The 44,604-nt window shown below is 42.2% G+C and carries 43 protein-coding genes, 1 pseudogene, 1 CRISPR repeat array and 2 riboswitches; of the genes and pseudogenes, 22 read left to right on the top strand and 22 right to left on the bottom strand.

Features of this window, described 5'->3' with window-relative positions:
- The first annotated feature begins 318 nt into the window (after positions 1–318).
- Positions 319–564 (top strand): ribbon-helix-helix domain-containing protein, encoded by a 246-nt coding sequence (locus ACFE93_RS19090; protein ID WP_375475171.1) that lies wholly within the window; start codon positions 319–321, stop codon positions 562–564.
- Positions 543–914, top strand: coding sequence for a type II toxin-antitoxin system PemK/MazF family toxin (locus ACFE93_RS19085; RefSeq protein ID WP_375475169.1), 372 nt, complete (start codon positions 543–545; stop codon positions 912–914). The genes ACFE93_RS19090 and ACFE93_RS19085 overlap by 22 nt, the downstream gene beginning before the upstream one ends.
- Positions 915–1,047: 133 nt before the next feature.
- Here the strand turns inward: ACFE93_RS19085 and ACFE93_RS19080 are convergent, their stop codons facing one another.
- Positions 1,048–1,650 (bottom strand): hypothetical protein, encoded by a 603-nt coding sequence (locus ACFE93_RS19080; RefSeq protein ID WP_375475167.1) that lies wholly within the window; start codon positions 1,648–1,650, stop codon positions 1,048–1,050.
- Positions 1,651–1,716: 66 nt separating this feature from the next.
- On the bottom strand, positions 1,717–2,331 hold the full coding sequence (locus ACFE93_RS19075) for a Uma2 family endonuclease (RefSeq protein WP_375475165.1): 615 nt from the start codon (positions 2,329–2,331) through the stop codon (positions 1,717–1,719).
- A gap of 547 nt (positions 2,332–2,878) precedes the next feature.
- On the opposite strand from ACFE93_RS19075, the gene ACFE93_RS19070 reads away from it, so the two are divergent.
- From ACFE93_RS19070 to ACFE93_RS19045, 6 genes are all read left to right on the top strand, one after another.
- A complete protein-coding gene (locus ACFE93_RS19070) occupies positions 2,879–3,031 on the top strand; it encodes a hypothetical protein (protein ID WP_375475163.1) in 153 nt (50 codons plus the stop codon).
- Positions 3,032–3,121: 90 nt separating this feature from the next.
- Positions 3,122–5,878 carry a PAS domain S-box protein gene (locus ACFE93_RS19065; RefSeq protein WP_375475162.1) on the top strand — a complete coding sequence of 919 codons (2,757 nt, stop codon included), beginning with the start codon at positions 3,122–3,124 and terminating at the stop codon, positions 5,876–5,878.
- Complete coding sequence (locus ACFE93_RS19060; protein ID WP_375475160.1) at positions 5,875–6,351, top strand: response regulator; 477 nt, start codon at positions 5,875–5,877, stop codon at positions 6,349–6,351. Before ACFE93_RS19065 ends, ACFE93_RS19060 begins: the two co-directional genes overlap by 4 nt.
- Positions 6,351–8,318, top strand: coding sequence for a response regulator (locus ACFE93_RS19055; protein WP_375475158.1), 1,968 nt, complete (start codon positions 6,351–6,353; stop codon positions 8,316–8,318). Before ACFE93_RS19060 ends, ACFE93_RS19055 begins: the two co-directional genes overlap by 1 nt.
- Positions 8,319–8,512: 194 nt before the next feature.
- Entirely contained in the window at positions 8,513–9,739 is a 1,227-nt protein-coding gene (locus ACFE93_RS19050; RefSeq protein ID WP_375475156.1) for a pentapeptide repeat-containing protein, read from the top strand.
- 163 nt (positions 9,740–9,902) lie between these two features.
- A complete protein-coding gene (locus ACFE93_RS19045; RefSeq protein WP_375475154.1) occupies positions 9,903–11,009 on the top strand; it encodes a TRAP transporter substrate-binding protein in 1,107 nt (368 codons plus the stop codon).
- On the opposite strand, the gene ACFE93_RS19040 is transcribed toward ACFE93_RS19045, so the two are convergent.
- The 3 genes from ACFE93_RS19040 to ACFE93_RS19030 are packed head-to-tail and all read right to left on the bottom strand — an operon-like array spanning position 10,968 to position 13,085.
- Entirely contained in the window at positions 10,968–11,201 is a 234-nt protein-coding gene (locus tag ACFE93_RS19040) for a hypothetical protein (protein ID WP_375475152.1), read from the bottom strand. The two genes, ACFE93_RS19045 and ACFE93_RS19040, sit on opposite strands and share 42 nt — an antisense overlap.
- Before the next feature lie 20 nt (positions 11,202–11,221).
- Positions 11,222–12,559, bottom strand: a complete 1,338-nt coding sequence (locus ACFE93_RS19035; protein ID WP_375475150.1) for a TRAP transporter large permease subunit — start codon at positions 12,557–12,559, stop codon at positions 11,222–11,224.
- The gene (locus ACFE93_RS19030; RefSeq protein ID WP_375475148.1) at positions 12,543–13,085 is read right to left on the bottom strand and encodes a TRAP transporter small permease subunit; all 543 of its coding nucleotides are present in this window, start codon (positions 13,083–13,085) and stop codon (positions 12,543–12,545) included. Before ACFE93_RS19030 ends, ACFE93_RS19035 begins: the two co-directional genes overlap by 17 nt.
- A gap of 198 nt (positions 13,086–13,283) precedes the next feature.
- Between ACFE93_RS19030 and ACFE93_RS19025 the strand changes: the two genes are divergently transcribed.
- Positions 13,284–14,813 (top strand): YifB family Mg chelatase-like AAA ATPase, encoded by a 1,530-nt coding sequence (locus ACFE93_RS19025; protein WP_375475146.1) that lies wholly within the window; start codon positions 13,284–13,286, stop codon positions 14,811–14,813.
- A gap of 32 nt (positions 14,814–14,845) precedes the next feature.
- Here the strand turns inward: ACFE93_RS19025 and ACFE93_RS19020 are convergent, their stop codons facing one another.
- Complete coding sequence (locus tag ACFE93_RS19020; RefSeq protein WP_375475144.1) at positions 14,846–15,487, bottom strand: type I restriction endonuclease; 642 nt, start codon at positions 15,485–15,487, stop codon at positions 14,846–14,848.
- A gap of 235 nt (positions 15,488–15,722) precedes the next feature.
- On the opposite strand from ACFE93_RS19020, the gene ACFE93_RS19015 reads away from it, so the two are divergent.
- From ACFE93_RS19015 to ACFE93_RS19000, 4 genes are all read left to right on the top strand, one after another.
- Positions 15,723–16,733: a YihY/virulence factor BrkB family protein gene (locus tag ACFE93_RS19015; protein ID WP_375475142.1), complete on the top strand. Its 1,011-nt coding sequence runs from the start codon at positions 15,723–15,725 to the stop codon at positions 16,731–16,733.
- A 187-nt stretch (positions 16,734–16,920) separates the two neighbouring features.
- The gene (locus ACFE93_RS19010) at positions 16,921–17,472 is read left to right on the top strand and encodes a DUF421 domain-containing protein (protein WP_375475140.1); all 552 of its coding nucleotides are present in this window, start codon (positions 16,921–16,923) and stop codon (positions 17,470–17,472) included.
- Between the two features lie 40 nt (positions 17,473–17,512).
- Positions 17,513–18,808: an adenylosuccinate lyase gene (purB, locus tag ACFE93_RS19005; RefSeq protein ID WP_375475138.1), complete on the top strand. Its 1,296-nt coding sequence runs from the start codon at positions 17,513–17,515 to the stop codon at positions 18,806–18,808.
- Positions 18,809–19,150: 342 nt separating this feature from the next.
- Positions 19,151–19,702, top strand: coding sequence for a DUF4126 domain-containing protein (locus tag ACFE93_RS19000; protein WP_375475136.1), 552 nt, complete (start codon positions 19,151–19,153; stop codon positions 19,700–19,702).
- Positions 19,703–19,878: 176 nt separating this feature from the next.
- Here the strand turns inward: ACFE93_RS19000 and hemH are convergent, their stop codons facing one another.
- Positions 19,879–21,045 carry a ferrochelatase gene (gene hemH / locus ACFE93_RS18995; protein ID WP_375475134.1) on the bottom strand — a complete coding sequence of 389 codons (1,167 nt, stop codon included), beginning with the start codon at positions 21,043–21,045 and terminating at the stop codon, positions 19,879–19,881.
- Between the two features lie 93 nt (positions 21,046–21,138).
- Here hemH and ACFE93_RS18990 point away from each other — a divergent pair, with 93 nt between their 5' ends.
- From ACFE93_RS18990 to ACFE93_RS18975, 4 genes and pseudogenes are all read left to right on the top strand, one after another.
- Entirely contained in the window at positions 21,139–21,762 is a 624-nt protein-coding gene (locus ACFE93_RS18990) for a class I SAM-dependent methyltransferase (protein ID WP_375475132.1), read from the top strand.
- A 103-nt stretch (positions 21,763–21,865) separates the two neighbouring features.
- Entirely contained in the window at positions 21,866–22,384 is a 519-nt protein-coding gene (locus ACFE93_RS18985) for a DUF29 family protein (RefSeq protein WP_375475130.1), read from the top strand.
- A gap of 3 nt (positions 22,385–22,387) precedes the next feature.
- Positions 22,388–22,903, top strand: a pseudogene (locus tag ACFE93_RS18980) (hypothetical protein).
- Between the two features lie 83 nt (positions 22,904–22,986).
- A CRISPR array of direct repeats spans positions 22,987–23,671; the repeat unit is 37 nt; unit sequence GTTTCAATCCCTAATAGGGATTTTGATGAATTGCAAT.
- A 306-nt stretch (positions 23,672–23,977) separates the two neighbouring features.
- A complete protein-coding gene (locus ACFE93_RS18975; RefSeq protein WP_375475179.1) occupies positions 23,978–24,808 on the top strand; it encodes a dienelactone hydrolase family protein in 831 nt (276 codons plus the stop codon).
- A gap of 13 nt (positions 24,809–24,821) precedes the next feature.
- On the opposite strand, the gene ACFE93_RS18970 is transcribed toward ACFE93_RS18975, so the two are convergent.
- From ACFE93_RS18970 to ACFE93_RS18955, 4 genes are all read right to left on the bottom strand, one after another.
- Positions 24,822–25,763: an alpha/beta hydrolase family esterase gene (locus tag ACFE93_RS18970; RefSeq protein ID WP_375475128.1), complete on the bottom strand. Its 942-nt coding sequence runs from the start codon at positions 25,761–25,763 to the stop codon at positions 24,822–24,824.
- A gap of 119 nt (positions 25,764–25,882) precedes the next feature.
- A complete protein-coding gene (locus ACFE93_RS18965) occupies positions 25,883–26,125 on the bottom strand; it encodes a hypothetical protein (protein WP_375475127.1) in 243 nt (80 codons plus the stop codon).
- A 280-nt stretch (positions 26,126–26,405) separates the two neighbouring features.
- Complete coding sequence (locus tag ACFE93_RS18960) at positions 26,406–26,687, bottom strand: hypothetical protein (RefSeq protein ID WP_375475125.1); 282 nt, start codon at positions 26,685–26,687, stop codon at positions 26,406–26,408.
- A 311-nt stretch (positions 26,688–26,998) separates the two neighbouring features.
- A complete protein-coding gene (locus tag ACFE93_RS18955; protein WP_375475123.1) occupies positions 26,999–30,109 on the bottom strand; it encodes an MFS transporter in 3,111 nt (1,036 codons plus the stop codon).
- Positions 30,110–30,569: 460 nt separating this feature from the next.
- Between ACFE93_RS18955 and ACFE93_RS18950 the strand changes: the two genes are divergently transcribed.
- Genes ACFE93_RS18950 through ACFE93_RS18940 form a run of 3 tightly spaced genes read left to right on the top strand, consistent with a single transcriptional unit; the run spans position 30,570 to position 31,291 of the window.
- Positions 30,570–30,788, top strand: coding sequence for a high light inducible protein (locus tag ACFE93_RS18950; protein ID WP_375475121.1), 219 nt, complete (start codon positions 30,570–30,572; stop codon positions 30,786–30,788).
- A gap of 44 nt (positions 30,789–30,832) precedes the next feature.
- A complete protein-coding gene (locus tag ACFE93_RS18945; RefSeq protein ID WP_375475119.1) occupies positions 30,833–31,036 on the top strand; it encodes a high light inducible protein in 204 nt (67 codons plus the stop codon).
- 42 nt (positions 31,037–31,078) lie between these two features.
- Positions 31,079–31,291 carry a high light inducible protein gene (locus ACFE93_RS18940; protein WP_292778499.1) on the top strand — a complete coding sequence of 71 codons (213 nt, stop codon included), beginning with the start codon at positions 31,079–31,081 and terminating at the stop codon, positions 31,289–31,291.
- 290 nt (positions 31,292–31,581) lie between these two features.
- On the opposite strand, the gene ACFE93_RS18935 is transcribed toward ACFE93_RS18940, so the two are convergent.
- The 4 genes from ACFE93_RS18935 to ntrB form a co-directional block, all read right to left on the bottom strand.
- On the bottom strand, positions 31,582–32,202 hold the full coding sequence (locus ACFE93_RS18935) for a universal stress protein (RefSeq protein WP_375475177.1): 621 nt from the start codon (positions 32,200–32,202) through the stop codon (positions 31,582–31,584).
- A gap of 202 nt (positions 32,203–32,404) precedes the next feature.
- Positions 32,405–32,537: riboswitch (cyclic di-AMP (ydaO/yuaA leader) on the bottom strand.
- Positions 32,538–32,553: 16 nt separating this feature from the next.
- Positions 32,554–33,390 (bottom strand): ABC transporter ATP-binding protein, encoded by an 837-nt coding sequence (locus ACFE93_RS18930; RefSeq protein ID WP_375475175.1) that lies wholly within the window; start codon positions 33,388–33,390, stop codon positions 32,554–32,556.
- Between the two features lie 50 nt (positions 33,391–33,440).
- Positions 33,441–34,883, bottom strand: a complete 1,443-nt coding sequence (locus ACFE93_RS18925; RefSeq protein WP_375475117.1) for an ABC transporter substrate-binding protein — start codon at positions 34,881–34,883, stop codon at positions 33,441–33,443.
- A 78-nt stretch (positions 34,884–34,961) separates the two neighbouring features.
- Complete coding sequence (gene ntrB / locus ACFE93_RS18920; protein WP_375475115.1) at positions 34,962–35,813, bottom strand: nitrate ABC transporter permease; 852 nt, start codon at positions 35,811–35,813, stop codon at positions 34,962–34,964.
- A 97-nt stretch (positions 35,814–35,910) separates the two neighbouring features.
- Positions 35,911–36,111: riboswitch (cyclic di-AMP (ydaO/yuaA leader) on the bottom strand.
- A gap of 440 nt (positions 36,112–36,551) precedes the next feature.
- On the opposite strand from ntrB, the gene ACFE93_RS18915 reads away from it, so the two are divergent.
- A complete protein-coding gene (locus ACFE93_RS18915) occupies positions 36,552–37,742 on the top strand; it encodes a sensor histidine kinase (protein ID WP_375475114.1) in 1,191 nt (396 codons plus the stop codon).
- A gap of 172 nt (positions 37,743–37,914) precedes the next feature.
- Here the strand turns inward: ACFE93_RS18915 and ACFE93_RS18910 are convergent, their stop codons facing one another.
- On the bottom strand, positions 37,915–39,225 hold the full coding sequence (locus ACFE93_RS18910) for an aminopeptidase P N-terminal domain-containing protein (RefSeq protein ID WP_375475112.1): 1,311 nt from the start codon (positions 39,223–39,225) through the stop codon (positions 37,915–37,917).
- A gap of 93 nt (positions 39,226–39,318) precedes the next feature.
- On the bottom strand, positions 39,319–39,465 hold the full coding sequence (locus ACFE93_RS18905) for a hypothetical protein (RefSeq protein WP_375475110.1): 147 nt from the start codon (positions 39,463–39,465) through the stop codon (positions 39,319–39,321).
- 419 nt (positions 39,466–39,884) lie between these two features.
- Between ACFE93_RS18905 and ACFE93_RS18900 the strand changes: the two genes are divergently transcribed.
- Positions 39,885–41,126: an FG-GAP repeat domain-containing protein gene (locus ACFE93_RS18900; RefSeq protein WP_375475108.1), complete on the top strand. Its 1,242-nt coding sequence runs from the start codon at positions 39,885–39,887 to the stop codon at positions 41,124–41,126.
- A gap of 104 nt (positions 41,127–41,230) precedes the next feature.
- Here ACFE93_RS18900 and ACFE93_RS18895 read toward each other — a convergent pair whose 3' ends face one another.
- The 5 genes from ACFE93_RS18895 to ACFE93_RS18875 all read right to left on the bottom strand — a co-directional run bounded on the left by ACFE93_RS18895 (position 41,231) and on the right by ACFE93_RS18875 (position 44,391).
- Positions 41,231–41,998 carry an MBL fold metallo-hydrolase gene (locus ACFE93_RS18895; protein WP_375475106.1) on the bottom strand — a complete coding sequence of 256 codons (768 nt, stop codon included), beginning with the start codon at positions 41,996–41,998 and terminating at the stop codon, positions 41,231–41,233.
- A gap of 3 nt (positions 41,999–42,001) precedes the next feature.
- Entirely contained in the window at positions 42,002–42,601 is a 600-nt protein-coding gene (locus tag ACFE93_RS18890) for an aminodeoxychorismate/anthranilate synthase component II (protein WP_334850504.1), read from the bottom strand.
- A gap of 458 nt (positions 42,602–43,059) precedes the next feature.
- Entirely contained in the window at positions 43,060–43,515 is a 456-nt protein-coding gene (locus ACFE93_RS18885) for a diacylglycerol kinase family protein (RefSeq protein ID WP_375475104.1), read from the bottom strand.
- Between the two features lie 153 nt (positions 43,516–43,668).
- Entirely contained in the window at positions 43,669–44,196 is a 528-nt protein-coding gene (ybeY, locus tag ACFE93_RS18880) for an rRNA maturation RNase YbeY (RefSeq protein ID WP_375475173.1), read from the bottom strand.
- Positions 44,197–44,235: 39 nt separating this feature from the next.
- Positions 44,236–44,391 carry a DUF3285 domain-containing protein gene (locus ACFE93_RS18875; RefSeq protein ID WP_375475102.1) on the bottom strand — a complete coding sequence of 52 codons (156 nt, stop codon included), beginning with the start codon at positions 44,389–44,391 and terminating at the stop codon, positions 44,236–44,238.
- Between the last annotated feature and the right edge of the window lie 213 nt (positions 44,392–44,604).

The following is a 44,604-nucleotide window of genomic DNA, read 5'->3' as shown; positions in this document are numbered from 1 at the left end:
ACAGCGCGGTTGTGGCCTGTGGAGAATTTAGACCAATTGCTGGTGCGGGGTTGCAATTGGCTGCATGATTATTTGCAGAATAACCCGAATTTGAGTGAGAGTGACAAGCATCTCTGCGACGATATCAAGTAAGAGCCAAGCGATATCTTGCGACAAGCTGCTTCTCTACGAGACGCTGCGCGAATGCGTCTACGCACCTTCTAGAATTATCTCACGCGATATCTGACGACAAGCTGCTTTGCGTCTACGCTAAGTACAACCATACACATTTTTAGTGTGTATAATAAAGGTGATAGGCAAAACACAGCGAAAAAAATTATGCATCGCCGGATTAACATCACCTTGCCGGATGAGACAATTGAACTAATCGATCAAGTCATTGAAAAAGGCGATCGCAGTAGATTCATCAACGAAGCTGTGCAATATTATATTGCTCAGAAAACCTTAGCTAATCTTAGAGAACAGTTAAAAGAGGGAGCCATCCAACGCGCAGAACGTGATTTGGGTTTAGTAGAAGAGTGGTTTGACTTGGAAGAAGAATTGTGGCACCGAAACGAAAAGTAAATTACCCCAAACGTGGTGAAGTATACTTAGTCAATTTTGATCCAACTATTGGTGCAGAGATAAAAAAAATACGCCCAGCTTTAATCTTACAAAATGATGTTTCTAACGAACATAGTCCAATCACAGTTGTAGCTGCCATCACCTCAAAGTTTGCAGAACCTTTGTATCCTACCGAAGTGCTGATTAGAGTGCCAGAAGGCGGTTTAGAGGATGATTCGGTTGTACTTCTCAATCAGATTCGCTCAATTGACAAGCAAAGGCTGATTAAACGTTTGGGAATTCTGCACCCAGAAACGATTGCACAGGTAGATAGAGCAATTCAAATCAGCCTTGGTCTAGTAAACCTTTGAAGCGATGCCTGACAACAAGCAGATGCATCGTCTACGCTTACGACGTTTCTAAATTCTGCTCAAGGGTTGATTGCAAATTTTTGTGAAATCGCCAGAAAACAGATTCCCATTGTAGGACAGGCGATCGCCTGCATCAGCCATTTTGCACCATCCAAACCAGTTTGCCCAAAATTTGCTCAACCGGCGGCAGTGGATAATCGGTCAGGTCAATCGTAACAGTTTGCCCTTCCAGTTTAAGAAACCGCCAAACTGTACCACTCGTTACCGTTCCGTAGATGGTTGAAATCGGCTGCTGCTTCTGTTGATTAAAGCGTTGAGCTGCCACCATCTCGGCTAAACATTGTCCCAGTGCTGGTTTAAGGTCTTCTTTCTTCGCTGACACCAAAACCACCACAGGAGCCTTAATAAACAACTGCTCTGGAGAACGACTAATTAGAAAATCGACATAACCCGTCAAATCAATTTCTGGCTGCACGCTGAACTCTTCACCCGAAAAGACACTAATTTGTCCTTTGAACTGACGTTTGACTTCTAACAAAACTGGATTGATAATACCTTCAGAACGCGCTTTTTCAGTACTGACTGCGATCGCCCAAGGCAGCGTTTCTTTCAGTGTATCTTTGAGTAAAGAACTTGGATTGACTGGGGAAATTTCAGGCAGAAAGCGATCGCCTTCAATGATAGTCAGTTGAAAATCCTCTACAGCTTTACTGAGGGTAAATTTACTATAAGGCATCAGGATTTTCCCTATTATTTTCTTATATAAAAACTATTTAATTAACCCGTAGCGAGCAAGATGCTTTCAATCCCACACCCGTCGCAAATTCAAGACAAAACCCGGCAACACCGCTTCACCCGACAACTCAACAGGATTCTCTAACACTTCCACATCCTTAGCCAGTCGATAAATTTCCACCCGTCGCTGCTGCGGATCGATTAACCAACCAAGTTTAGCGCCATTGTCGATATACTCCCTCAATTTATCTTGCAGGGACTTGAGGGTATCTGAACTAGAGCGTAACTCAACCACAAAATCGGGGCAGATATTAGCAAATGTTCCTTTTTGTGCCGAAGTCAGCGCCTGCCATCGTTCTCCACTCACCCAAGAGGCATCGGGGGAGCGAGTCGCACCATTGGGTAAAATGAAGCCTGTAGAAGAGTCAAAGACTTTACCAGGTTCACCCGCATTACGCCACCACAAATACAATTCGCCAGAAATACTGCAATTTCGCTCTCCAGTTTCCCAGCCTGTTGGTGGGTTCACTATTAATTCTCCTTGTACGGTTCTTTCCAGTCTCAAGTCTCGGTTGGCTGCGGCTAAAGCAGCAAACTGTTCTTGGGTAACATACAGCCCAATCGACTTAGGCAACTCAATCAATAGGGTTTCGGTTTCTGGAGTGGCGGGTGTTTGTACCATCTTGACCTCTTACCAATAGGGATTCGATGAAAAGTGCTGAGTTCCGAGTTCCTCGGCTTATAGTTCAATACGCTTGGGTTGAACTTTAGTGTTAGGGACTTCCAGAAAATAAATTATGCCATTTCACGTCTATCAAAACGACTTTTTCTCCCCCTGCTCCCTGCTCCCCTGCCCTCAAAGCGATGGAATATTTTTTTAATTGGAAGTCCCTTACCCAACAACCTACAACAAATGTTGGGTTTTGTTCCTCAACCCAACCTACAGAGTTTAAAGTTTTTAGCGCTAACCCAAGCGTATTGGATTGATTTTAATCACCCCCCTTAATCCCCCTTAAAAAGGGGGAAAACCGAAAAATTCAGTTCCCTCCCCTTTACAAGGGGAGCCACTGCGTTGGGCGGCTCTGCCGACAGCCAAGCAAGTGGCGTGAGGGTTAGGGTGAAGTAAAAAATATTTAATACATCAATCATGACTTTTCAAACATCCTCTAAGAGATAATAAATAGGACATCTGTCTTATGCCACTTATCCGATGGGGATAAAATACAGAGATGTCTGTAACAAAGTGGCTGGAAATTTTAGATTTCATTCGGGAACTTCCTCAGCAGCTCAATCTTTCTCAAAAACAGTTTGCTGCTAAAGTAGGAGTTACTTCAAAACAGTTAATCGTTGGGAAAATGGGCATACAGTCCCTTCACGGATAGCACTAAAACTAATAGAAGAAATGTTACGGCAGATAGGTGAACCCAGCAAAAGGCTGCTAAACCAGTATTTTCCAGAAGCAGAGTAGAGTTATGGCTCATAAAGTCAGAACAGCTGAACCCAAAAAGATTTTTGCTGGCGGTAGAAACAAGGACGCAATCATTCAAGAGCAACTGCTGCACTATAGTATTGCTTTGCTATCCGTTGCCTTAGCAGTGGGAATAACGCTGCTGCTCCGTCCATATTTCACCGCCGCACCTACGGCACTATTTTCGGCGGCGGTGATGGTAAGTGCCTGGTACGGAGGTTTCGCACCAGGACTACTTGCAACTGTTTTGTCTACTTTGGTAATCAACTACTTGCTTTTTCATCCGCCCTCTGGGCTGAAGATTACAAATCTGGACATTTTAGTGCGGCTAGTCGTGTTCGCGATCGCAGCAGGGTTAATCATCTGGCTCAACGAATCACGCCGCACAGCCCAAAGAAAAGCTGAAGCGAGCCTGAAGTCACTACGTGAAAGCGAGATCCGGTTTGGTCGCTTAACCGAGTCTAATATTATTGGGGTGATTGTAGCCGAGTTGAATGGCTTAATCTTTGAAGCCAATGATGCCTTTCTACAAATGCTCAATTATACCCGCGAGGATTTGCGCTCTGGTCGAATCCGCTGGGGTGAGATCGTTCCACTCGAATACATTGAGGTGAGCGAGCAAGCGATTCAAGAACTGACAATGACTGGGAGTTGTAAGCCCTTTGAACAGGAATACATCCGCAAAGACGGCTCTCTAGTTCCGGTTCTACTTGGTTTTGCTAAACAGGGAGATCGGACAATCATTGGTTTTGTTCTTGACTTAAGCGAACGCAAACAAGCCCAAGCAGAAGCCCAGCATCGCTCCCGCCAAGCAGAAGTTGCCCAAAGCATTTTACAAATGCTCCTAGAACACGTCCCAGAGGGAATTACTATTACTGGCGGCTCCCCCGATTTCTCAATCATCGCTAACAGCAAACTCGCGCAAGAGCTTTTGGGCAGACCAAGTGAATCTCTCGTTGGTATGTCTTGTGAATCTTATGTTCAGCTCTACAATCTGTTTCTCGCTGATGGTGTAACGCCCCTCACCTTAGAGCAACTACCTTTATACCGTGCTACGCGCTATGGAGAAACAAGCCGCAATGAAGAATGCATCATTGAACGTCCAGATGGTACTAAAATTACAGCGATCGCCAATGTCGTACCGATTCGGGATTCCCAAGGTGAGATTATCGGTGCAATAGATTGCTGGCGCGATATCACCAACCGTAAGCTCATAGAAGAAGCACTGCGGCAACGAGAAGCGGAACTTCGTTTAATTACAGATACGCTACCAGTTCTAATTTCCTTTGTAGATTCAGAACAACGCTACCGCTTCAACAACCGAGCCTATCAAGATTGGTTTGGGCATCCGACGGCAGATATATATGGAAAGCATCTTTGGGAAGTTTTGGGTGAATCCGCTTATGAAGTGGTTCGTCCTTACGTGGAACAAGTCTTAGCAGGAGAGCAGGTAACATTTGAAAGTGAAGTTCCTTATAAAGATGGTGGCACACGTTACATTAATGCTATTTACGTTCCTCAGTTTAATAGACAGGGAAGCATTGAAGGATATGCGGCATTGATCGCTGACATTAGCGAACAGCAAGCTGCGCTACGCGCTCGCAAGTTGGCAGAAGAAGCGCTACGTGACAGTGAGGAGCGATACCGAATTTTAACGGAGGTGTCACCGCAGGCAATTTGGATGGGCGATCGCGATGGTGGTATTACCTATTGCAATCAATACTGGTTAGACTATACCGGATTGACAATGGAGCAGATCGCTGGCTATGGCTGGATTTATGTCATTCACACTGATGACCGCGATCGCGTCTTGAAAACTTCTATGCAGGCTGTTGCTAACGCGACAAACTATGAACTAGAAATCCGCTTTCGTCGAGTTTCTGATAATAGCTATCGTTGGCATATTGTCCGGGGTTTACCATTTCGAGATGCAACCGGACAGATTATCAAGTGGGTAGGCATCGCCAGCGAGATTCACGATCGCAAAGTTGCCGAAGCCTCCCTGCAACAACTCAACGAAATGCTAGAGCAACGAATTCAAGAGCGCACTGCCCAACTCGAAGCCGCCAATAAAGAACTCGAATCCTTCTCCTACTCAGTTTCTCACGACTTGCGGGCACCACTGCGCCACATCGCCGGATTTATCGAATTGCTTCAGAAACGCAATAGCTCAACAAGCTTAGATCAAACAAGTCAGCGCTATTTGAAAATAATTGCCGAAACTGCCAAACAGGCAGGAATACTGATCGATGAGTTGCTGACATTTTCTCGCATGGGGCGCACGGAAATGCGCTATATCAACCTCAATATGGAGGAATTGGTACAAGAAGTAAAACGCGACTTGATCGCACAAACCCCAGGACGCACAATCCATTGGCAGATTGAGCGACTGCCAGAAGCGCAGGGCGACCCCTCCATGCTGCGGCTAGTGCTTCGCAACCTGATAGGCAATGCCGTAAAATATAGCCAGACTCGAAATCCAGCAGAAATTATTGTTGGAAGTACTGACAATGAAAACGAAGTTGTCTTTTTTGTGCAAGATAACGGCGTAGGCTTTAATATGCAATATGTACACAAGCTATTCGGAGTATTTCAACGTCTGCATAGCGACCCACAATTTGAAGGCACTGGTGTTGGATTGGCAAACGTGCAACGCATTATTCATCGGCATAATGGTCAACTTTGGGCAGAGGCTGTAGTTGACAGTGGAGCCACTTTTTATTTCTCACTGCCTAAGTTGTTGAGAAAGGAGAGTGAATGAAAGAACTCAAACGAATTCTGCTAATTGAAGACAGTGCCAACGATGCAGAATTAATCCTAGCTGCCTTATCAGAAAACCATCTCGCCAACGAAGTGGTGGTGGTACGTGATGGAGAGGAAGCACTGGATTATCTTTATCGCCGGGGGTTGTTTCGGTTGCGGATGGAAGGGTATCCTGTTGTAGTACTGCTCGATTTAAAACTACCTAAAATCGATGGACTAGAAGTGCTGGCAGAACTTAAATCTAACCCAATAATGCGAGTGATTCCAGTCGTGGTACTTACCTCTTCCCGTGAGGAGCCAGACCTACTTCGATGCTACGAGTTAGGGGTGAATGCTTATGTTGTTAAACCAGTAGATTACCATGAGTTTGTCGATTCTATTAAAGGTGTTGGACTGTTTTGGGCAGTGATCAATCAGCCTCCCGTTGGTGCTCTACCTCCAGCGCCTCATCATCAAAAGGAGAGCAACTGATGAATGTCCTCCGTTTCCTGCTTTTGGAAGACAGTCTGTTAGATGCAGAGCTAGCCCAAGCGATATTAACTGAAGGGGGAATCAATTGCCAACTGATCAGAGTTGAAACCGGCGCTGATTTCCTAGCTGCTTTGGAATCAGAGACTTTCGATTTAATTCTTTCCGATTATGCCCTGCCATCTTTTGATGGAATTTCTGCCTTAGAAATTGCCCGAAATCGCACTCCAGAGATTCCTTTTATTTTTGTTTCGGCAGCACTGGGTGAAGAATTAGCGATCGAAGCTTTAAAGAACGGTGCAACTGATTATGTATTAAAGCAACGACTAGGGCGGTTAGTTCCCTCGGTGCAACGGGCATTGCGGGAAGCTAAAGAGCGGCGTCAGCGCCAGCAAGCAGAGGAGTCTTTACAAAAGAGTGAAGCCAAGTATCGCCGAATTGTTGATACCTCTTATGAGGGAATCTGGATGATTGACTCTCAAGCCCGAACAGAGTTCGTGAATCAGCGGATATCTCAGATGTTGGGTTATCCGGCAGCAGAAATACTCGGTCGTTCTATATTTGATTTTATGGATCGGGCTGATGATACAGCAGACGAAGAGAAACTGGAGTGGTTCAAGGGAGAAGAGAGCGATCTCAAAGAAGGGCGATTGCGCTGCCAGGATGGTTCGTATATTTGGACACTGATTTCTGCGAGAGCGATTTTGAATGAACAGGGTGAGTGCTTGGGTGCGATCGCCATGCTAACTGACATCACCGATCGCAAACGCACTGAATCAGAACGCGATCGCCTTTTGCAACTCGAGCAAAGAGCCAGGGCGGAAGCCGAGGCTGCTAACCGAATCAAAGATGAGTTTTTGGCGGTACTTTCCCATGAATTGCGATCGCCCCTGAATCCGATTCTTGGTTGGGCAAAACTATTGCAGAGCCGGAAATTTGATGAGGCATCGCTTAACAAAGCATTGAAAACTATTGAGCGCAATGCCAAATTACAAGCTCAATTAATTGAAGACTTACTAGATGTTTCTCGCATCCTCCAAGGCAAACTCAGCCTTAACACAATTCCAGTCGATCTGGTATCCACCATTGAAGCCGCAATGGAAACAGTGCATTTGGCAGCAGAGGCTAAAACCATTGAGATTGAGACAATGCTCGATCCAAATATGGGGAAAGTTTTGGGTGATCCAGCCCGCTTACAGCAAGTTTTCTGGAATCTTCTATCGAATGCCGTCAAGTTTACTGAGACTGAAGGAAAAATAAATGTGCGATTGCAGCGCATCGACGCTCAAGCGCAGATTACCGTCAGCGATACAGGTAAAGGCATTCACCCTGATTTTCTACCTCATGTATTTGACTATTTCCGTCAGGGTGATAGTACAACAACTAGAAGGTTTGGTGGATTAGGGTTAGGTTTAGCGATCGCTCGTCACTTGATTGAGATGCACGGGGGAACGGTTGGGGTGGAAAGTCCTGGTGAGGAGCAGGGAGCGATTTTCACAGTTAGGTTGCCGCTAATTAAGGATGGGGCGACGAGCGAAAATGACACAAATACTGATTCCTCAACTGCCGCTTTTCCCTCCTCTCCCCTGATGGGTTTACAAGTGCTGGTTGTAGATGACAATGATGATACCCGCGACTTTTTCAGCTTTGTACTGGAACAGTTTGGTGCGATCGTCACCGCAGTAGCATCAGGAGATGAAGCATTACAAGCGCTAACCCAGTCAAAACCAGATATCTTACTCAGCGATATTGGGATGCCAGAGATGAACGGCTATATGCTGATGCAACAGGTGCGGACTCTGGAAGCACAACTGGGGGGAAAACAGATTCCAGCGATCGCTCTGACTGCTTATGCTGGCGAAATCAATCAGCAGTACGCACTAAGAGCCGGGTTTCAACAGCACATCGTTAAACCTGTAGCACCAGAGGAATTGCTCACGGCGATTTCTAACTTAGTCCAATCTACTTAGGGTTTATTATCAAAAAAAGTCGAGAATCTTGGCGATCGTAAATGATTCAGGATTGTTATATAGATAACTTTTATATAGTAGATTTAATATTTCGCCAATTTTATCCGTGTTTGTACTCTATCATAACTTTACAGATAATCTTAGAATCAACCTAAATTTATTTCCGTAAGGAGTCGGATATGAAGACTTATGACATGTCTTTCATAAAGACCAATGGACTCACGACTTTGTTGGGATTTGTCTCAGTTATATTTATTTTATCATTCACTCTAATTATATTATTTTTTGAAAATATTCAAGGATTTTCAAATCAAGAAAAAATTGAATACATCTCTCAAGCATTAACAACAATTGCCATAATTATTGGGGGATTGGCATTAATTCTGAATGGTTACTATACTTCCAGACTCTCTTTAGATGAGAATCACAGCTTGTTAACGCAACTCCTAGCTGGAACAATAGCTTGGGATAACAATATCGTAAATTGTATCAATCAGACACAACCAACTCCACAAGAAATTGTTTCCGAACGCTTTTCTAAAGCGATTGAACAACTGGGGAATGAAAAGATTGAAACGCGATTTGCCGCAATTTATGCTTTAGAACGAATTGCCAAAGATTCCCCGAAAGATCATTGGACAATCATGGAAATCCTGGCTGCTTTTATCCGCGAGAATGCCCCAGTGAATAGCGAATACGAAGATGAATCATTGCAATCATCAAAACTTCCTACAGATATTCAAACAGCTTTAACTGTCATTGGAAGACGCGACTCATATAAAGATCCAGTCAATCAAAAACTCGATTTACGTAATACAGACCTCAGCAATGCAGACTTAACAGAAGCTAATCTCTCTAGAGCAATTTTTGTCGGAGCTAACTTGCAATGGGTGAATTTTACCAGAGTAAACCTCTCGGAAGCAGACTTATCAGTGACTTGTCTTTATGGTTCAATCTTCTATGAAGCCAATTTGCAAAAAGCAATCCTCCCAGAAACCAATCTCCAAGGCGCAGTTCTTAGAAAAGCGAACCTTTCCCAAGCAATCCTTTACGATGCCAACTTGGAAGGAACAGTTCTTTGTGATGCCAACTTGGAAAAAGCAGTTCTTTGTGATGCCAACTTGGAAGGAGCAATCCTTTGTGATGCCAACTTGGAAGAAGTTAACTTCGAGGGTAGCAATCTCCAAGATACAAACCTGATTGGTAGTAACTTGCAAAGGGCAAAACTGGCTGGCGCTAATCTAGAAAGTGCATTACTGAGTACAGCTAACCTCCAAGAAGCTAATCTTCAAGAAGCTAACCTCTGTGGAGCAAACTTAAGCGGCTCGGAAAATGTAGAATCACAGCAGATTGAACAAGCAATTGGCGATCGCACAACTATCCTACCGGAAAATCTGAAAATACCCCAACATTGGCGGTAATAAAACTAAAGTTTCAGCATCTAAAACTTGATTACACGATAGGGACGCATAGTTATACGTCCCTATCGTGTTTAATTTAGTACCCAAAACTAAAAAATTGCCAAAAACCTGATAAATATTCTCTATCAGCTTAAATTTTCCGCAATTTAAATCACTAACAATTATGAAACGCCGAGAGGTTTTTAACACAGTTGCGATCGCTACCACAACTGCTGCTACCCTAGTTTCCTGTAGCCAAACTGGTAAATCTCCTAGTGTACAAGCAGGACTGCCGAATATCCGTTGGCGGATGGCAACTAGCTGGCCTAAATCTTTGGGTACTTTTATCGGTGCCCAAACAGTTTCCCGGCGAGTTGAAGAAATGACCAATGGGCGTTTCCAAATTACGCCCTTTGCAGCTGGAGAATTAGTACCAGGATTGCAAGTACTCGATGCTGTGCAAGCCGGGACTGTTGAATGCGGTCACACATCCAGCTACTATTACATTGGTAAAAGTTCTGCATTAGCCTTTGCCACCTCTGTGCCCTTTGGTTTAAATGCCCAACAGCAGAATGCTTGGCTTTATAACGGTGGTGGATTAGCAGCCATACACAAAATTTATACCAATTTTAACGTGATTAGTTTTCCTGCTGGTAGTACTGGGGCACAGATGGGGGGATGGTTCAAAAAAGAAATCAAGTCTATTTCTGACCTCAAAGGTTTGAAAATGCGAATTCCCGGATTGGGTGGCGAAGTCATGTCTCGTTTAGGGGTGAATGTGCAAGTATTACCTGGAGGCGAAGTTTATTTAGCATTGGATAGGGGAGCCATTGATGCTGCTGAGTGGGTAGGCCCTTACGATGATGAAAAACTCGGTTTAAATAAAGCCGCGCAATTCTACTATTATCCTGGCTGGTGGGAACCAGGGCCAACCTTGGATGTGTTAGTTAATCTCACCGCCTGGAATCGCCTACCCAAAGAATATCAAGAGGTTTTGAAGACAGCAAGTTTTGAAGCCAATTTGAATATGCTGAGTCAGTACGATTCCTTGAATGGGCAAGCACTGACGCGGTTATTGGCTGGTGGTACAAAACTCGTTCCTTATAGCCAAGAGATTCTGCAAGCAGCTCAGAAAATATCCTTTGAGTTATTTGAAGAAAATGCCAGTAAAGATACGGCTTTTAAACAAGTCTACGAACAGTGGAAAGCCTTTCGCCAGCAGATTTTTAATTGGAATCGCGTTAACGAATTAAGTTATGCCAATTTTGTTACTTCTAATAACAGCAGGTAACTTATAAAATCTTTGCTTTTTTCTCTGCGTCTGTGCGGTGCAAAAGTAATTGATTGAACCGTAGAGGCGCAAAGTCCACACAGTAAAGAGAAATTTTTTGCCAACAATTTTACTTTTTGCCCTGCTAACCCAATTAGCGATCGCTTTCCCAATACCACTGGAACCACCAGTAATAATTACGTGTTTATACATCTTCTATGCTGTGAGGTAAGCTAGTTTCCCAAAGAAGGTAAGAAACTGACAATTCCTGGGAAAACAATAATTAATACCACCACCAATAGTTGCAACAAAATAAATGGTATTACACCGCGATAGATATCTTTTGTAGTAACTTCTGGTGGTGCGACACCACGCAAGTAAAACAGTGCAAAGCCAAAGGGAGGTGTGAGGAAAGATGTTTGCAAATTTGCTCCCAAAACTACACCATACCAAATCAAGTCAATACCTAAGTTTTGGGCAACTGGTACAAACAACGGCACGACAATAAAGGCAATCTCGAAAAAGTCAATGAAAAAGCCAAGGATAAATACTACTACCATGCTGACAATCAAAAAGCCGGTTTTCCCACCAGGGAGATTGGCGAGAACATCGAACATGAAGCGATCGCCATTTAATCCCCGAAAGACTAAACTAAAAGCTGTGGAGCCAAATAGAATAAAAACTACCATGCTGGTGATTCGCAAAGTAGTATCACAAACTTGACGCAGAGATTCTAAGGTAAGTTTACGATTAGCAGCTGCCAGTGCGATCGCACCACCACAACCTACTGCACCCGCTTCTGTCGGCGTAGCAATGCCAAAAAAGATACTCCCCAGCACCAACAAAATCAGTATCAAAGGCGGTATCATCACCTGAATTACCCGCCTTCCCAAAGCCTTACCACCAATTTCTCTGACCTCAGCAGGTAAAGCTGGTGCTAAATCTGGCTTCAAAAATGCTACAATCAGCACGTGTAGGGCAAATGCACTAGCCATCATCAAACCGGGAATCACCGAACCGATGAACAAATCGCCTACCGATACACCCAATTGGTCGCCCAGCACTACCAATACCACACTCGGCGGGATAATTTGCCCCAAAGTTCCTGATGCAGCTATCACACCAGTAGCTAATTCTTTGCTGTAACCATAGCGGAGCATAATTGGCAGAGAAATTAAACCCATCGCCACCACAGTCGCCGCTACTACCCCAGTAGTTGCTGCTAACAGCGCCCCCACCAAAATCACAGCTAAAGCCAGTCCGCCGCGCAAGCGTCCTAACAAAATCCCCATCGTTTCTAACAGCCTCTCCGCTATCCCAGATTTCTCTAGCATTGCCCCCATGAAGATGAAGTAAGGGATAGCTAATAAGGTATAGTTTGCCATGATGCCAAAAATCCGCTGTGGCATAGCAGTCAGAAACACTGGGTCAAATATACCTAAGCTAATTCCCAGTATTCCAAATAAAATTGCCACGCCACCCAAAGAAAAAGCCACCGGATACCCCAGTGACAGCAGCAGCAAAGCACCAGCAAACATTACTGGCCCCAGCCATTCATAAGCTAGTGTCATGATTTTCCTCCCTGCCTTGAAGAATTGCCAAGTTTTTGATCGCCTGAGAAATTCCCTGGAAAATCAACAGCACAAAGCCGACAATAATCATCGCCTTAATGGGATAACGAGGCAATCCCCCAGGATCGGATGAGGCTTCTTTGATTTGCCATGAAGCTACAACCGCATCCCAAGAAAAAACGATCGCAATAATACAAAATGGGATAAGGAAAAATACAGTCCCTACTAAATCTGCAAGTGCTTTTCGTCGAGTTGGCCAATTACTGTAAAAAATATCAACCCGCACGTGTTCGTTGTGCTTAAGGGTGTAAGCTGCTCCCAATAAGAAAACTAAATCAAAAATATACCATTGAGATTCTATGTAGGCGTTAGAAGTAAAGTTGTTACCGCTAATTCTTCCGAGATATCGCCCGATAACATTCCACACGCCAAGTACGATCATTACTAGTACCAGCCAACTGGTAAATCTACCAATGCGTTCAGTGCAATTATCAATAATATTTGATATTCTTAATAATTTTTCCAATAGTTATCTTACCTCTTAAATTGCTGTAAAAAACTTCTCTGCACTCCACAAAAGATAGTTGTAGAGGCGCACGTGCTACCTGACGACAGATGTAGATGAAAACTGCTGTAATTCATAAAAATCGTCTATGTGGTTTCACTAATGCCAATCTACCAACTTATCTGCTAGAGATTCTAAAGGTTTACTGTTATATAAGCAATGCTTGCTAGAGTCTGGAGTGCATCAATTGTAGGCATCGATGCCGTCAAAGTAGGCGTGGAAGTCGATGTGTCAGGGGGATTACCGGGAATAGTTGTCTTGGGACTGCCAGATTCAGCGATTCAAGAATCAAGAGAAAGAGTCAAAGCAACTCTGAAAAATACTGGCTTTGCCTTTCCGATGCGAAAGATAGTAATTAATTTAACTCCGGCAGATTTACGCAAAGAAGGCCCTTGTTTCGATTTGCCTATTAGTGTGGGAATTTTGGCGGCTTCTGAGCAAGTTAGCGGTGATTTATTAGGGGATTATCTATTTTTGGGCGAAGTCTCTTTGGATGGCAGTTTGCGTCCTGTGGCTGGTGTATTACCGATCGCAGCAGCAGCCCAAAAGATGGGAATCGCAGGTTTAGTTCTCCCTGCTGATAATGCCCAAGAAGCAGCAGTAGTTGAAAATTTGGCTGTTTACGGCTGCAAACATCTGTCTGAGGTGGTGGATTTTTTAAATAATCCGGGGCGTTATAAACCTGTACAGATAGATAGTACAACACAGACAACAACAGTATCCTACCCTGGCGCAGATTTGCGTGATGTCAAAGGACAAGCTCATGGGCGTCGTGCTTTAGAAATTGCTGCGGCTGGTGGGCATAATCTCATTTTTGTGGGGCCGCCTGGTAGTGGGAAGACTATGCTAGCAAAGCGCTTACCGGGAATTTTACCGCCGTTGAGTTTTGCGGAATCTTTGGAAGTGACTCGCATTCACTCGGTAGCTGGTTTATTGAAAAATCGTGGTACATTAGTACGCGATCGCCCTTTTCGCAGTCCCCACCACTCGGCATCCGGGCCTTCTCTAGTGGGTGGTGGTAGTTTCCCTCGTCCTGGAGAAATCTCATTATCTCACAGAGGTGTGCTGTTCCTTGATGAACTCACGGAATTTAAACGAGATGTGTTGGAATTTCTGCGCCAACCTCTAGAAGATGGCTACGTCACAATTTCTCGCACCAAATTATCGGTAATGTTTCCGGCGCAGTTTACTTTGGTGGCGAGTACTAATCCCTGTCCTTGCGGTTACTATGGCGATACTATCCAACAATGTACTTGTTCTCCCCGCCAACGCGAGCAATATTGGGCAAAACTTTCTGGGCCGTTGATGGATCGAATTGATTTACAAGTTGCAGTGAATCGCTTGAAACCAGAAGAAATTACTCAACAACCTACGGGAGAAACATCAATATCAGTACGTGAACGAGTGCAACAAGCAAGCGATCGCGCAATTACCCGTTTCCAAAAAGAAGCAAATCTGCGTTGCAATGCCCATTTGCAAAGTAGTCATCTCCAGAAATGGTGCAAGTTAGATGATGCTAGCCGCAATTTATTAGAAGCAGCAATTAGGAAATTAGGCTTATCGGCAAGAGCAAGCGATCGCATTCTCAAAGTAGCACGGACTATTGCAGATTTAGCAGGAGAAGATCAGCTAAAAACCAATCATGTAGCAGAAGCAATTCAGTATCGCACAATCGATAGAATGCAGTAGTAATAGCTATTTTTAGGTAATTTCAAACAACTCTAAGACGTAGGAGAAATTAACTGACCAATACGCTTGAGAATTTGCAAAACGGCATACAGTTCTCTCGCGGATGCAAACGGAGCAAAAACTCTTGACAAATCGTACTGTGGTGTATTTGTTTGCGTCACTTTGACAAATAAAATATCGTCTCCATTCGTCACCATTCCAAACACAGGTTTACTGGGATTGGGATTAGCCATTATATAAGCTAGAGCTTGTGGTACAGCCGACCAAACTGAGAGTGTGGTTTTTTTCGACTCCAACACCATCACCCACAACCGATCTTGTAACACTAAAACATCAATTCGTCCGCGCAGTATCTCTTCGCCATCATTCAGTATGAGTTCCACGGATGATTCAGCCTTAATTCTGAAAGGAGGATCGTAAAATCCAGAGAGTGCAAGTATTGGTAACACCAACAACAATATGACTGTCCCTTCTAGTAAATCACCTCCGGCGCGGTGATCAAGATACCTGCGCCGCACGACATCCACAAAGGCTTTTTCCGCTTCTGTAATTTCAGACAATCCCTCATACCACTCTGGGAAAAATTGCTCGTTTTCAACACGGACAAAACCAAATCGATTTTCTGCATCCTCAAGAGTGGTAATCGCTTCTGTAATTGCTGCGGTCTGTGTCATTGCTTCTCGGTAAAAATTGCTTTGCTATACGATCAACATCAGCGCATCTTTATTATCGCTAATTGGCGCATAGGCGTAGCCCACCCTTAGACATCGCATTGTCATGTCCCTATAAAATTCTAAATTCTTCCCCAAGAACGCTTCACAAATACCGTTGGGAGGATGTCGCAACTCAGTAAATCAGTATCCAATATATCAGGGACTAAGCAACATCCCCTACAAGGAGACTGATTGGATGAATTTGCAAGAAATTTGGAAGTTATTACAAGAGACGTTCAAAGAATGGAGTGACGATAAAGCTTCACGGTTAGCGGCGGCGTTAGCTTATTACACGATTTTTTCCATTGCACCATTGCTAATTATTGTAATTGCGATCGCAGGTGCAGTATTTGGAGAGGATGCGGCAAGAGGTCAAATTGTCGGACAAATTCAAGGTTTAGTCGGGGTAGATGGCGCCAAGTTTCTCGAAACAGCCATCAAAAATGCTAACCAACCAAAGACAGGAACGATCGCTTCGATTATTAGTGTCCTGGTTCTGCTAGTGGGTGCTACAGGCTTATTTACTGAGTTGCAAGATGCCATGAACACGATTTGGGAAGTTAAACCCAAACCTGGACGCGGCATAAATAATATGATTCGCCTCCGCTTTTTGTCTTTTGCAATGGTGATCGGGATTGGCTTTTTACTATTAGTTTCTTTAGTAATTAGTACGATATTAGCAACATTAGTAACATACTTTAGTAACTTGTTACCAGGTTTCGATTTTATCTGGCAGATTGCCAATTTCATCATCTCATTTTCAATAACTACAATATTATTCGGACTAATTTTTAAAGTTCTACCAGATGTCAAAATTGCATGGAGTGATGTTTTAATCGGAGCTGCTCTCACCTCAGTTTTGTTCTCTATTGGGAGATTTTTATTAGGACAATATCTAGGTAATGGCAGTTTTGGTTCGAGCTATGGTGCTGCTGGCTCACTGGTGGTGATTTTAGCTTGGGTTAACTATGCTGCACAGATTCTTTTCTTCGGTGCAGAATTTACTCAAGTTTATTCCCGAAGGCATGGAAGCGGCATAGTGCCAACTAAAAATGCTGTACATATATCTGATAACACAAACTATAATGGCAAGGCTCCAAGAGAACAAGCATCGACAACTAAGAAAAAGCCTTTTATTAATCGTTTATTTCAGTATTTTAAGAAGCCGAAACGCTTAAAACAGAAAAGAAAGAATCAGCGATTTTAATGCTTGATTGCTGGAGGTTTATATTTGTAAATCTGATAAAGATTGAAGTATCTAATATCCAGTCCAGAGAATTAGTTCCTTTTTGCCACAGTTGATAAGTAAAGTAATCAGTAATTATGAATTATGACTCCTTTTTATACTGGATTTTTTCCAGTATGATATTGAAAAAGGAAGAAAATCAGTACTAATGGAAAAATGGTTTTTTATCAATTGGCAGGCAATCTTTGTTCCTAGCATCAGCGTCTTAGAGTTGATTATCCGTGGTTCACTAGTCTATCTAGCGCTATTCTCAGTGCTACGTCTGCTTCCTAGCCGACAATTAGGAACATTAGGAATTACTGATTTACTCGTAGTTGTACTATTTGCAGAAGCGGCTCAAAATGCTATGGCAAGTAATTACACATCAATTACTGAAGGTGGTATCCTGGTAGGAACAGTGATTTTTTGGAGTTACTTGCTGAACTGGTTGGGTTATAAACTTCCCCAGTTCCAACGTTTCCTGAATCCGCCACCGCTGCTATTGGTAAAAAACGGTCGGATAATTGAGCGCCATCTGCAACAAGAGTTAATTACAGATGATGAGTTGATGAGCAAGTTACGTCAGCAAAGTGTAGAATTTTTAGCTGATGTGAAGTTCGCGTATATAGAGGCTGATGGCACGATTAGCATCATCATGTCGGATTCAAAAACTAGTGCCGTCCCTGAGCAAAAAGTAGCGTTAAAAAGCGATCTACATTAATTAAACTGTAAAATATGACGGTTGTATTCTGTGCCGAACTGTGATTGAGCGTTATACTTTGCCCGAAATGGCTAATCTGTGGAGTGAAGCCTATAAACTAAAAACTTGGCTGCAAGTCGAAATTGCTGTTTGTGAAGCTCAAGCTGAACTTGGTTACATTCCATCTGAAGCCGTTGAAGAAATTAAGGCTAAGGCAGATTTCGATCCAAAGCGGGTGCTGGAAATTGAGGCTGTAGTCCGCCACGATGTCATTGCTTTCTTGACAAATGTCAATGAATATGTTGGTGATGCCGGACGCTACATTCACCTGGGTTTAACTAGTTCGGATGTTTTGGATACAGCTTTAGCACTGCAATTAGTTGCCAGTTTGGATATATTATTGCAACGTCTGGAAGATTTGATTCAGGTAATTCGCCAAAAAGCACAAGAACATCGTTATACAGTGATGGCTGGCCGATCGCACGGTATTCACGCTGAACCGATTACTTTCGGTTTTAAACTCGCTGGTTGGTTAGCAGAAGTATTGCGACACCAAGAACGTCTGAGAATACTTCGTCAAACGATCGCTGTCGGTAAGATTTCTGGTGCAGTGGGAACTTATGCCAATATTGAACCGCGTGTAGAAGCGATCGCTTGTCAAAAACTCGGACTCGAACCCGATACAGCCTCAACTCAAGTTATTTCCCGCGATCGCCACGCCGACTACGTGCAACAATTAGCTTTGGTAGCAGCAACCATTGAACGCTTTGCTGTAGAAATTCGCAATCTCCAAAAAACAGACGTTCTAGAAGTTGAAGAATTCTTCGCCAAAGGTCAAAAAGGCTCTTCAGCAATGCCACACAAGCGCAACCCCATCCGTTCGGAACGACTGACAGGAATGGCACGACTCGTCAGAAGTCATGCCGGTGCAGCTTTAGAAAACATTGCTTTATGGCATGAGCGAGACATTTCCCACAGTTCTGTAGAACGGGTAATTTTGCCAGATGCTTGTACTTTGACTCATTTTATGTTGTCAGAAATAACCGATTTGGTCAAAAACTTGTTGGTCTATCCTGAGAACATGAAACGAAATCTCAACTGTTACGGCGGCGTTGTGTTCAGCCAAAAAGTATTACTGGCTTTGATAGACAAGGGAAACAGCCGAGAAGAGGCTTATGCGATCGTTCAAGAAAGCGCTCATGCCGCTTGGAATCAGCCAGAAGGAAACTTCCAAGAGTTGATTAGCAAAGATCCGCGTGTTACCCAAAGATTGTCTTCAGCAGAACTAGAGGTTTGTTTCGACCCCCAGCAACATCTGCGGCATTTAGAAGAAGTTTACCAACGATTAGGTATTTAAGATTCATTTGCTTGTAGTAGGCGTTTAAGCGCTTACTACAAGCAAATTACCCCAAAAATACGCAGATATCATCAAAAAAGATATACAGCGAATTTAAAGTTAGTGAGGTAGCAAGCTAAGTCTTAAAGCCAGGTATAAAGCCTGTTTTACTTCTGTTAGCGCAACAAGGCGCAGTCCATTCTGACCGGAGGCGGAGCGTCTCCGGCTCCGCTCCTGAATTCTGTTGTATAAAGATACAAACAACATTTAATATTGCAATCTATTTAATGCTCGAATGATTGCCAGCACTGGGTAGTATACATAACAAATACTTACTTATTTATTAATATTACGAGTGCTTTGATGATTGAAATCCTAGCCACACTTTCTGCCTCTGCGGCAGCAGGAATGAGAATAGGTATACCTTTGCTAATTATTGGATTATTGCAAGGTAGCAACTTGTGGTCACAAGTCCCAATTCTATCTCACATTTCTCCACCAATATTATTATGTTGCCTCACTAGTTGGTCATTAATTGAATTATTAGCCTCAAAAAAGCTCTGGGGGCAAAGACTGCTTCAAGTGATTCAGTTATTCATGTCTCCCCTTGTAGGCGCAATTATGGGGTTAGGAGTAGCTACAGCAACAGCAACCCCAAACTGGCTGATTGCCATAATTGGAGGTTTATTAGCTTTGGTACTCCAGCTCGTCCAAATTGGTTGGTTCTATCGGTTACGTGGCTTACCGTTGTGGGCAGTCTTCCTTCAAGATACCTTGTGCATTGCTCTAGTACTATTTGCCTTTGATGCTCCCTGGCAAGGAGGAGTAATTGCTTTAATACTGCTCTGGTTTGCAGTTCGTAGTGCTAAACAGTGGTATGACTGGTATCACAAAGAGAGAAGGTATGGGGCATAGGGCATGGGGCATGGGGCATGGGGCATAGAGAAAAGTCTAAAGTGCAGGCTTCCTTAGATAACTACACCATCCCCAACAGGCTACAGAACTTCTCCTAACAAAGATGCGCAAGGGACGGGAGTACAAGAGAAGAGTTTTCCAATGCCCAATGCCTAATGCCCAATCCCCAATGCCCTTTACTGCAAAAGCCCAATCATGTGCAAGAAGCCGTGACCGGTAATCAGCTCTACGATTAAGGCAATAAAACCCAGCATCGCAATCCGACCATTCCATACTTCAGCACTAGTTGTCAGACCCCATTCCCAACGCTCTTGAGGGTACATTTTTACCATTTTCTTCATTTGGGCAGCTTGCGAAAGCTTGAAACTGGGGTTTTTTAGCGCATCAATCACTAATTCAGCTAGTGCATTAATAAATACTGGATGGGTATTGGGAGCCGGTACGCGGCGGAAGTTGTGAATTCCTGATTCTTCGGCTACTTCCCGATACTCAATATCAATTTCTTGTAGTGTCTCGATATGCTCTGAGACAAAACTAATTGGCACGACAACCAAATCTTTCACGCCTTCTGCGCCTAGTTCTTTGAGGGCATCTTCAGTATAGGGTTGAAGCCATTCTACTGGGCCTACACGACTTTGGTAAGCTAAGGTGTGGACATTGGGTCGATTGAGAGTCTGCATAATCAATGCAGTACATTCTTCAATTTCCACCTGGTAAGGGTCGCCAGCTTCTTCAACGTAGCTTTTCGGAACGCCGTGAGCGCTGAAGAATATATGAACGTCATCTGGGTTAGGAAATTGCTCAAGTTCTTGGACTATGAGTTGCGCCATTGCTTGGAGGTAGCCTGGTTGTTTGTACCAAGAAGGAATGACGGTGTAATCAATAGGTTGAAGTTTTGGATCTTCCTGCCAAAGCTTTTCTAAAAGCCGGAAGCTGGAACCACTTGTGCTGATAGAAAACTGGGGATATAGTGGTAATATTACCAGGTGTTCTACCTGATCTTGGGTAATTTGTGCGATCGCCTCTTCTGTATAGGGATGCCAATAACGCATTCCCACGTAAATATTAACTTCTTGCCCCAAAAAACCTAACTGTTCTTTTAGAGCTTCCCCTTGGGCTTCTGTAATCCGTCGCAATGGGGAACCACCACCGATTTGCTTATAATTTTCTCGAGATATTCTGGTTCGCCGCGTGGCAATAAACCAGGCTAGGGGCTTTTGCAACCAGCGAAATGGTAGGCGAATAATTTCCGGATCGGAAAATAGATTGTACAAAAACGGCCCAACATCTTCTAGCTTATCAGGGCCACCGAGATTGAGTAATAAGACGCCTACACGACCCATAGCAGTTACTTTCCCCCAATCTTTTCAGGTTTTTTACTAATGTTAACAATATATCTTTATTAAATATAAAGCTTAATAGCAAGGAAATATGCAATGGCAACAATTTTAAGAGATTGGAGTTACCGCTATCAGTGGTTATATGATGGGATCTCTCGTTTAGCAGCCTTAAGTGTAGGTGGTGAAGCCCGTTTTCGGCAACTTGCTTTGCAAGGCTTAACAATTCACTCAGATTCTCAGGTTTTAGATTTATGTTGTGGTAGTGGCCAAACAACGGAGTTTTTAGTAAAAACTTCACAAAACGTAACAGGATTGGATGCTTCACCCAAGTCTTTGCAACGGGCGCGGCTAAATGTACCCGAAGCTTCATACATAGAAGCTTTTGCTGAAGAGATGCCATTTACAGATAATTTGTTTGATGTGGTGCATACCAGCGTTGCATTACACGAGATGCAGCCTCAGCAATTACGAAAAATTATTAATGAAGTTTATCGGGTGCTGAAACCAGGAGGAGTGTTTACGCTGGTGGATTTTCACGCTCCGACAAATCCGATATTTTGGCCTGGGATATCAGTGTTTTTGTTGTTGTTTGAGACGGAAACAGCCTGGGAATCGTTGAAAACTGATTTAGCTGAGTTGTTAACTGAAACTGGCTTTGATGTGGGTGAGCCAACTTTATATGCAGGTGGTAGTTTGCAAGTGATACAGGTGAAGAAGTGAATATACTGCTTTATTAATGGCAGGTAAGATACTCTGCTATTAATAAAGTATAGGTGATTGTTATATTGAAATTAGCATGATGAAATTTTGAGGTTAATAACAAATGACACAGGAATTAATAGACCTCAGAACTTGCATCCAGGAAGGACGTTACGCAGATGCCTTGGTAATTGTTGATGAATTAGAGGGCATGAGTAAACAAGCTATTCTGCGGAATATCCAAGCTTATTTAAGGATTCTGCTGATTCATTTGATTAAAAACCAACTAGAGCAGCGATTAACTGGTTCATGGGTAGCTTCTATTCGTAATTCACTTATAGAAATTAAGAAACTCAATTTCAAAGACAATAAAAAATCCTCTTATATCAATTTCAACGAATGGGATACTTATATTGAAGATGAAATAGAAGTAGCAGTGCGTGATGCCAGTGTGGAAGTTTTGAATGGAATGTACAATGAATTCCAACTTACTGAAATGGTAGATAGAAACCAGATTATTCAGACTGCTTTGAAGTTTTTGGTGCTAACTTATTCTTATTCAGCTAAGGAGTTACCCGCAACTGTGGCTGAAAATTTAACTCAGCTACCTGGTGGAGAAGATTGGAAAGCAGGTAGGCGATAAAAAATGACCCAGGAACTTATAGACCTTAAAAAAAGTATTTTGGAAGGACGTTATGCAGATGCCTTAGCAATTGTAGATGAATTGGAAGGCATGAGCAAATAAGCTATTCTGCGGAATATCCAAGCTTATTTAAACATTCTGTTGATTCATTTAATTAAAAACCAAGTAGAACAACGTTTAACTGGTTCCTGGGCAAATTCTATTCGTAATTCAATCCGAGAAATTAAAAAGCTAAATATCAAAGATAATAAAACATCTTACTATATTAATTTAGATGATTGGGATAAATTGATAGAAGAGGAAGTTATTGAAGATGCGATCGCTGATGCAAGTGAGGAAGTGATAAATGGTAAATTTACTCGCTCTCAGTTGTCAGCGATGTTAGATAAAAACCAGATTATAACTACAGCCACTAATTTCCTGGCTTTAACATATACTTATTCGCCAAAGGAATTACCAACGATTATGGATGATTACCTTAGTCAGTTAGCTGGTGGAGAAGATTGGATAAATCGGTAAAAATAAGGTGATCGCTATTTGTCTAATATTGATACTAAGTTTTATATCTGGGGTTTCCCCAGACCCCACCGCCACCCTTATTTCAATCCCTAATAGGAATTTTAATAAATGAATTGCAATAGATTGTATTTCCTAGATAAATTTAAGAATATTCAATGTTTCAATCTCTAATAGGAATTTTGATGAATTGCAATGTGACAAAAAGGTGAAAAAGTCTCTATCTATAAGATTTCAATCCCTAATAGGGATTTTGATGAATTGCAATTGGGGGGAATGCTTTCAAGGATACTCTAAGTCCTTGTTTCAATCCCTAATAGGGATTTTGATGAATTGCAATTGACTACCCACTTGTTGATAAGATACTTAAGATAAGTTTCAATCCCTAATAGGGATTTTGATGAATTGCAATCGGAGGATTTCCTTAAGCTTGATTATTGGTACGTTTCAATCCCTAATAGGGATTTTGATGAATTGCAATCAATCGTTGTCAAGGAGTACGTTCGTTCGCTGCGTTTCAATCCCTAATAGGGATTTTGATGAATTGCAATCGTAATATACGCAATGGTGTGTACTTGCTGGAGCGTTTCAATCCCTAATAGGGATTTTGATGAATTGCAATTTAGGTGAAAACTTGCGGATAAATGCTTTGAGTTGCGTTTCAATCCCTAATAGGGATTTTGATGAATTGCAATTTATGGAGAGAGCATCAAGTTAAAGCTGTCGTCAGTTATGTTTCAATCCCTAATAGGGATTTTGATGAATTGCAATGGCGGGAGCCTGAAAGCCAAGCTATATTTCGTTTTCAAGGTGCGGTTGCGCGATTCTAGAGCAATCATAGCATTAGAGAATTTATTTGGGAAGAGTGTCGGGAAAGGTTGAAGACTGAAACTCAATTATTGTAAGCATTTCAGAGATTGCGCGGATGAATTTTGACAATTAGTGGGGTGAAATGCTTGCTGGTGTTGAGATAGAAGCACTTTTTTTCAGGTGTGAAATTTGTACACCTAACCCTCCGCGCATTTGACCATACAGTAACCTAAATATAAGGGAACTTAGTAATTCAACGTAGAGATGATGAAAGAAATAACGCGCCGCAAATTTATTGCAACAGCGACAGTGGCGACAGGTTTTGCCCTTGCAGTACAACCCATTTCTGCCGGAGTCATCACTACTGATGCCAAGGGGTTAGTAGCTGGTGCAGTGAAAATTCCTGTCAAAGATGGCGAAATTCCTGCCTATAGAGCAGCACCAGCTACTGGTGAAAATTTCCCAATCGTTCTGGTAATCCAGGAAATCTTTGGTGTACACGAGCATATCCAGGATATCACTCGTCGCTTTGCTCGGTTGGGATATTTAGCGATCGCACCCGAATTATTTATCCGTCAAGGCGATGTCTCGAAGTTAAGCAGCATAGATGAAATTCGTCCAATTGTCGCCAAAGTGCCAGATACCCAGGTGTTATCCGATCTTGATGCCACAGTAGACTGGGCAAAGAAATCAGCTAAAGGTAATGGCGAGAAGTTGGGAATTACAGGCTTCTGTTGGGGCGGTCGGATTACCTGGTTATATGCAGCACATAATCCCCAAGTGAAGGCTGGTGTAGCTTGGTATGGGCGACTCGTGGGTGATGCTACCGAACTTCAGCCCAAGTATCCCATCGATATTGCATCAAAACTGACAGTCCCCATTCTCGGACTCTATGGTGGGAAGGATACAGGTATTTCTCTTGATACAGTAGAGCAGATGCGCGATCGCTTACAGTCCAGTAGCAGCAAATCTGAAATTATCGTCTATCCCAATGCACCCCACGCATTTTTTGCCGATTATCGCCCTTCATACCGTGAGAAAGAAGCTCAGGATGGTTGGAAACGCCTCTTAGCATGGTTTAAGCAAAATGGTGTTTAAAAAAATTAGCTACTCATGAACTGTGACGCTGAAAAAAGTCCCAAATTGTTTCACTGGCGTTTAGCCCCAGCTTGGCATTGAATTTGTTTAAACTCTTGTCAGTTGAAGAACCACCAGGCCAGAAATGTCCACCGTTGACTACCGCTAGCTGCCAGACTTCAGAGTTGCTACTACAACCTGTGTAGATAGCGGTTTTCACTTTATTTTTAGAAAACTTCGGAGATTCATTTGATAAAGTGCATCGATCATGCGATCGCCAAAATTCTACCATGTCTGAAATCGAAACCAGCGCTCCTCGTTGAGTGTGGTCATCACCTTCATAAAGGACATCGCGATCGTTTGTACCGTTGATCGTTAACATCGATATAGGAGTTTGAGGCTGACAACTAGGTTTGAGTCTAGCCGGGAGCGAACCTGCTACTGATGCAAAACCAGCAATTTTATCAGGTAACTTACAAGCCAGTGCTTGGGTAAGTATGCCACCTCTAGAAAAACCGGTGGCATAAACTTTATGACCATCAATATTAAGTTGCTGCTGAAGATGATTAATCAAAGCACTGACAAACAAAATATCATCTACCTTTCCTTGAGTGTTACCTCTAAGGCTCCATTTTTGGTCAATTCCATCTGGATAAACAACAATAAATCCTTTTTGATCTGCTAATTCATTGAAGCGAGTCACATTACTGATAGACCGACCATTACCATCATCTCCATGAAACACTAAAACTAATGGCATCGGGCGGTCTAGATTATAAGATTTTGGGGTATAAAAATAGTAAGTACGTAACTTTCCTTGATCGTATAGTTCTCCATAATTATCACCAATCAAGATTTTTTCTTGAGTTATACTTTTTTCGTCTGCCTGAATGGAATCACAGGCTGTTACTAAACTAATTCCTAGTATAAAAATTAAAATTTTTTTTAAAATCTGAGAATTTTGATGTATCATCATTTTGATGAACTTTACTGATATCAGCTACTTTAACATACTTTTTAAGTCTTATTCAGCAACAAATTTTTACCTAACAGAGGCTAACAACTATAGTTGAGTTGTTAGCCTCTATTTAGATATTAAACTCTGACATTTACATAACGAGCAGGAACTCGAACCTTAACCCACCTGTGACCACGGCGTATTGTTTCCCAATGTGCAGGAATTAACTTTCGTTGAAATCGGGCAACAACAGGTTTATGCACAATAACCGTTCTATGAACATTAGGTCTGACAATGATTTCTGCTGCTGATGCTTGTGACGGCAAGGAAGAAATTGCAAATGGCAGAGCAAGTAATGTACCTAATAGAATACGTTTCATATTCAAATCTCCATCAATTTATTTTTTTGAGTTTTATACAGCATTTATCAATAATTTGTGAACAGATATTCTTACCCATTAACTTTATAGTAAGTTTTGTTTGTTACACGACTTAATTGATTTGCTGTATTGCTCTCAGTTTAAATTGCTGAATAATAAAACACAGTGTAATAAAGTCATAATTTCAGTATGACTTTATTCACATTTTGAACTTTGGATAAAAAAAGGGAGTTGAGAACTCCTGCTTTATTAGTATTATTTGTTACTTAATTATGTATATTTACTGAATTCTGTATGCGATCATCCCAATCAATACGGCAAGACCTAGCGCTCTGCGAAAATAATTAACGCCTTGAAATAGCTCCATCCATGCCCAAGTAAACAAGGCGCCATTTGCCAGAAAGTCTAACACTGTATTGATTTTACCTGTTGTAAAAACTAGAGTTAGTAAACTAGCAACTATCCAAAGAATCAGTGGTGGGTTTGGCATTTGACCCAAAACAATGTTACCATTGCTGTCACGGAAGGTTTTATCAATTAATGTATTTTCTGTATTTTCCATTGTTTGAAATTGCTACTTAGGTAAAAATTATTAACTTGCAAAAATTACAGGTATATTTATTGATAGTAGGCTGAAATTTAATTGCAAGTTATTTAATCACATTAAAACATTAAAGTAAATCTATTTACACCTATCTAATTGCTGAGATTAGAGAGATAAAAGCTGTTTAAAAGTTTTGCAGCACTATTACTTATTAAGAAATAGTTGATGACCTTAACCTGCCAAGGATGCCCTACTCTCTACTCGTAAGTCTGCAAAACATAGAAAAGCCCCCCATACCGGGAGGCTGAAAAGTTAGCGGAGACAACTTGTTAAACTACAGCGATCGCTCCTCCTAATGCAGAGAAAATAGCGGAGACGAATGCTGTGGCAAACAGCCACCACGCTGCTGTAGCTGCGGCTTTGCGGGTTTCTTCTGCTTGCCGCTGTGCTTGATGCTTTACCTGTTCTAGACGGCGTTGGGCTTCTTGCTGTATGCGTTCTGCACGTTGCAATACTGTATTGCGTGCCCGTTCGATTTGGTCGATGATTCGGTTGGCATCTTCTTCGGAGATGTCCTCACGAGAACTCATAATTGCCACTAGGGTATCACGGTCAAAGGAGGACAAGCGATCGCGCAGGGCATCAAATCCCGCCTGGGGATCGTCAAAAACTGTGCGAACATCGCGCTTAATACTATCATAGTTAAGTTCCGGGCGATCCAGGGAGTTGAGATAGTTACGAATGCGACCAAAAACCCCATCAATTGCATCTTGAATGCCGCGTTGGATGCTCCGCACTTGTTCGACAAATTGATCCCTTACGGACACCATGTTATCGGCAATCCGCGCTGCTTCTTCATCAGAAATATCTTCCCGAATTTTCAGCAGGGCGACGATCGTAGAACGGTCAAACTGGGAAAGGCGATCGCCAAAACTTTCTACGCCGACTCGCGGATCGTGCAACAATAATTGCAAGTCGCGTTTGATACCCTCAGGATTGAGTTCTTCTTTGCCAGTTTGGCGCAGATACTCTTCCAGATAACCTTTGAATGATTCTACTCTTTGCTGTGTGCGGCTAGCTAGGCGACGAGGCGCACGCACAAAGTTACGAATTGAATTTTGGGTAGAATCAATGATTTCATTGACTTGTTCTTCACTTAAGTCTTGGCGTTGACTGAGCAATTTCACTAGTGTATCCCGGTCTACCTGCGACAACCGACGGCGCAGTGCGACGGCTCCCTCTTTGGGATTTTCAAACAATCTGGTCAAGTCTCGCTGAATACCTTCTGGATTCAGTTCTTGTTTACCAGTATTCCGGAGATAATCTGCGATCGTTGTCGTCACAGAGTCGTATTGCTCTTTAGCTTTCTCGACTACAACTTGGGGTGTGTGGCGAATATTGTACCATGACTCCTCAGTAGCATTGATGATTTGATTAACTTGATCTTCACTCAAATCTTCTCGCTGACTTAACAACTGTACTAAGGTATCGCGGTCAAAGCGAGACAAGCGTGCCCGAATTGAGCTAATTCCAGCTTCAGGATCTTCCAGTAGCTTTTTGAAGTCGGCGCGAATGCCATCAGGATTCAGTTCTGATTTTCCGGTGTTACGCAGATATGATTCTACATTTAGCCACAGAGTTTCTGCTTGATATTGTGCCTGTTCTGCTAGTCCTTTAGATTCTACCAAGACGCGATCGCGTTGTTTTTCCAACTCATCGACAATGCTATCTACTTCATATAACTGAACATCATTACGTTGTAGCAATATCTGCCGAATTTCTTGGCGGTCTAGGTGCGCTAGTCGCAATGTCAGGGTTTCATAATCTGTCTCTGAGTCTTCCAACAGTGGTTTAAAATTCTGCTCAATGCCTTCGGGTGTCAAATCTGCCTTCGGAGTCACGAGCAGATAACTTTCTACTGCGCGTTGCAAGTCTTGGACTATATCTCTTTCTTCAACAGCTCTCACTGTTATTAGCACTTCTTGGCGGACAGTTTCTAGCTGATTTGCAATGCGCTCAATTTGACCTTGGGTAAGCAATCCCCGTTGTTGCAAAATTTTGGCGAAATCATTACGGGATAGTCGTTCTAGTTCCCTGCGGACGATTCCAGGGTCAGCTGCTGGGTCGTAGATGACATCATGAAATTCCTGAGCAATTCTTTCTGAACTCAGTTGCCAAGCATAAGTATTGTACAGGTAGTTTTCGACATCAGCCCGAATTGGACTATAGGGTTGTGATGGTGTTGGCAAACCTAACTTATCTGCTTGTTGGGTGACTTTATCTTTAGCGCTAGTGAGACTACCTAAGATTTTTTCCACATCCAAATCAGGCAAATCTGCCCGTCCCAGCACAGTGGCGGTTAAGGCGGATAGTCCTTGCTGAATTGTACTTTGAATTGGCCCGCCAGCTGGCTTTTGGTCAGATTCTTTGGAACCACCCTTTTCTGCTAATAACCGATCCAGTTTGGCGTTGAGTTCATCTGTTTTGGTTTGTCCTGGTGGGAGTGATTTCAAATAATCCATCAACTCACCCAAACGGTCTTCGGTGGGTGGTTGCTGACTGACTACTTGCTGCCAAACTTTATACAAGGTATCAGCAATGCGGCTAACGTCTTTTTTGGAAAGATCGGTGCGGCTGCTGACTAACTCGATAAACTTTTGGCGGTCGATGTTGCGGATATCTGGAGTCCCGGCGATCGCTTTTAATTGCGGATCGTTGAGTAAATTTTCAAAATCACTCCGAATCTTCGAGACATCTAGCTCTGGAGGACGGATCTTCTCTAAGTAATCTTCGATGTTTTCCCGGATACTCACGGGATCGATGGCGCTTCCTAGTTCTCGACGGACGGCGGCGGCGGCAGCTTCAGCTGTGGCTACCACTTGGTTACTCACAGTTTTAGCGCCTAGTGCAGCAGTAGCAGTCCCCATAATCGCCTGAAATCCAGATGTTGCCGTATTCACAACTGAGCCAATTAAGGAGCCTACGGTGGTAGAACTTACCCAAACTAAAAGCAAAAAGTAAGCACCCCAAATCACCAAACCGAGAATCGCTCCCAATCCTCGGTCTGAGATGACAAGGCTCAATTTTACTGCCAGGAAAGAAGCGATTAATAAGGCGACTGTCACAGTGAGTAATGTCCAAATCCCCACTGCTGTACCGATTTTGCGAATGTTGCCGCCCAAACTTCCGACTTCCCCATTATCTGAATCAGAGTCAGATGAGTGCCCCAGGTAGGAAATACCGGCTGCAAGGGAGAGATTAGTTAGAACTAATTGGAAAGCAAAGGCAAGAATCACGCCGGAGATTAAAGCCACAAAAAAGCGCGGCCCGGAAATGAGAACAGATGCTTGTTCTGGTGTGACGTTTGAGCGTTCTGGAACCTGTGCTAACCACAATAGCGGTTTATGGAGTCCCACCATGATTTCCGTACTTTGGAACATTGGATTTCCTTCTACTAAGTTTAAATTTGGGGGAATTAAGAATTTCTTGAGAAGTAACTCTTAGTATGTATTTATGTCTGTACCTATGGCAATACCTAACTCTGTTTAGCTCAGAATCGTAGACATCAGCTGTTTAAAGCATCTCTCGAAAGGCTGAAACCCATATCCAGCAAAAGATATAATTTTATTATCTAACTGTAAAAATGTTCAGTATGAAGTTAAAAAGCAGGCTAATTCTTGGCTCCCACTTTTTAATTTTAATTGCTTAATCACAATGATTAATTTTTTTGTAATTATAGTTTAATCACTAAAAAGTTATATTTCTTTACATTTTGATTTTTATCACCCTCTGAGGGTGGATTTGTCTGCACCAATATGTTGTTGATTATGTGCTGTAGTATGTGCCTACAGGTAGAAAACAATTTAGTTATTAATAGCTACATTAAAGTTAACAAACGAATTGTTGAGGACAAAAAATGGCAACTCGCTTTTCCAGAGATTTGCCAATAATTTCAACAGAATACAATGGTTGCGATCGCAATTATTTTGTATTTGGTTAGAATCCTCAAGCCGAAATTTAGAACGGTCGTTTGCAATGATTGCCTTTCTTGCCTATTTAGTTTGGGATTTAGTTGGCTATAGCGTTCTGCGTGACGTTTTGCGCTTGATTGATTACTAAAGCATTAAAGAATAAAAACCAACTTGATTAGGAAGGAAAAAACAATGGAAACTCGTCCATCTAATGATTTATCATCTACTGCTAAAGCCTACAATGGCCGCGATCGCAATGAATTTCTGTTTGGTTTTACTCCCCAAGCCGAAATTTGGAATGGTCGCTTGGCAGCTATTGGTTTTCTTGCCTATTTACTTTGGGATTTAGCTGGTTATAGCGTCCTGCGCGACGTTTTACATCTGATTGGCTACTAGAAACTAAACACTTAAAAACCTACTAGATTTTGGAGAAAAAAAATGGCAATTAAAGAAACTCGTTCTTCTACTGATTTACCACCTGTTGCACCCGAATACAACGGCGTAGACCGTAATGCATTTTTGTTTGGTTTTACTCCCCAAGCCGAAATTTGGAATGGTCGTTTAGCGGCTATTGGCTTCCTTGCATATTTGCTTTGGGATTTGGCTGGTTATAGCGTCCTGCGCGACGTTTTACATTTGATTGGCTATTAGTAGCCTTACCGCAACCATTACGATCGGTTAAAATAGTCTTTATCTAAGCAGTAAAGTGCTTAGATAAAGACTAAATTGCTTAATACGAACTTATCCAAAAGTTGAGCAACTTGCTTACTCTTCTCTTCTACTTATTTACCAATTGTTATACTAGAATATAACGGTATCAGTTTTACACACCCACCTTGCGAAGTTTAATTGGTTGCATAGTAGCGAAAAAAGCCACCTAGTTATAGGTGACTCATCTACGATCAAAATTTGACAAAAGTTACTGACATTTTAAACAGTTATTATTCATCAATAGAACTGGGAATACCCAAAACAGCGCAGGGAAAATTAGAACCTAGAGCCTCAATCATCGGATGATTGACAGAGTTACAACCTAGAAACAGAATATCGGCAGCTTCTGATTCAACAACTTTGTTAAGTTCTATGGCAATGGAGCCAAAGCGCAGATGAGATTTGAAAGAACCTTGCCATTCTTCAGCCAAACTCCGGGCTTGCCAGAGAATTATATCTGCTTGTTGTAGGGGAGCGATCGCTGTCTGTAATTTGGGTTGAGTTAATACCTGGGTGACAGACTTTGATACTTCACTGACTGGACATTCCAATGAAGGCTGTTGTTGGGGAAAGCTTAAAATATTTGGATACTGCCTGCTTTGATTATCTTCTACCACATAAACGGCTTGAACTGTAACTTCTGTATTGGTGGCCAAACGCGTTTGATGGGCAATCCAAAATGCAATATCTAATGCTGTATGACTCTTAGGAGATGCGTCATAAGCAACAATTAGATTAACTGCTTTCGCATTTTGAGGTTTTTTATTAAAAGGTTTGTTTGGTTCTGGCAACAGTACCATTTGTTCAATTAAGTCATCTCGACCTGTGGCACTTTGCAGACGTGCTAACATTGGCTTGATTTGCACAGCTTTACTTCTCCTAATGAAATGAATTAGCAATGAGAAGCAGGGCGACCAATTTGAGATTTTGGACTTCGGCTACGCTCAGTCGAACGATTTTGGATTTTAGATTGAGTGACGATAACCAAAATTTCAAATCTTAAATCAATCAAGGAAACCCCAATAATAACTGTATTACAGCCAAAGTCTTGGGGGTTCCTTCCATTGCCTACGGAGTTAGCTGACGGGCTAAGACTGGAAGGTGTCTCTCGTAAGATTAGCCCCAAACATTGGTTCCTCCGTTCCAAATCCAGCTTTCATGAATTTGAATTAGGCTACCCACTAAAAAAATGATAATCTAATTTACTCGTCTTGGGTAAAATATCGATCGAGGAAATTTAAGGCATGGTTGCGGAGTTCAAAATACTCTTTTGAGTTTTGCATGGCGGCGCGATCGCGTGGATGCTCAAAAGGAACTTCTAAAATCTCCCCAATACTAGCAGCCGGGCCATTGGTCATTAAGACGATGCGATCGGACATATAAATTGCTTCGTCTACATCGTGGGTAATCATCATCACTGCTTGACGATTATTTTCCCAAATATCCAATACCTGCCGCTCTAATTTGCCACGAGTTAGTGCATCTAGTGCCCCAAAAGGTTCATCCATCAGCAACATTTTGGGACGAATTGCTAAGGCTCTGGCAATACCTACTCGTTGTTTCATACCTCCAGAAATTTCATCGGGATATTTGTCAGCCGCCGCCGTCAAGTTTACCATTGCCAAGTGTTGATTTACAATGCTGATTTTTTCAGAGCGATTAGCATTTTTTAACACTTCATCTACGGCTAAACGGATATTTTCTCGCACTGTTAACCAAGGTAACAGCGAATAGTTCTGAAATACCATCATCCTTTCGGCTCCCGGCTGACGAATTTCTTGTCCATCTAGCCTGACTGAGCCGGATGTTGCTTTTTCTAAACCAGCTACTATCTTTAGTAGAGTTGATTTCCCACAACCTGAGTGACCAATTACAGAAATATATTCATCTTCACCAATCGTTAGATTAACTCCATTTAAGACGACAAAATTATCTTTGTCAGGTGTCGGATAAGACTTGACTAAATTTTCAATTTCTAAAAATCCAGGGCGGGGCAGAACTTCGGTCTGGGTATTAATAGGTAATGAGGTATATTCCATCATCAAATGCTCCGCAAATAATTTAGTCAATCAATATTTAAACTTGGGATTTAAGACATGAAAAAGCGAGTGGGAGCGTTAGCCCTGATGGCAAAACTATTCAGATAACCCACAGGATCGCTGGGGTCGAAGCCTTTCTTATCTATAAATACTTCTGGTGGTTCGACCTTATAATCATCCTTGGGACATTGGATGCCCATTTCCGATGCTATCTCCCGATATAAATCTGTTCTCCAACCAAGTTCTGCAAGTTTATCGGCATTTTTGGGGAATTTATGAATTTGTCCCCACCGCGCTGCTTGTGTCATCAACCAGATACTTCTCGATCTCCATAAGAATGTTGAGTGTTCTCCTGGCTGTTTAGGAAGGTTGTCAGGAATATCGAAGAAAATTGTGGTGTCAGCGGCTTTGATGGTGCGGTCTTTGCCGTCAAAGCCTCCATAGTTATAGTTTCCAAGAATTCCCGGACTTGTAAATTTGGCGATTGGGACATCTTTATTTTTGGGTCTAGCACCTGTAAAGGAACGTTCTGTAAGTAGTTCGGCTACTTCTTGGCGGTTTTCTACTTTGCTGCAATATTGGCAAGCTTCAATCATCGCTTTGACAAGGGAACGATAAGTTTTGGGATATTTGTCAATGAAAGATTCCATCACCCCCAATAAACGATCTGGGTGTCCTAACCAGACTTCTTTACCTTGTGCAAAGGTAAAGCCGATATTTTCGTTACCTGTTATTGCTCGTGTATTCCAAGGTTCTGCAACCATGTAAGCTTGCATCGCACCAATCCGCACGTTTGTTACCATTTGGGGAGGCGGAACGATGATGATCCGAAACTCCTTAAGCGGATCGACACCAGCGGCGGCGGATACGTAGCGGACAAAGTATTCGTAAATGGCGGAACTCAGCACTACCGCCCAAACTTTGCCTTCTGGCGGTTGCTTGTCAAAGTAGCCTCGAAAATCGCGCCCAAAGGCTTCTAGCGCGGCATCACCATATTGTTCTTGGTACTCGTACCACGGACGCAGCCCAAAATCCCACATGGCTTTGTCCATTGTCATGGCGTTACCGTGGCGGTGAATGGTCATGGCTGCACACAAGGGAGCGTGGCGTGCGCCTTCAGCACCAATTCTGGCGTTGGTGACTGCACCGGATACTACGGGTGAAGCATCCAGACGACCAAATATCAAACCGTCGCGGGAAGTAGCCCAACTGGCCTCGCGGTTAAGTGTGACGTTCAAACCATATTTGCGGAAGAAACCTTTTTTCCAAGCGATCGCAAATGGCGCACAATCATTAACGGGAACGTAGCCAATGGTCAGGTCGGATTTTTCTAGGTCTTGGGATCTAACTACTGGTTGTACAGCTAAGGCTTCTTCAGTTAGTTCTTTGGCGGATCTATCTCCTGAAATCGCACAGGAAGATAACGCTATTCCGGTTGTGGTTGCTCCGATTCCTTTGATAAAGTCTCGTCGAGTCCAGTTAGGATCGCCCATTCTTGTAACTCCATTGGTGATTAATTACTCACGCTCCAGGTGCAGAGTATCTGCTGTTTTAATCGCAGCCGAATTTTGTTAGTTGGAAATTGTAGGGCGATGGGTGACTAATTCTTGGATTTTACCCACGGCGTAATCTAAAATTAACCCAGTTAAGCCAATTATGAAAACGGCTAAAAATACTGAACTTAGGTTTAAGCGACTCCATTCATCCCAGACAAAAAAGCCGATACCAATACCGCCTGTGAGCATTTCCACGGCAACGATAACCAGCCAAGCTATCCCTAAACTAATTCGTAAGCCGGTAAAAATATACGGCAAACTTGCAGGCAAAATTATTTTTGTAATCCGTCGCCAACGCGGCATTTCTAAAACTCGTGCCACATCTAAATAATCTTGGGAAACGCTAGAAACTCCTAATGCTGTATTAATAATTGTCGGCCATAAGGAAGTTATGAATATGACAAAAATGGCGGAAGGATCTGCTAAGTTAAAAATTGCTAAGGCGATGGGTAGCCAAGCTAGAGGCGATACTGGTTTAAAAATTTGCACGATCGGATTGAACGCTAGCATTGCCTGTCTGGACATACCAATTAGAAACCCCAGAGGAATCGCTACTACCGCACCTAATAAAAAGCCCAGTAATACTCGACGCAGACTTGCTATCAACAACCAACCAATCCCTAAATTACCTGGGCCTCGCTCGTAGAAGGGATTTAAGATGTAGTCTAGATTCGCGATTAGCGCTTCTGGTGGGGTGGGCATCAATTCATGATTGGCAAGTGCAATAATCCACCACAGCACAATTATTCCCAAGATGCCCAATACAGGTAGAATGAAGACATCTTTGAGGATGACAGGTTTTGCCTTTTTCCAAGTTGCTTGTCCAGCGATCGCTGCGATCGCTGCTAAATTTAGTTGAAATATCATCTACGACCTCAACAGATTTAAGTGCAGGTACAAAAAAACCGAGCAGTACCAGCCTTGGACACCGATGAGATCGGAACATTATAAAAATGCCGTCTCTTCAGTCTCCTCTCAATGCCTACGAAGTTAGCTGACGGGCTAGGGCTGAGAGATGCCCTTCTAAAAAAAGTTATGAGTTATGAGTTGAATATTTACTAAAGTAACTTTTAACTCCTAACTTTCTCTAAGATACGCCCCACAATTTGGTTCCTCCGCTCCAACATCACGCCCTGCGATCTGTTGGATTAGGCTGACTTACTCTACGTAAATACTAATTTTTGTACATTATAACATTGATATACATATCTAACATAGATACTTTAGTGACAATATCTCTCTTCTAATAGTTGTTGTTTATTTTGTTACTTCACTCAACTGCCTAACCTAACTTTTCGCTAATCCAGAAAATTGATAATTTTAATTGTCTTGTGAATCAAATCCTTGCACAGTCAGCTAAATAATTTTGTTAAGTCAAGTCACAATGCTGTTAACTGCTAGACTTTGGTTGATAAACTCAAGATACATATTATACTTTTTGATTTTTATGTACGGGTATTAATGCTCATCAACAACCGAATCCTATACAATCTATTTCTTTTGGTAGGTGAAAAATATTATTAATTGTGGTAAAGCACCACTATAGTCGCTAAACTATTTGGATATGGAAGTTTACTCATCTATCTTCTAGCTGAATTTAAGATAATGGATTTTAGTCAAGTACTGGCTGAAAAAACGGATACCATCCTTGATAAATGGATTTTAGCAGTTCGTAGGGATAGACGAATTGAAAGTGCTGATGACCTATCTTATACAGCGGTAAAAGATCACATTCCTGATGTTTTGAAAGCTATGGTGACAGTGCTTTCAAAATCTCAAGAGAATGATATTCAATCAATAGTTACTGCCAGTTTTCAGCATGGAACGATTCGAGCCGAACAAGGTTTTGATCCAGCAGAAATTGCTAGAGAATATCATCTGCTGCGAACAGTAATATTTGATGCTCTACAACCAGATTTATTAAAGGGAATCCCGTCAGAGATAATTCGTTCCATGCGTTTGATTGACGCTATTATCGACGAAGCGATCGCTCGATGTTTCAAAAGTTATGTTGAGGAACGCTTACGAGAATTACAGAAGTTACAAGTATCACTAACGCTCCATAATGATGAACTCACGCGGCTAATTAGCGCTAATCAAGAGTATCTTTCCCAACTAGCCCACGAATTGAAACATCCTCTAACTTCCATTATTGGTTATTCGGATCTGTTTTTACGCCAACAACGACGAAAGACTGATATCAAAGACAGCTTTAGCAATTTAGAACATATTGAGCGCGTACTACGCAATGGTAAACAGTTACTCCATCTAATTAATGATGTACTAGAACTTTCGCGCTATGACGCTGGGCAGATAAAACTCCAATCAGCACCTACCGATGTGCGTGAATTAATCGATCACGTGTGTGAAATGTTGCAACCTTTAGCTACGGGAAAAAATTTACAAATCGTAGTCGATTGCGATCGCATTCCCGAAAAATTAATTACAGATTCTTTTCAGTTGCAACAAGTTGTTACAAATCTTATTAGTAATGCGATTCGTTATACAGAGTTGGGGACTATTATTATCATGTGTCAGGTGTTGGAGAATAAAAGATGGGCGATCGCAGTTTCTGACACTGGAGTTGGCATTGCACCGGAAAACCAAGCCCAGATATTTGAACCTTACTTTCGCGTGAGTTATAGCGATCGTCCCTATCTTCCTGATAGTACAGGATTGGGATTAGCGATCGTCTCACGGTTGGTAAAATTATTGCAAGGTCAAATTAACTTAGCCTCGCAGGTAGGCGTTGGTTCTACTTTTACCGTAATTTTCCCTTTAGAAGTTGAGTTTTAAAAGTATTGGGCGATTGGAAGTCGCGGCTACACAAGCAAAGTCCACAGAGGTGGACTAATACAAAATCAAGGGTTTTAAACCCACAGAGGTGGGTTTTGTCTGTATAGCCGCGATTTCCAATCGCCGGGGCTTTACAAACATCCTCTTAGGGATGATGTCTCATCCCCATTTTCTATCTTTCTATTTCATCTACAGCTTTGGGAACCCCCGCAGTTAACACTTCATGTCCCCCAGATGTAACTAACACATCATCCTCAATCCGAATGCCAATGCCAACCCATCGCGGATCGGTCTGTGGCTGGTCTTCTGCTAGTTTGGTATCTGGCACAATATATAGTCCCGGTTCCACTGTCAAAATTTGACCTGGTTGTAAAATTTGTGGTTTGTCTTCACCATGCTGATAAACACCGACATCATGGACATCTAAACCTAACCAATGACTGGTACGATGCATATAATATGGTTTATATTTTTCTTCTTCAATTAACTTATCAATTTCACCTTTGAGAATGCCAAGTTCGACTAAACCTTCTGTGAGGACGCGCACTGCTGTATCATGAACTAATTTGAAAGGATTACCTGGTTGGATTTGAGCGATCGCTTGTTTTTGCGCCTCCAAAACAATCTCATACAGCGTCTTTTGTTCTGGCGTAAACTTACCTCCTACAGGAAATGTCCGCGTAATATCGGAGTTATAATAACCGTAAGCACAACCAGCATCAATTAGTAGTAATTCTCCATCCTGCATTTGACGATTATTTTCAATGTAGTGGAGTACACAAGCATTTACACCAGAAGCCACAATCGAAGGATAAGCAGGCCCTAAGCCACCCCGCACTCGAAAGATCCGTTCCATCTCCGCCTGTATTTCGTACTCATAACGTCCGGGTGCAGCGATTTCTTGGGCATAATTGTGCGCTTCAGTAGCGATCGCAGCTGCTTGACGCATCAATTCCAACTCAGCTTCGCTTTTGATTAATCTCATACTGTTGAGGACAGGGCCAGTATCTTCAATAGCGATCGGCCCAGTACCGCGCTTCGGATAAGTCCGCAATAAACTTTGATAATGTCTTAGAATTTGGTCGGTAAAATTGCGATCGCGTCCTAAGTGATAGTAAATCCGACTAGCTTTTTCCAAATACTGCGGCAACTTTTCATCTAACTCGCTAATGGGGTATGCTTCATCAGCACCATAAATTTCTTTTGCTGCATCTACCCCACAAAGATAACCAGTCCATACTTCCTTTTCGCGATCTTTCGGTTGGACAAAAAGCACAAACCGATGTTCTGAATGATGCGGCGCTAACACTGCTACTGCTTGTGGTTCATTAAAACCAGTCAAGTAAAAAAAATCGCTATCTTGGCGATAAACATACTCGACATCGTTGTGCATCACTGCCATTGGCGCACTGCGAAAAATGGCTGTACCATCACCAATTTTTGCCATTAACTGCTCGCGACGCTGCCGATATTCTGTTTGCATAGTTGATGTACTTTTAAAAGTATTGTGTTATTTTACACTTTTGGCAACTAGCAGATGCACAGATGATGCTTCTTAAATAGTTGCTAATCTAAGTTATTCTAACCAATATTTGTTTCCACTCAAGTTATAAATTATTGGAGAAAAATCAATTCTCTCGAAACACTCAGATTTACTACTTTTTAAAGAATTCGGGAATGTAGCGATCGCTTCTATCTTAAGTAAGTCGATATAGTTAAACATAAAATAAAATTCTAGTTCGTAGTTAGAAGTTTATCGCTCAAAACAAAGATTGTCAGGACTATCTAAGTTTAGAAAAAGGTTAGTGTGGATATTTTTATCTGAATGATTAACAGTTCAATATCCAAAGAGATTTTTGATACAATATTTAAATATCAAAGAAGATAGATAAAATCATCATTTTTTTATATATGAACGATTGTATATAAATTACAAAATATTTTTTGTAATTGCTTATCTAGAACTTGAAATTTTTACAGAAATAGTTTAAAACAAACAGATATTTATCTTTAAAGAGTGAAATTAATAAAGAAAAAAGAGTTATGAAGAAAAATAGAAACTCTGGTAAATGTTATTTCGTTACAGAAAGAGATTGGCAAAAAAAGTTAAAAGAATATAACAACCAATCATAAAAATAAACCATGTCTGGAAATCAAAATTCCTCACCCTTAGCTTTGAATACATCTCGATTAGTATCAGATTCTTTTGCAAAATCAGAAATCTTGACAACTTCTCTTAAGAGTTTAAATTATGATTTGGGGTTTGGAAATAAGAGTTCTTCACTAGCACTAGAAAGTAAACAGGTGACTGCGCCTGTTAAAACGTCAGCAAATCCCAATCCTAATCCTTACTTAACTAGTGCGGCGATTACTCCTGACTTTAACGGTGATGGTAAAACAGACAAAGTTTGGGTCAATTCTTCAACTGGTGAGATTATCATTCGGTTGATGGATGGCACAACAGTTCTCGAACAGGGTTCTTTGGGTCAATTTGACCTATCCGCCTATGATTACAAAATTGCTGACTTCAATGCTGATGGCAAAACCGACTTCTTGTTACGCAATAAGACAACCGGTGAGAATAGCGCTGTCTTGATGGATGGAACCAAAGTTGGTAGTGCGGCTGCTCTAAGTAGCGTCGATCCGGCCTGGACTCCTCAGATTGGAGATTTCAACGGCGATCGCAAAACCGATATCTTCTGGCATAATGGCACAACTGGCGAAAACGCTATTTGGGAGATGGATGGCACTACTGTTCTAAATGCAACTGTTTTAGATACTACAGACGCAGCGTATACTCCTACCATTGTTGATTTCGACGGCAATGGCAAGAGTGACATCTTCTGGCGCAATCTGACAACTGGCGATAACGTCGCTTGGTTTATGGATGGTACGCAAAAGACTGACTTTGCTCTGCAATCACAAGATCCCGCCTGGACTGCTAGCCTTGGTGATTTCAACGGCGATTTTAAGACTGACATTCTGTGGAGAAACGCTCAAACAGGTGAGAACAAGGTTTGGACGATGAATGGCATCTTAGTCACAGAAGGTGCTTTGGGGACACTTGACTCATCCTGGACTTCCAAAATTGGTGATTTCAACGGTGATGGTAAGACTGATATCTTCTGGCACAATGGAACCACAGGTGCGAACACCGCTTGGTTGATGGATGGCACAACAGTTGCGACTGAAGCTTTCTTACCAGCTAATAACGCGGCCTTGACACCATCCCTTGGCGATTTCAACGGCGATGGCAAGACTGATATCTACTGGCGCGATCAGACAGCAGGTACAGACAACATTTGGACTATAAATGAAACGACAGCAGTTGAGACTCCGATCAGCGACGCAGATAAACTTGGCCCAGAGTGGTATACGTTCTAAAATCAGAATTTAGAATTCAGAATTCAGGGGATGCAGGCAGGAGTCATTATTCTCCCTCTGCTTCCTCTGCTTCTTTTTTAGTCTCCAATCACCAGTCCCTTTATTCAAAATTTGTAACTCAAAACCTGAATTTCGCCATTCTCCGGCAAATCTTTAGGGCTAATGGAAATACTATCTGCACTGCTACGCCGCACTTTCATACCTTGCATTAAGGTTAGAAAATTATCCAGTGGCGAAAGATCGCACTTAGTAGCATCAGCCGCTTGTGTCCGATAATGAGTCGGAATTACCAACTTGGGATTTAACACTTGAACAGCCTGCTTTGCTTCCTCAGCATTGTATGCTTTTGCACTGCCTCCCACTGGAATAAATGCTACATCGGGACGCCCCATCAAGATTTTTTGCTCAATGGAAATGGGTGCAGCGGCTCCGCCTAAGTGTAGGATATTAATTCCGCCTTGCTTCCAACTCCAAGCAGTATTTGAACCAAACTGCTTACCGCCTTTGCGATCGTGGTCTATGGCAATTCCTTGGAATTTAATGCCTTTAAACTCGTAAACTCCCGGCTCGTAGATGAGTTTTGCATTTCCCGGTAGTACATCCACAGCACCTTCATCTAGCAGTTGGCTGCTAATCAGTACCAAATCTGCTGCAACTTTTGGAGGACGATACTTAGCTGTACAGCCGATTGACCGAAATGGATTGACGAGAACTTTCGCACCACCACCAGTAAAAAGAAAGCAAGTATGACCCAACCACTGAACTGATAAACCGCTAGATTGTGCGTCAGCTTGAGATTCAGAACCCAAGGTAGTAACTAAAGCTGTTACCAACCCCGCTCCAGCATAGCCCATCAACTGTCGTCGTTTCATTAATTATGCTCTTGACTGTAACTGTTCCAGAAAATTTCGCAATAACTGTTTTCCTGAAGATGTCAGGACACTCTCTGGGTGAAACTGGACGCCCTGAATGTGAGGATAGTTCCGGTGTCGCACTCCCATAATGGTGTTATCTTCAACCCAAGCGGTGATTTCTAACACATCTGGGCAAGTCTCACGTTCGATTACCAAACTATGATACCTGGTGGCGGTTAAAGGATTTTCTAATCCCCGGAAAACCCCCACTCCAGTGTGAGACACTTGAGAGGTTTTGCCATGCATCAACTCTGGAGCAGAAATTATTTTACCACCGAACACTTGACCAATGCTTTGATGTCCCAAACAGACACCCAAAATTGGTAACTCTTGTCCTAGCTGTTCAATCAATTCTAAAGAAATACCGGCATCTTCCGGGCGACCAGGCCCAGGAGAAATAACTACGGCTTCCGGCTTTAATGCCTGAATTTCATCTATGGATATCTTGTCGTTACGAAAAACTTTAATATCATTTGCCACTGGGAACTCTGAAGCCAATTCTCCCAGGTACTGCACTAAGTTATATGTAAAACTATCATAATTGTCGATAACTATAATCAAAGTTTATAACTCCTGGCTTCTATCACTCATCAGTTGCAACAGCATAGACAAATATCTCATACTAAGTGAGTGGGCGTGAATAATTAAAGGTTTGTAGTAAGTGGCTTTAGCCCTTAAAATAGAGTTAGAGTCAGTTACTACGAACCAATTTAATTAATTTCACATTATGTAACATAGTTTGATTTATTCTTGCCTACTTATTTATTTGTTCGCTAGATGTAAAAATAACGCTAAAGTGGACACGTAAATATGAAGCGGCTACTCTACGATCAGCCACTTGTTCAATTCTAAATTGCTTATAATGTGTTCTCCAGGGGATCGGACATGTGATCCTCTTATCGGCTCACTTGGCGATGCCTGCGGTGGTGACTGAGCATTGTTGTACCACTTCGTGAAAGCAAGCTACGCGCGCGCAGCATCTCATAGAGAAGTGGCGGCTACGTCGGAGCAAATCACCTCTACAAAGTCGATATAATTAACCTTACCAGAGGAGGGAGTAATAGCGTACCTGCTACTAACATCGCTACGAAAGCAGAGACAAGCACTGCACCAGCCGCACAATCTTTAGCAATTTTTGCCAAATCATGGTATGTCTGCTTAACGGTTAAGTCCACAACAGACTCGAGCGCTGTATTTAGTAACTCTAATGCCAAAACTAAACCACTAATTACACCAATTACCGCAATTTCTACCGCTTGCAGATGCAAAAAAACGCTTAAAGCGATCGCCATTGCACAAACACTTACGTGGATGCGAAAATTACGTTGAGTTTGAAAACTATAGCTGATTCCAGCCCAGGCATATTTAAAACTAATAAATAAATTAGAGGCTACTTTCCAGGAGAATTCCCGTTCGTTAGACACTAGTGTTTGTAACGAGGTAGGCGTTGGTGAGGGAGAAATTTTTTGGGACATACACTTAAAAACACAAGAACAGAGTTGCTACAGTGGGAATATTCGCCGATCTTAATGGCAGAATTAACTTTGAGGCAATCTTTAAGCAAATTTCCACAGAAGTATTATAAAAGTATTACCCAAAATTAATATTAAAGAATACATGAACTCCTATTATTCCATGTCAATAGCAATACCTATTGCATTCAGCAATCTCACTTGCTGTTCTAACATTCGTTCCAAACTTTCTTCATCAGGATGATCCCAGCCCAACAGATGCAATAAACCGTGAGCAGCTAACCAGGCTAGCTCAGTTGGTAAGCTATGTTCCTGTTGTTGAGCCTGGTGCTCTGCTGTATCTACAGACACAATGATATCACCTAAGTATAATGGTAGAGAGGCAAGCATTTCTATGCTTTGAGGAAAATCCACTTCCAAAGCAGCAAAGGCTAAAACGTCTGTCGGCTTATTTTGCTGACGATATTGAGCATTCAGTTCTTGAATTTGCAGATCATCTGTCAAACGCAGCCCAATTTCATAACTTGGCGCTGGTGGAATCTGAGGCTGAAGAATTTCCAACCAGTGATTAAACCAGTTTTCCCAAGTTTCAGGAGTAATTCGGGCATCAGTCTCGTCAATCTTTACAGATGTTGTCGAGGAGAACTCATAAAAATACTCCTCCACATATAGTTCAACTCTCAGGGGCACACAGTCTCCTTGTCTGAGGTTTACGATTTGTCGTTAGTGAGTGAGGTAAGCAAGACCAACAAGCAGAGCTAAAAGCCCTACAGCAGTCAACGCAAAATGCTTAAGGGAAGTTCCACCCTTGCGCACCATGTTTCGCATGGCGAGTTTGACGTAGCTAGGTTGAGGTTCTGTTAAAGGAGAGTTGCTCATAGTTATTTGTCTACAGACTCTTTTATAACTGTAACAGTTGGTCTGGGATAGAATTGCGATCGCCTGTATATTGCTAAGTATTTATCTGAAAAAGCGTCGGTGATATGGGGTGCTATGCGATTGCGTTCATCTCAAATACAAGGTACATGAGTAGGGGGGGGCAGGTTGCTGGGGGGCCCGTCGATAAAATTTTTTTTTTGTGGGATTTAGGGG

This window comes from uncultured Nostoc sp., assembly GCF_964247315.1.
Lineage (GTDB): Bacteria > Cyanobacteriota > Cyanobacteriia > Cyanobacteriales > Nostocaceae > Nostoc.
The sequence above is the reverse complement of the archived record's forward strand: the minus strand, read 5'-3'. Positions and strand labels throughout refer to the sequence as shown.

Bases quoted from the DNA above. Each gene is read 5' to 3' on its own strand.
- ACFE93_RS18915 (WP_375475114.1), top strand. From the start codon at position 36,552: ATGGATTTTAGTCAAGTACTGGCTGAAAAAACGGATACCATCCTTGAT.
- ACFE93_RS18935 (WP_375475177.1), bottom strand. From the start codon at position 32,202: ATGTTAGCACGTCTGCAAAGTGCCACAGGTCGAGATGACTTAATTGAA.
- ACFE93_RS19040 (WP_375475152.1), bottom strand. From the start codon at position 11,201: ATGTATAAACACGTAATTATTACTGGTGGTTCCAGTGGTATTGGGAAA.
- ACFE93_RS18960 (WP_375475125.1), bottom strand. From the start codon at position 26,687: ATGGAAAATACAGAAAATACATTAATTGATAAAACCTTCCGTGACAGC.
- ACFE93_RS18895 (WP_375475106.1), bottom strand. From the start codon at position 41,998: ATGAAACGACGACAGTTGATGGGCTATGCTGGAGCGGGGTTGGTAACA.
- ACFE93_RS19080 (WP_375475167.1), bottom strand. From the start codon at position 1,650: ATGCCTTATAGTAAATTTACCCTCAGTAAAGCTGTAGAGGATTTTCAA.
- ACFE93_RS18990 (WP_375475132.1), top strand. From the start codon at position 21,139: ATGGCAACAATTTTAAGAGATTGGAGTTACCGCTATCAGTGGTTATAT.
- ACFE93_RS19060 (WP_375475160.1), top strand. From the start codon at position 5,875: ATGAAAGAACTCAAACGAATTCTGCTAATTGAAGACAGTGCCAACGAT.
- ACFE93_RS19000 (WP_375475136.1), top strand. From the start codon at position 19,151: ATGATTGAAATCCTAGCCACACTTTCTGCCTCTGCGGCAGCAGGAATG.
- ACFE93_RS19045 (WP_375475154.1), top strand. From the start codon at position 9,903: ATGAAACGCCGAGAGGTTTTTAACACAGTTGCGATCGCTACCACAACT.
- ACFE93_RS18930 (WP_375475175.1), bottom strand. From the start codon at position 33,390: ATGGAATATACCTCATTACCTATTAATACCCAGACCGAAGTTCTGCCC.
- ACFE93_RS19010 (WP_375475140.1), top strand. From the start codon at position 16,921: ATGGAAAAATGGTTTTTTATCAATTGGCAGGCAATCTTTGTTCCTAGC.
- ACFE93_RS18975 (WP_375475179.1), top strand. From the start codon at position 23,978: ATGAAAGAAATAACGCGCCGCAAATTTATTGCAACAGCGACAGTGGCG.
- ACFE93_RS19090 (WP_375475171.1), top strand. From the start codon at position 319: ATGCATCGCCGGATTAACATCACCTTGCCGGATGAGACAATTGAACTA.
- ACFE93_RS18955 (WP_375475123.1), bottom strand. From the start codon at position 30,109: ATGTTCCAAAGTACGGAAATCATGGTGGGACTCCATAAACCGCTATTG.
- ACFE93_RS18885 (WP_375475104.1), bottom strand. From the start codon at position 43,515: ATGTCCCAAAAAATTTCTCCCTCACCAACGCCTACCTCGTTACAAACA.
- ACFE93_RS18925 (WP_375475117.1), bottom strand. From the start codon at position 34,883: ATGGGCGATCCTAACTGGACTCGACGAGACTTTATCAAAGGAATCGGA.
- ACFE93_RS18910 (WP_375475112.1), bottom strand. From the start codon at position 39,225: ATGCAAACAGAATATCGGCAGCGTCGCGAGCAGTTAATGGCAAAAATT.
- ACFE93_RS18945 (WP_375475119.1), top strand. From the start codon at position 30,833: ATGGAAACTCGTCCATCTAATGATTTATCATCTACTGCTAAAGCCTAC.
- ntrB (WP_375475115.1), bottom strand. From the start codon at position 35,813: ATGATATTTCAACTAAATTTAGCAGCGATCGCAGCGATCGCTGGACAA.
- ACFE93_RS19050 (WP_375475156.1), top strand. From the start codon at position 8,513: ATGTCTTTCATAAAGACCAATGGACTCACGACTTTGTTGGGATTTGTC.
- ACFE93_RS19035 (WP_375475150.1), bottom strand. From the start codon at position 12,559: ATGACACTAGCTTATGAATGGCTGGGGCCAGTAATGTTTGCTGGTGCT.
- ACFE93_RS18900 (WP_375475108.1), top strand. From the start codon at position 39,885: ATGTCTGGAAATCAAAATTCCTCACCCTTAGCTTTGAATACATCTCGA.
- ACFE93_RS19020 (WP_375475144.1), bottom strand. From the start codon at position 15,487: ATGACACAGACCGCAGCAATTACAGAAGCGATTACCACTCTTGAGGAT.
- ACFE93_RS18965 (WP_375475127.1), bottom strand. From the start codon at position 26,125: ATGAAACGTATTCTATTAGGTACATTACTTGCTCTGCCATTTGCAATT.
- ACFE93_RS18940 (WP_292778499.1), top strand. From the start codon at position 31,079: ATGGCAATTAAAGAAACTCGTTCTTCTACTGATTTACCACCTGTTGCA.
- ACFE93_RS18905 (WP_375475110.1), bottom strand. From the start codon at position 39,465: ATGTTTAACTATATCGACTTACTTAAGATAGAAGCGATCGCTACATTC.
- ACFE93_RS18970 (WP_375475128.1), bottom strand. From the start codon at position 25,763: ATGATGATACATCAAAATTCTCAGATTTTAAAAAAAATTTTAATTTTT.
- ACFE93_RS19015 (WP_375475142.1), top strand. From the start codon at position 15,723: ATGAATTTGCAAGAAATTTGGAAGTTATTACAAGAGACGTTCAAAGAA.
- hemH (WP_375475134.1), bottom strand. From the start codon at position 21,045: ATGGGTCGTGTAGGCGTCTTATTACTCAATCTCGGTGGCCCTGATAAG.
- ACFE93_RS19065 (WP_375475162.1), top strand. From the start codon at position 3,122: ATGGCTCATAAAGTCAGAACAGCTGAACCCAAAAAGATTTTTGCTGGC.
- ACFE93_RS19055 (WP_375475158.1), top strand. From the start codon at position 6,351: ATGAATGTCCTCCGTTTCCTGCTTTTGGAAGACAGTCTGTTAGATGCA.
- ACFE93_RS19025 (WP_375475146.1), top strand. From the start codon at position 13,284: ATGCTTGCTAGAGTCTGGAGTGCATCAATTGTAGGCATCGATGCCGTC.
- ACFE93_RS19070 (WP_375475163.1), top strand. From the start codon at position 2,879: ATGTCTGTAACAAAGTGGCTGGAAATTTTAGATTTCATTCGGGAACTT.
- ACFE93_RS18875 (WP_375475102.1), bottom strand. From the start codon at position 44,391: ATGAGCAACTCTCCTTTAACAGAACCTCAACCTAGCTACGTCAAACTC.
- ACFE93_RS18985 (WP_375475130.1), top strand. From the start codon at position 21,866: ATGACACAGGAATTAATAGACCTCAGAACTTGCATCCAGGAAGGACGT.
- ACFE93_RS19075 (WP_375475165.1), bottom strand. From the start codon at position 2,331: ATGGTACAAACACCCGCCACTCCAGAAACCGAAACCCTATTGATTGAG.